Below are 57671 nucleotides of genomic sequence, written 5' to 3'. Positions count from 1 at the left end.
GCGGCCGTCGGCCTTGCCGTACTCCTGCATCAGACCGGCGGCGCGATAGGCGCATAGTTCTCCCTGGCAGGGGCCCATGCCGAGGCGCGTGCGGCGGCGCAGATCCACCAGGTTGTCCACGTCGAGCTCGCGCAGGGCGTATTCGATCTCCCCCGCGGTCACCATCTCGCACTCGCAGATGAGGGCGTTGGCCTTGGGGTTGTCCCGGAAGAACGCGATGACCCGCTCGCCGTGGCGGTACTGGGCGGAGCCGACCGCAGGCACCGAGAGGCCGGGGGCGGAGACCTTCTCCGGATCCCGCGAACCGGGCAGGGCCAGTTCGGCGGTGCGGCAGGGCTGGTGGTTGTCAAGCTTGCTGGCGATGAGATCCGTGGCCCACTCGGCCATCAGCCGGTAGGTCATCAGTTTGCCGCCGGTGATGGTGTTGAAGCCCTGGAGGCCGTCCCGTTTCGCGTGATCTAGCAAGACGATGCCGCGGCTGATGTTGCGGCCCGACTCATCCCCGTCCACCGCCACCAGGGGGCGCACCCCGGCGTAGGCGCGCAGCAAGCGGGTGCGCGCCATCACGGGAGCGAGCTTGATGCCCTCGCGCAGCAGCACTTCCACCTCATCGGGTTCGACGGTGAGCTGATCGATTTTGTGGTAGTCGATGCGACTCGAGGTGGTACCGATGAGGGAGATGGTGTCGCCCGGTACCAGGATGTCCGCATCCGCCGGCTTGCGGGCCCGGTTGAGCACCAGCTGGTTGATGCGGTAATCCATGATGAGCAGGGAGCCCTTGGCGGGGAACATGCGGATGCCGAGATCCCCGTACTCGCAGATCTGCTGGCCCCAGATGCCGGCGGCGTTCACCACCTCCTGACACTCCACCTCGAACGCCTCGCCGGTGCGGGTGTTGATGGCTTTGACCCCGTGTACCCTGTCCTGATTGCGAAGCAGCCCCAGCACCTTGCTGTGGGTGAAGATGCGAGCGCCATGCTCTTTCGCGTCCAAGACGTTGGCGGCGGCGAGGCGGAAGGGGTCGACGGTGCCGTCCGGCACGCGAATGGCACCGATGAGCGCCGGGTTCACATTGGGTTCGAGACGCAGGGCGTCGCGGGGATCCAGCTGCTCGGTCTCGATGCCAGCCTCGGCGCAGGCCGCCATGAAGGTGGCCTGAAAGCCGATGTCATCTTCCGGCAGGGTGACGAAGAGGCCGCCGGTGTCTTCGACGCAGTGGCTGGCGATCCGCTTGAGGATGCGGTTCTCCGCGATGCACTCGCGGGCGGACTCCTGATCCGTCACCGCATAGCGGGCGCCGGAGTGGAGCAGGCCGTGGTTGCGACCCGTGGTGCCGGCGGCGATGTCATCGCGCTCCAGCAGGATACAGTCGACGCCGCGCAGGGCGCAGTCACGCATGATGCCGGCGCCGGTGGCACCGCCACCTATGATGACGACCTCTGTGGTTATTCTTTTCATTTTTGCCCGTCTCATCTCTTCCAGATGGGGCCAGTGTGGCGCCTTTGAGGACAGAAATGTTTGATATGGGCCAAGTTAATGTTCGCAAACGCTCATAAATGGCAAGGGTATGAGCATTTTGTGATTGTTGTCACAACGCAAAGACGACAAAGGGGCCGACGGCCCCTGGGTGGATGACCCGGGAAGGGGTCAGGCGGTGATCATGTATGCTGTCTCGTTGACAGGTACAGATCACTTTGACTGAAGAGCGTCATTGTTGTGGCACATCCATCTAGCCGCAGCACTTTTTGAACTTCTTGCCGCTGCCACAGGGGCAGGGATCGTTGCGCCCGACCCGCAGGGGGGCGGGATCCTGCTCCCCGTCGGTGTAGACCCAGCGCCCCTGATGGCGCACGAAGCGGGAGCGCTCGTGCAGACAGTGACGCTCATCCCCCTCCAGAAACCAGGCCTTGAACTCCACGCTGCCCTCGTCATCGTACTGACTCCCTTGCGCCGCCATTATCTCCAGGCCATCCCACCGGGTATCGGTCTGGGAGAGCTGTTCGGCGGTGAGGGTACCCAGGAAATCCGGGTGCCAGCTGTGCACCAGATAGTCGCCTAGCCCCAAGACAAAGGCGCTGTAGCGTGAGCGCATCAGCTGTTCGGCGCTGATGGCCGGCTGGCCGTCGTGAAGGGGGCCGCAACATTGGGCGAGAGAAAGTGCGCTACCGCAGGGACAAAGGCTCATGAGTCGGTTAACCGGGTCGATAAATCAGGTGGCGGGATTGTAGCGAAAGCGGCCCCCCCTCGGCCAGCAGGTCGAACCGGTAGGAACGGAACACCCCATAAAAATGGCTAAAGGAAGTACATGATGACTCTGAAGCAGAAGATCCTGTTGTTGGGCGCGCTTCCCGTGCTGCTGATGGCCCTGGTGGTCAACCTCAGCAACTATTTGATTTCCAAAAACTCGCTGGAATCCGAACTGGTTGCGGCCAGGGACAAGGCGCTGTCTGAGCGCAAGGCGCTGCTCAGCAGTTACCTGATGCTGGCCAAGACGTCCATCGAGCAAGCCTATGCCGAACCGGACAGCCCGGCGGCGCGCGAGCGGGTGAAAGAGATATTGCGCCCCCTGCGTTATGGCAGCGACGGCTACTTCTTCATCTATGACTTCCAGGGCAACACCCTGCTGCTGCCCACCCGCCCCGAGGTGGAGGGCAAGAACCGCTGGGAGGACAAGGATACCCGGGGAACGCCCCTCATCCAGGGGATCATCAAGTCGGCCCGGGAGGGGGATGGGTACACCGAGTACTGGACCAACAAGCCCTCCCTCGGTCGGGATGCTCCCAAGCTCTCCTACAACCTGCTGCTCGACAAGTACCAGTGGGTGGTGGGCACCGGTTTCTACATCGATGACATCGACAGCGAACTGGCGACCCTGCGCACGGAGCGCGAGCAGAACATGCATGACTCCCTCAAAACCGGGGTGCTGCTGATCCTCGTGATCCTGGGGGTGACCCTGGCGGCCACGGTGGCCATTGGCAATCGGGTTACCCGGCCGCTGGCGGAGGCGGTGTCGGCCCTCAATGACATCGCCGACGGGGACGGGGATCTCACCCAGCGCCTCAAGGTGCAGAGCAAGGATGAGGTGGGTCAGCTGGCCAGTGCCTTCAACCGCTTCGTCGAGCGCATTCAATCCGTGGTGAGCCAGGTGGGGGAGACCAGCCATCAACTGCTCGGCGCCGTGGAGAAGCTCCATCGGTTGAGCGAACACTCGGATCGGCAGATGCATGGCCACGGCAAGGAGACGGATCAGGTGGTCACCGCCGTGACCGAGATGAGCTCCACCGCCCAGGAGGTGGCAGCCAGCGCCTCCAACGCGGCCAGCGCCACCAGTGATGCGGCGCGAGAATCCGACGCCGCCCGCGAGGTGGTGGGCAGCGCCATCGGCAGCATCAACCGGTTGGTGGACGAGGTGCACATCGCCGCCGGCGTCATCGAGCAACTGGCCCAGGAGACCGGCAAGATTGGCTCCGTGGTGGAGGTCATTCGCGGCATCGCCGAGCAGACCAACCTGCTGGCCCTCAACGCCGCCATCGAGGCGGCCCGGGCCGGTGAGCAGGGGCGCGGCTTCGCGGTGGTGGCGGACGAGGTGCGATCCCTTGCCGGACGTACCCAGCAGAGCACCAAGGAGATCAACGAGATGCTGCAACGCCTGCAAGGGGGCGTGAAGCAGGCGGTGGAGGTGATGCAGGCCAGCGAGTCCCGTAGCCAGGAGACGGTCCAGGAGGCGGGCCACATCGCCAGCTCCCTCGACAGCATGGTGGCGGCGGTGGGCACCATCAATGACATGAACATCCAGATAGCGACGGCGGCGGAGGAGCAGCATGCGGTCTCCGAGGAGATCAACAAGAACCTGGTGGCCATCCAGCAGATCGTCAGCGAGCTGACCGAGGCGGCGGGTGAATCCAGTACCACCACCCGTGCACTGGCGGATACGGGCGATAAATTGCGCCAATTGGTGGCTAGCTTCCGTTACTGATCACATTTTTGCCATCTGGACGCCATGTCCAGATGGCAAATTTGGGGATCGACGCAGAATGTGTGAAAATCGCAACATTCGTTCTTTGCGTCAGTCCCCAACCCATGAATGAGATCGTGAAAGGCAGTATCGATTTGATCCGTCAGCTCAACTACGGCCTGGTCTATGCCAGCCTGGAGGAGCACAAGGAGCTGTCCCGGACCGATCTGTCCCGTCTGACAGGGCTCTCACCGGCCAGCATCACCAAGATCACCCGCGAGCTGCTCGATGGCGGCCTCGTCGTCACCTGTGGCGAGAGTTCGGTGGGCCGTGGTCGCCGCCAGACCTTGCTGCGCATCAACGAGCGTCGCTTCCAGTTTCTCTCCATGCGCCTCGGCCGTGGCTATGTGGACATGGCCCTGTTCGATCTCTCCGGTCACTCCCTCGCGCGCCACCGCCACCTGTTCAACGAGGCGGAGCGTACGGATCTGCTGGCCAGCCTGATGCGGGCCATCGAAGGCTTCCTGCCGAAGAAGGCGCTGCGCCTTGCCTGCATCGCCCTCTGCCTGCCGGGGCAGGTGGAGCGCCACTCCGGCATGGTCAAACACTTCCCCTATTACGATCTGCGCAACTGGCCGCTGGGCCCCACCTTGCAAGAGGCGTTCGGGGTGCCCGTGCTGGTGAGCGGTGACGTGCGCACCTGGATCCAGGCCGAGCGCGAATGGGGCGCCGCCAAGAATTGCGCCGATGCGGTGCTGGTGTTCGTGCACAACGACATCGGGGTCGGCATGGTGGTCAACGGCCAGCTCATCGAGAGCGAGGCAGCCCTGCTTGGGGATCTCAGCCACCTGCAGCTCGAACCCTACGGCCAGCGCTGTTACTGCGGCGGTTTTGGCTGCGCCTGCACCCTGGTGACCAATCAGGCACTGGAGGCCCAGTACCGGGACTTGCGCGAGCGCATGCAGGAGCACGATCTGCCGACGAGCGTCACCATTCGCGAGCTGTGCGAGCTGGCGCTGGCGGGCAACAGCCTCTGCCAGGACATCCTGCATCAGGCGGCGGGTCGCCTTTCCCGGGTGTTGTCGAACCTCATCTGCCTGCTCAATCCGGGCAAACTGCTGCTGGGGGGAGAGATCACCCGCGCCGATCGGCTGCTGTTCCCCATGCTGCACCAGTCCCTGGCGAGCCAGCTGCCCGCTGAATACCTGACGCGACTGCAGATAGAGTCCACCCACTTCTACGAAGATCCCACCAAACCCACCTCGGTGCAGGTCCACAAGGCCCTGCGCGACGGCAGCCTGCTGCTGGAGCTGTTGCGAGGAGACAAGGAGGCATGAAACTCGGGTTGCAAGGACGCATCCTGTTCATGCTCTGTCTGGTCAGCCTGTTGCAGCTGGTGCTGCTGAGCGGGGCCAGCTACTACTATGTCGCCGAACAGCGCTATCAGGACGTGGGGGATCAGGCCCTCGACGTGGCGCGGCTGGTGGCCCGCGAGCCCGGTGTCATCGCCGGGGTCAAGCGTGCCGATACCGCCCGTCTCAACGTGCTGGTGGAGCGGATGCGGGGGGAGGTCGGGGCCAGCTACATCGTCATCGGTGACGCCGATGCCCGGCGCCTGGTCCATCCCAATGCGGATCGGCTCGGCAAGCCCATGGTGGGGGACGATCCTGCCCGTGCCCTGCAAGGGGAGTTCTACATCTCGAGGGCGCAGGGATCCCTTGGCAGCGCGGTGCGCGGCAAGGGGCCCATTCGCGACGAGATGGGCAAGGTGATCGGGGTGGTGTCGGTCGGCTATCTGGTGCGGGACATCGACGCCGACCTGCGGGGCTTCCTGCGCTTTGGCCTGCTCTGCACCCTGCTCATCGTGATCCTCAACAGCGCCGCCGCCGGCTGGCTGGCCCGGCGCTACAAGCGGGCCATCTTCGGCTTCGAACCTGAGCAGATAGGGCGCCTCTATGCGGAGCTCGACTGCACCCTGCGCACCGTGCGCGAAGGGATCCTCACCATCGACGAGCAGGGTAGGCTCACCTCCATCAACCCCAACGGCATCAAATTGCTGCGCCTGGATGAAACCGTTGCCAGGGCCGCCATTGGTCAACCCATCGGCCAGTTGCTGCCGGGCAGCCGCATGCTCTCCATCCTGCAAGAGCAGAGCCCCCAGTTTGACGAGGAAATTGTCCTCAACGGCCAGCCCCTCATCGTCAACCGGTTGCCGCTGGTGCAGGAGGGACGCCTCATCGGCGCCGTGTCGAGTTTCAGGCGCAAGGATGAGCTGGCCGAACTCAGTGCCCAGCTCTCCCAGGTCCAGGCCTACAGCGATCTGCTGCGGGTGCAGACCCATGAACACAACAACCAGCTCGGTACCATCGCCGGCATGATAGAGCTGGGTGCCACCCAGGAGGCGCTCGCCTTCATCGGGCGGGAGGCCGCCACCGAGCAGACCCTGCTCAGCTTCCTGATGGGGGCCATCGGCAAACCCAAGGTGGCGGGGCTGCTGCTTGGCAAGTATCACAGGGCCCACGAGCTGGGGCTGGTGCTCATCGTCGATCCCGACGCCTGCCTGCAGGACATTCCCGCCAGGGTGAGTGGCTCCCAGCTGGTGACCCTGCTTGGCAATCTCATCGACAATGCCTTCGAGGCGACCCGCCGCCACGGCGCCCCCTACCAGCCTATCCGGGTGGCCTTGAGCGATCTGGGACAGGATCTCATCCTCGAGGTAGAGGATGGGGCCGGCGGGGTGGATCCCGCCCTGGCGGACAGGCTGTTCGAGCGGGGGGTGAGCAGCAAATCCGAGCCGGGTCACGGCATCGGCCTCTCCCTGGTGCGCAAGACCCTGGACGCCCTGCAGGGACAGATCACCATCGAAGCCACGGCGCAGGGAAGTTGCGTCGTCTGTTACATTCCCAAGGAGGTGTGAGTGATCAAGATCCTGATCGTCGAGGACGATCCGGCCATCGCCGAGATCCACCGCCGCTTCGTGCAGCGGCTGTCTGGATTTGAAGTGCTGGGGGTGGCGCTCACCCTGTTCGATGCCAGGGAGCAGATAGCCATCCTCAAGCCCGATCTGGTGCTGCTGGATGTGTGGCTGCCGGACGGGGAGGGCTTCTCCCTGCTGCGGGAGCTGCGCCAGGCCGGCGCCAGCCTTGATGTCATTCTGCTCACCGCCGCCCGGGAGGCGAGCGCCCTGCAAGAGGCGATGCGCCTCGGGGTGGTGGATTTCATCCTCAAACCCGTGGTGTTCGAACGTCTGCGAGACACTTTGGAGAAGTACCGCCAGAGCATCGCCGCCCTGGCGGCGTTGGCGGACATCGATCAGCAGGCGGTGGATGCCTTGCTCGGTACACCCTTGCAACAGGTGGCGGCAGCCGGCCTGCCAAAGGGGATCGACGGACTCACCCTGCAGCGGGTGCTGACCGCCCTGACCGCCGAGGGGGCCAGCGCCGAGGAGGTTGGCGCCAAGGTGGGGGTGAGCCGCACCACGGCGCGCCGTTATCTGGAGTTTCTGGTGGGTCAGCAGCTGGCGAGCCCGGATCTTGAATACGGCACCGTCGGACGGCCGGAGCGGCGCTACCGCCGCCACTGAACATGGGGTGGATATCACACAAGAAAAGAGCGCCTGTCGGCGCTCTTTTTAGTAGGGTTTGCTCCCAGTCGGGGTATCAAGGGCTCTGCTCATTATGGGTAGAGTACAGAGGTGGCAGAGGCTCATCGATTCAGTGGCTGGTGGCCGGCTCCCCCTTGAGGGACTTGCTGGCCTTGCGGGCTTGCCACCACTGCCAGGCCGGCAGCAGCAACATCACCAGGGTCACCAGGGTGAAGCCCAGGGTAATGGGGCGCTCCCACAGGAAGCTCAGGGAACCGTCATTGATGACCAGTGCCCGGCGCAGGTTGTCCTCCAGCATGCCGCCCAGGATGAAGCCGAGCAGCATGGGGGCCATGGGGAAGTCCAGCAGGCGCAGGCCGATGGCGACCAGGGCCACCAGTGACATGACATAGATGTCCATGGTGTTGAAGGAGACCAGATAGACCCCGATCAGCGAGAACAGCAGCACCATGGGGATGAGTACGGGGCGCGGTACCTGCAGGATCTTGGCAAGATAGGGGATGAGCGGCAGGTTGAGGATCAGCAGTACCACGTTGCCGAGGTACATGGAGATGATCACCGACCAGAACACGTCCGGATGCTCCATGAACAGGCGCGGGCCCGGCTGGATGCCATAGGCGATGAGGGCGCCCAGCATCAGTGCCGTGGTGCCGGAACCCGGGATCCCCAGGGTCAGCAGGGGCACGAAGGCACCGCTGGAGGCGGCATTGTTGGCCGCTTCCGGGGCGGCAACGCCGGTCAGGCTGCCCTTGCCAAACTCATCCTTCTTCTCCTTGCGGGCGAAGTTGCGCTCGGCCCCGTAGGCCATGAAGGAGGCGATGGTGGCACCGGCCCCCGGCAGGACGCCTATGAAGAAGCCGAGCACCGAGGAGCGGGCGACCGGGGTCGCTATCTCCTTGACCTCCTCCTTGCTGAGCTTGAGGGAACCGAGTTTCTGGATCTGCGCCGCCTCTTCGGCACGGGAATCCTTGCCAGGGCGCAGCACCGTCATCAGGATCTCCGCCAGGGCGAAGGTGGCCATGGCCAGCAGCAGGAAGGAGAAGCCATCGCGCAGATCCGGCAGGCCGAAGGTGAATCTGTCCACCCCGACGCTGCGATCGATGCCGACGGTGGAGATCATGATGCCAAACAGCGCCATGATCAGCGCCTTGAGCACCTGACCCTTGCCGGCAAAGGCCGCCACCGCGGACAGACCCAGCACCATGAGGGCGAAGTAATCCGCCGACTGGAACGAGAGGGAAACCTTGGCGAGCAGGGGAGCCGCCACCATCAGGAAGATGGCGGAGAGGGTGCCGCCGACGAAGGAGGCATAGGCGGAGATGGCCAGTGCCTTGCCCGCATAGCCCTTGCACGCCATGGGATAACCGTCGATGGCGGTGATCATGCTGGCGGAGCAGCCCGGGGTGTTGATCAGGATGGAGGCGGTGGAGCCGCCAAACATGGAGCCGTAATAGACTCCGGCCATCAGAATGATGCCGGAGGCGGGATCCAGCCCGTAGGTGATGGGGATCATCAGGGCGATGGCGGTGACGGGGCCAAGCCCCGGCAACATGCCGATGAAGGTGCCGACGAAGCAGCCGACCACCACCATGAAGAGGTTGATGGGCATCACGGCGGTGCCGAGCCCTTGCAGAATGCCGTCTAACATGGGTTCTCCTTATCCCAGCAACTGGGTGAACAGCCGACCCGGCTCGAGGTAGACATTGAGCCCCTTGGTCAACAGGGCCCAGAAGATGAGAGTGAAGGGCAGGCTCACCTTGCAGGCGAAGGCGAGGCTGGGTTCACCCATCAGCCGGATCCCGGCGATGAGGAACAAGACGGTGGCGACCAAGAAACCGAGCCAGGTCAGGGCCACGCCATAGATGATCATCAGGATCAGAAAGGCGAACACCAGTCGCCAGTTGCCGGACTCTTTTTGCAGCCGCTCACCGCCGGGGGAGGCCATCAGCAGCAGGGAGAGCACGATGCCGACGCCGGCCAGGGCATAGGGCAGGGTGCTGGCGGTAAAGGGTTCATATTCGTCCCCCGGGTAGCCCGGGATCAGGGTGGCGTGATAGCCATAGGCGAGGGAGAGCAGCAAAAACAGCAGCCCCCCGAACCGTTCCTTGGTCAGGTGCATAATGATGACTCCAATGGGCGGGCCGGGCCCGCCACGGGGTTGGGGTTACTTGATGAAGCCGAGTTCGCGCATCAGGCCGCCGATCTCTTGCTCCTGGCTGTTGAGGAAGGCGACAAACTCGGGACCGGACTGATAGCTGTTGGTCCAGTTGTTGCGCGCCCGCACGGCTTCCCACTCCGGTTTGTCATACATCTGCTTGAGCAGGGTGGCGAATTCGGCGGATTTCTCGGCGCTCACACTGGGGGAGGCGAAGTAACCGCGCCAGTTGGCAAACACGGTCGGGTTGCCCTGCTCGCTGAAGGTGGGGATGTCTTTGGCATCCGGCATGCGCTCGGACGCCGTCATGCCGAGGATCCGCATCTGGCCGGACTTGACCGCTTCCATCGCCTCGCCAAAGCCGGTGGAGAGCACCTGGGTTTCTCCCGCCAGGACCGCGGCCATGGCGCTGCCGCCCGCATCATAGGCCACGTAGCGCAGCTTGCTGGCATCGGCCCCCGCATTCTTGAAGGTCATGGCGGCCACCAGGTGATCCAGGCTACCCCGGGCGGAGCCGCCTGCGATCTTCACCTTGGCGGGATTGGCTTCATAGGCCGCCAGCAGCTGGGGCCAGGTCTGATAGGGGGAGTCGAGCGGTACGGCCAGCGCCTGGTAGTCGGCGATGATGGCGGCGACCGGCGTGAGATCCCGGAAGGATTGCGGCAGCTCCTTGGAGAGGGATTTGACGATGATGGGGGTGGAGTTGACCATCAGGGTCTTGTCGGATTGCGCCGAGGTTTCGATCAGGTGGGCGATGGCCTTGGCGCCCCCCCCGGCGGAGATGTTCTGGAAGGAGGCGGTGGTGATGAGGCCGGATTTGGTCAGCGCCTCGCCGGTTCCCCGTGCCGTGTTGTCCCAGCCGCCGCCAGCGCCACCCGGGATCAGGAAGTGAATTTCGTCGATCTTGGCCTGCACGCCGAGGCTGGCGCCCAGCAGACAGCAGAGCAGGGTGCGCTTGAAGGTTCCTTGCAACATGGTGTTCTCCTTGTGATTGTTGCATGGAGATTAATTAATCGTATCTGTCTGGAAAACAATCTGGCCGTAATGGCTATTAAGGCTGTTCTGCCCATTTTGTTCATTCTGGTCACGGCGGATGTGAGGAGTGAAAAAGAAGGCGGGGCCCTGTGGGCCCCGCCGTGGTGATCTGATGCCGGCGAGCATCAGGTTTTGCTGGCACCGGAAGGTTGTTCAGCCGACTTCTCCTTGCCCGGTGCCTGGAGGGCGTCGGTGGCCTGCTTCCTGAGGGCCATCTGCTCCATCACCAGCTTGTAGGCGATGTAGTACTTGTAGATGTTGCCCACATAGGTGACGGTCTCGGGCCCTATCTTCTCCGCCGCCACATACTCCACGTTGTGGAACCAGATGTTGGGATCCAGTCCCCGCTTCTTGGCCTCGGTGCGCAGCCGCGCCACCCGGGCCGGCCCCGCGTTGTAGGAGGCGAACGAGAAGAGCGCCTTGTCCAGCGCCGTCATGGGCTCATCCGCATAGTAGTGATCGATCATCCAGCGCATGTATTTGACGCCGCCGTGGATGTTGGGCTCCAGCTGGCGAATATCCCCCACCTTCAACCCCTTGCCGGTGGCGGGCATGATCTGCATGATGCCGATGGCCCCCACATGGCTGCGGGCCTTCTGGTTGAGGGCCGACTCCTGATAGCCCTGGGCTGCGACCAGCAGCCAGTCCACGTCGTATTTCTCGCCGTATTCACGAAACAGCTCGACCACCTGCAGGAACTTCTTGCGCTCGGCCTCGGCGGCGGCGCTCTTGACGAACTTGTTCTGCTTGAGATAGCGCGCCAGTATGGCTTCGCCGGTGGCTTTGCCTCGCAGGGCCTTGATCTGTTCGTTGAGCATGGCGAGCAGCTGGGTGTTCTCCTTGCGTACCCCCCAGGCGATGATGCCCCCGCTGCGGAACACCGGCTCTTCGTGGATCTGGATGGCCGGGAAGATCTTCTTCCAGAAACGGGCCTTGTGCTCATCCATCACGATGAAGGGCAGCAGGCCTGCGTTGACCATCTCCACCAGATCCTCGTCTTCCAGCACTTCGGAGGCGGGCCTGAGGTCGATGAGGGGTTCCCCCGCCGCCTTGCGGGCGGCGTTATAGGCCAGCAGGCTGTCGTAATAGCTGGACGAGGGCCTGACATAGACACTCTGTCCCCCGAGATCGGCGACGCTCTCCACCTTGGGAGACTGGGGGCCCGAGATGAGCAACTCGCGCACGTTTTCAATCAGGGGAGAGGAGAACTCCACCCCTTGCTGCTTGCGCTTGTCGGTGATGGTGAGGTTGGCGGCGGCGATGTCCCCCTTGCCTTCGAGCAAGGCGGGGATCAGGGCTTCACGAGCGACGGGGATGAAGACGAAGTGCACCTTGAGATTGCGCTTGATGGCTTTTTTCTTGCGGAGCTGTTCGTTGAGGCGCTTTTCCACCTGCATGAAGGCGTCGTAGGTGGCGCCCCGCTGTACTCCCTTGTAGATGAAGTAGCCGGTCTTGTTGTAGGTGGTCAGTACCCGGATGGCTCGTCGCTCCAGCATGGCATCCAGATCGCCCCGCATGGGTTTGGAGAGCTGGGCACTGTCAAACTCCAGGGCGCTTTTATCCGATCCCTCATCCGTGGTGGCTTGTTGGTCTGCTTCGGCACTCCAGACGGGGTTCAGGGAGCAGAACAGCCAGATCATGACAATCCATAAGCGTTTCATACGTACACCTCACTCGTTTTATAGAGTGTAAGCGGCGCACTGTGGGGGATTTAGCTTATTGGGTTTGATTGGAGGGGCGTCATAGCACGGTTTCCACTATTCAAATTGGCGGTAAGCAGCGCCGTGACGAAAAAAGGAGCCCTGAGGCTCCTTTTGATATGACGTCGGCTCGAAATCGCTAGAACCAGAAGCCGATGATGAAGGAGCCCGCCAGCGTCAGCAAGACGTTGGCTACCGCATAGGTGCCCGCATAGCCGAGCGCCGGGATGGAGCTGTTGGCGGCCTCGTTGACCACGTCCATGGCCGGAGCGCAGGTACGAGCCCCGGTGATGGCCCCGAGCAGCAGGGCCGGGTTCATCTTCAGTACCCAGACCCCGAACAGGTAGCCCACCAGCACCGGCAGGGTGGTGACCAGCATGCCGGAGAAGAGCACAACCATACCCACCTCGCTCAGGTGATCCAGGATGCCGCCACCGGCCTTGAGACCGGTGCTCACCATGAAGACGGCGAGACCGAGATCCTTGGCAAGGCGCAATGCTCCTGGCGGCACATAGCCCACCGTGGGGTGGTTGGCCCTGAGATAGCCCATCAGGATCCCCGCCAGCAACAGGCCGACCGCGTTGCCAAGGCCGAACTCTATCTGGCCGAACACCAGGGAGACGGAGCCGATGAGCAGGCCCAACACGAAGAAGGTCGCGAAGGCCACCAGATCCGTGGTTTGACTGTGAATGCTGATGAAGCCAATCTTGTTGGCCAGCAGTTTGACCCGCTGCTTCTCGCCGCTGATCTGCAGCACGTCACCCTTTTGCAGCATGATGTTGCGATCAAAGGGCATCTCTATCTGGGAGCGCACCACCCGGTTGAGGAAGCAGCCCTTCTCGGTGAGGTTGAGCTCCACCAGATGGCGGCCGACCACAGCGTCATTCTTCACGACGATCTCTTCGGTGACGATCTGCAGGTCCAGCAGGTTGCGGTCAAACACCTCCTTGCCGTTGCGATAGTTGACGTCCAGCTTCTCGTGGCTCTCGGGGTAGCCCACCAGTGCGATCTCGTCCCCTTCCTGGATCACCGCATCACCATCCGGGCTCGCCAGGATGCCGTTGCGGCGAATACGTTCCACATAACAGCCCGTGTGGGGATAGATGCCGGTCTCGCGCAGTGTGCGGCCGCCAATCCAGGCCGCAAGCTCGGGGCCGACGCGGTAGGCGCGGATGATGGGCAGGTAAGTCTTGCGGTTCTCGCTGTCGGAGAGTCCCCGCTCGCGGGCAATCTTCTGCGCCTCGGTGTTGAGATCCAGCCTCGCCAGGGAGGGCAGGTAGCGTACCACCAGCATCAGGCCCACCAGACCCACCAGATAGGTCAGGGCATAGCCGATCCCCATGTTGTCGAGCACGGATTGCATGTCGGTCTGGTGGGGCAGGTTGAGCAACCCGCTGCGCAGGGCGTCCTGGGCGCCGACCAGCGCCGGGGTCGAAGTGAGGGAGCCCGCCAGGATGCCGGCGGCCATGCCGGGGCCCAGGTTGAAGAACTTGGCGAGTCCCACGGTGAGCAGCAGGGCGCTCAGCAGGATCACCAGGGTCAGGGTGATGTAGTGGATGCCATCGCGCAGGAAGACACTGAAGAAGTGGGGCCCGGCTTCTATCCCCACGCAGAAGATGAACAGCATGAAGCCGACATTTTCGGTGGAGGTGGAGAACTGGAAGCCCATCTGGCCGAACAGCAGGGCGGTGAACAGTACCCCGATGGTGTTGCCTATCTGGAAATTACCGATGCGTACCTTGCCCAGCAGCAGGCCGAAGGCCAGTACCACGAACAGCAGCAGGGAGTCGCTTTGATGCAGCAGTGTCACGAAATCTATGGTCATGCCCGGAAGAACCGAGGAAAAAAGTGGGGCCGATATTGTGCCGGATCCCATGGCAAGAGAGAAGCGTCAAAGTGGTCTGGCAGGCAGTTAAGTGGGGGCTGATCGACCCGGGAGGGGTGAGGTGCGGATGCCAAGGGGGTCGCAGCGATATTTATCACTGCCCATCTCGCTGTCAATGAGTGATTTCTGCTGTCGGCGGGCCGAGGCTTTTGCCCCCTGTGGACAATTTATTACCTGCTGTTCAGCGGGTAGTGGCAGACGTTTTTCAGCATTTTTGACTGGTCGAAGAAAACCGGATCCCCCATGTGTCACCGATCTGGTTGGCGGGGGTGACCCATGGCATCTGGCATGGCGACACAAATGGGGCATCTGGGGATGTGCCGGGCCCTCAGAAACCCATTTAGGGGGGAGGAGAAAAACAGGAGAAAATGGGGATACGGGTCTTTGCGCTCGCCAAGCCGGTGGCGATTGCAGCTAACCTAGGCCCTGATTGGCTTTGACTCACTTACCCACAGAATCTGTGGATAACCCTGTTCATGAAACTTGGCAATCAGGCTGCAGGCCGCGCCAATGCTGGGGTGCAAGGGCTGTTCAAAAAATACCTACAGAAAAATATTACTATAAAAATCATATAGTTATACTCGACAGGAGAAAACGCTGTCGGCGATAAGAGGGGGATCAAAAGGGAGGATCGCCGAGAGGATCGGCTTGTGCATTAAAATTGGCAGAGGAAAGCACTAAAGTGGATAACTTGCACCGAGATGGTGAGGAGATTGGCTCCCCCGACTGGACTTGAACCAGTGACATACGGATTAACAGTCCGCCGTTCTACCGACTGAACTACGGGGGAACATCAGGCAAGGAGACGCACTATACAGAGCTCGCTTTTCCAGGTCAATAGTCGGTGGCTCTGGCGGAGTGGATACCCAGATATCCCAACTCGGGGTACACTTCTTTCTTGCTGTTTTTGCCGGGAGTCGTGATGAGCAAGTTATTTCAGTTGGCCAGCCAGTTTCAACCCGCAGGGGATCAGCCCGCGGCGATCGCCCGCCTGCTCGATGGCATCGAGTCGGGGCTCGCCCACCAGACGCTGCTCGGGGTAACCGGCTCGGGCAAGACCTTTACCATGGCCAACGTGATCGCCACCCTCAATCGCCCCACCATGATACTGGCGCCGAACAAGACCCTGGCCGCCCAGCTCTATGGAGAGATGAAGGAGTTCTTCCCAGAGAATTCTGTGGAGTATTTCGTCTCCTACTACGACTACTACCAGCCGGAAGCCTATGTGCCGACCACGGACACCTTCATCGAGAAGGATGCCTCCATCAATGATCACATCGAGCAGATGCGGCTGTCGGCCACCAAGGCGCTGCTGGAGCGGCGCGATGTGGTAATCGTCGCCTCCGTTTCGGCCATCTATGGCCTCGGAGACCCCCAAGCCTACCTCAGCATGATGCTGCACCTCAAAGTGGGGGATGTGATCAACCAGCGGGACATCCTGCGCCGCCTCGCCGAGCTGCAATATACCCGCAACGACGTGGCCTTCCAGCGTGGCACCTTCCGGGTGCGGGGAGAGGTGATCGACATCTATCCCGCCGAATCGGACAAGCTGGCCCTGCGGGTGGAGCTGTTTGACGAGGAAGTGGAGCGGCTTTCCCAGTTCGATCCCCTGACCGGCGCCATCGAGCAGACGGTGGTGCGCTACACCATTTATCCCAAGACGCACTATGCCACGCCGCGGGAGACCATCCTCGGGGCCATCGATCACATCAAGGAGGAGCTCAAGGGGCGTCGCGAGCAGTTGATGAGCCTGAACAAGCTGGTGGAGGAGCAACGCATCACCCAGCGTACCCAGTTCGACATCGAGATGATGCAGGAGCTGGGTTACTGCTCCGGCATCGAGAACTACAGCCGCTATCTGTCCGGACGCGCCCCCGGCGAGCCGCCGCCCACGCTGTTCGACTACCTGCCGGGGGACGGCCTGCTCATCATCGACGAGTCCCACGTGACCGTGCCCCAGATTGGCGCCATGTTCAAGGGTGACCGCTCGCGCAAGGAGACGCTGGTGGAGTACGGCTTCCGTCTCCCCTCGGCGCTGGACAACCGGCCGCTGAAGTTCGACGAATTTGAAGCCCTGATGCCCCAGACGGTGTTTGTCTCGGCGACTCCCGGCCCCTACGAGCTGGAGAAGTCCGGTGGCGACGTGGTGCAGCAGGTGGTGCGTCCGACCGGGTTGCTGGATCCCGAGATCGAGGTGCGCCCGGTCACCACCCAGGTGGACGATCTGCTCTCCGAAATCCGCTTGCGGGTCGCGGTGGAGGAGCGGGTGCTGGTCACGACGCTCACCAAGCGGATGGCGGAGGATCTGACCGAATATCTGGCGGATCACGACGTGCGGGTGCGCTACCTGCACTCGGACATCGATACCGTGGAGCGGGTGGAGATCATCCGGGATCTGCGTCTCGGCAAGTTCGATGTGCTGGTGGGCATCAACCTGCTGCGCGAAGGGCTCGACATGCCGGAGGTCTCCCTGGTCGCGATTCTGGATGCGGATAAAGAGGGCTTCCTGCGCTCCACCCGTTCTCTCATCCAGACCATAGGCCGGGCGGCCCGCAACCTCAACGGCAAGGTGATCCTCTACGGGGATACCATCACCAACTCCATGAAGGTGGCCATCGAGGAGACGGAGCGGCGCCGCGCCCTGCAGCATGCCCACAACCTCGAGCACGGCATCACGCCGAAGGGGCTCAACAAGTCGGTGGGGGATGTGATGGACATGGGGGGCAGCCGCACGGCGGGCAAATCGGCCAAGGGGGCTCGCAAGGCCGCCGAGCCGCAAGGGGAGTACCATGCCCGCTCCGCCAGCGAGATCAGCAAGGAGATCAAACGGATGGAAGAGCAGATGTTCCAGCACGCCCGGGATCTGGAGTTCGAGCAGGCCGCCGCCATGCGGGATCAGATCCAGCGGCTGCGCAGCGAGTTGATCGAGAGTTGAGCGGCAAACGCTGGCTCATCTGGCGGCGTCTGCGCCGCCTCTATTTCGGGTTTCGCCACCCTGCTACCCCCTGGTGGGCCAAGGGGCTGGTGATCCTCATCCTGCTCTATGGCATCAGCCCGGTGGATCTCATCCCCGACGTGGTGCCGCTGCTGGGCTGGCTCGATGACCTCAGCCTGTTGCTGGTGCTGATCTGGGGCTGGGAGTCCTGTCTGCCCGCGGAGGTCAGAAAGGGGCTGGACGCGCTGGAATAAACACTGTGCATCCATCTGCGTGTGAGATGACCATCAGGTTTATCAATCAGGATCTCCTGCCCCAGCTGTGGATTGTGACGTGCAGGGCATTGGCGTAGACTCCACGCCGTTCACTTCATGGGTAAGAAAAAATGGATCTGATCCTGTTTGCGATTGACTTTATTCTGCACGTCGACGTGCATCTGAAAGAGCTGTTTGAAAACTATGGCGTCTGGGTATACGCCATCCTGTTCCTCATCATCTTCTGTGAAACCGGCCTGGTGGTGACCCCCTTCCTGCCCGGGGATTCCCTGCTGTTTGCCGCCGGGGCGCTCACCGTGGGCAGTGCGCTGGATGTACACACCCTGGCCGCCGTGCTGATCGCCGCCGCCGTGCTTGGCAACGTGGTGAATTACACCATAGGGCACTTCTTCGGGGAGCAGCTGTTTCGCAATCCGGATTCGAAGATCTTTCGCCGCGACTACCTGGTGAAGACCCACGCCTTCTATGCCAAGCATGGTGGCAAGACCATCATCATCACCCGCTTCTTGCCCATAGTGCGCACCTTCGCCCCCTTCGTGGCGGGCATGGGAGCCATGACCTATCCGCGCTTCCTGGCCTTCAATCTGGTGGGGGGGCTGTTGTGGGTGCTCTCCTTCGTCTATGCCGGCCACTTCTTCGGCAACCTGCCTGTGGTGCGCCACAACTTCACCCTGCTCATCTTCGGCATCATCGGAGTCTCCTTGCTGCCCATGATCATCGGTATGGTGAAAGCCAGGCGCAGTGCGGGCAAGCCCGCCTCCTGATAGGTACAATCCCATAAAAAGAGGGAGCCACTGGCTCCCTCTTTTTATGGGGGTCGATCACCGGATCCGTTGCAGCAACGACCCTTGACCAGGTTGCTGACGGTCACTCCCACGAGCACCGGCTGGAAAGAAGGGTGGTGAAGGCGATGAACGATGACAATAGATGTGAAAAAGGGAGCCGGTGGCTCCCTTTTATATGGAGGGTCGATCACCGGATCCGTTGCAGCAACGACCCTTGACCAGGTTGCTGACGGTCACTCCCACGAGCACCGGCTGGAAAGAAGGGTGGTGAAGGCGATGAACGATGACAATAGATGTGAAAAAGGGAGCCGGTGGCTCCCTTTTATATGGAGGGTCGATCACCGGATCAGTTGCAGCAACGTCCCTTGACCAGGTTGCCGACGGCGACCACCACGAACACCAGCAGATAGGCGGCGAAGATGGCGATCAGCCACTGGGGCATGGAGAAGCTCAGGAATTGCCAGGTGATCTCGCTGCAGTCCCCGTCCGGGAAGAAGAGCCAGGGGATCCATTGATCCAGTGGCGCCCAGCTCGGGAAGTCGACAAAGCCTTCGCACACGTTGAAGGGGGAGGGATTCAGCTGATAGTCCACATGTTTGAGTGCCAGTTTCAGACCCCAGAAGGCGCTGTAACCCCACAGCAGCAGGGCGCTCCAACGCAGATACCATTTCTGCGGGGAGACCATGCCGAGCAGACCGGCCGCGAGCACGCCAAAGATGGCGATCCGCTCGTAGATGCACATGACGCAGGGGTGCAGACCCAGCACATGCTGGAAGAAGAGGGCGCACAGCTCGAGGAACAGGGCTGAGGCCGCCAGCAGCCCCCATGCCAGCCGATGGCTGGCAATACGGCGAAGGAATTCGATCATCTGATTGATCTCACAGAGAAAACAGTGGCTGAATTAGAGCAGAGCCGGATCCAAAAGAAAAGGGCCCCCAGGGGCCCTTTCATCATCAATGTGCCGCAGGCACCAGGGCGGGGGCCGCCCCTCCCTGCATCAACCAGCCAGCCTGATAAAACCACTCGGTGGCCGGGGCGAGCAGCTGTTCCACCGCGAAGAAACCCACCAATCCCAATACTAGGGTATAGGGCAGCGCCATCCACACCATGCGGCCATAGGAGAGGCGCAACAGGGGCGCCAGCGCCGAGGTCAGCATGAACAGGAAGGCAGCCTGACCATTGGGGGTCGCGACCGAAGGCAGGTTGGTGCCGGTGTTGATGGCCACCGCCAGCAGATCGAAATGCTCACGGCTGATGGCGCCATTGAGCAGGGCCGTCTTCACCTCGTTGATGTAAACGGTGCCGACGAAGACGTTGTCGCTCACCATGGAGAGCAGGCCGTTGGCGATATAGAAGAGGGCGAGCTGATCCTCGGGATTGGCGGCCAGTACCCACTGGATCACCGGTTTGAACAGTTGCTGATCGATGATCACCGCCACCACGCTGAAGAAGACGGTGAGCAGGGCGGTGAAGGGCAGAGCCTCATGGAAAGCTTTGCCGAGGGCATGCTCTTCGGTGATACCGGTGAAGGAGGTGGCCAGCACGATGACTGTCAGGCCGATGAGACCCACGGCCGCCAGGTGCAATGCCAACCCGGTGATGAGCCAGACGGCGATCAGCGCCTGGACGATGAGCTTGGCCTTCTCTTGCGGGGTACGCTGTGCATCTTCTTCCTGCTCGTACTCTTCCATGATGCGGCGCACCGGCTCGGGCAGCTTGGTGCCATAGCCAAACCAGCGGAATTTCTCCACCAGAATGCAGGTGAGCAGGCCGCAAATGAAGACGGGGATGGTCACCGGGGACATGCGGATGGCAAATTCGCCGAAGTGCCAGCCGGCCTGCTCGCCGATGATGAGGTTTTGGGGTTCCCCCACCAGCGTACAGACACCCCCGAGGGCGGTACCGATGGCGGCATGCATCATCAGGCTGCGCAGGAAGGCACGAAACTCGTTCAGATGTTGGCGGGTCAATTCATCGATGCCTTCATCGTCATCGTGCAGATTGCTTGCCTCTTCCTTCGAGGCCACCTTGTGATAGATGGCGTAGAAGCCGGTGGCGACGCTGATCACCACGGCGATCACGGTCAACGCATCGAGGAAGGCTGACAGGAAGGCCGAGACCAGGCAAAACGCGAGGGAGAGCAGGGTCTTGGAATGGATGCGTACAAGCATCTTGGTGAAGACATAGAGCAGCAGCTGCTTCATGAAGTAGATGCCTGCCACCATGAACACCAGCAGCAGCAGCACTTCGATATTGGCGACCAGCTCATGCTTGATCTGGTCGGCGGAGGTCATGCCGATCAACACGGCCTCGATGGCCAGCAGGCCGCCGGGTTGCAGCGGATAGCACTTGAGGGCCATGGCCAGAGTGAAGATGAATTCGACGACCAGCAGCCAGCCAGCCAGGAAGGGATCAATGTGGAAGACGATCGGATTGATCAGCAAAAACAAGACGATGGCAATTTTGTACCATTTAGGGGCGTTGCCCAAAAAGTTCCTTGCAAAAGCGTGCCCTAGGCTGATTGGCATAATGGTTGTTCTCTGTTCTGTTGTTGATATCTGCGTCTGTGCAGTCGAGCCAAGATGGCCCGAACATTTGGATAGTCACCTTTATCAAATTGATTGCACATGATTTTAATCAAATGAGCGCTAACTATAAATAACGTCGCAGTGCTTGCCCAGACGCGATGAGCATTAATCACCCTCATAGGGTGTTGATTGGCGCTGTTCATGCACCCAAAGACGCCATATGGCTGCACATTGCATCCAATTACCGTCATCCCGTGGGGGAATTGGCATCTTTATGTGTCTTTTATCTACTTATCCCTCATCGACAGGGGAGGGACGCCACTTAAATCAGATTTCGTGCGCGGGCTGGCGCACGACCGGCAGACGGCCTGTCGGGGACTGGCCGTCGGAGAGAAAGCATGCTTAGGGTATCTTGGTGCCTGGTCGCGCTGTCATTGACGGTTCTGGTGAATTTCGTGACGAGCAGTGCGGGGGAGTGCAGTGGGTATCGCATGGTGATGACCTCCTGGGATGTAAAGCCGATGGATACTGTAGCGCGTCTGACTCGACCGATAATCCGCCAGTTATTCTCAACACTGTCTCGTTTTTTGAGCCAATGAGGGCGGCAGTATTGACGCTGTATCTTCGAGCCCATCAGGAAGTCCGGTGCCGGCGTGGTTGCATCAAGGAGGACCTTCATCCCTGAGTGTTATCTCGATCTTTCATCAGAGGGATTTCAATTGGATAGCAAGAAACATATTTTTAACAAAAACTTCCGGTTTATGTGAGCAGAGGACTGACCTTCTGCTTGCCTGCATGGTCGGCTTTGCTATTATTCGTGAGCCTTTTTACGTACTACAACAGAGTCACTACATGGTCATCAAAGCGCAAAGCCCCGCTGGGTTTGCCGAGGAATACATCATCGAGTCCATCTGGAACAATCGCTTTCCTCCTGGATCCATTCTGCCGGCGGAGCGTGAACTGTCCGAGTTGATTGGCGTGACTCGCACCACCTTGCGCGAAGTGCTGCAGCGTCTTGCCCGTGATGGTTGGCTCACCATCCAGCATGGCAAACCGACCAAGGTCAACAATTTCTGGGAAACCTCGGGCCTCAATATCCTGGAGACCCTGGCTCGCCTCGATCAGGACAAGGTACCGGACTTGGTTGCCCAGTTGCTGTCGGCCCGAACCAACATCTGCACCATCTTCATTCGTGGCGCCATCCGCAACAACCCGGAGCAGGCTGCCGAGATCCTGCGCGGGGCCGCTGAGGTTGAGAACACGGCTGAGGCCTATGCCGAGTTCGACTACCGGCTTCATCATCAGCTATCCTTTGCCTCCGGCAATCCCATTTACGCCTTGATCCTCAACGGTTTCAAAGGTTTGTACAGCAGGGTCGGACGCTACTACTTCTCCGACAAGCAGGCCCGCGAGACGGCGGATGCCTATTACAAGGTGCTGCTGGGTTTGGCCGAAACCAAGAACCACGACGCCGTATTCATGACGGTGCGTCAGTACGGGATCGAGTCCGGCAAGTTGTGGACTCGTCTGCGCCAGGATATGCCGAGCAACCTGTGCGACAACTGATGCTCGCAGCATAAAAAAACGCGCCTTTCGGCGCGTTTTTTTATGGCTGTATCCCGCTTTCAGGCGACTGTCTTGCGATCCGGGCAGCGCCCTATGATGTCAGCGGGCAGCTCTCCGTTATCCTGCTCCAGCACTACATCGAAACCCCACAGTTGATGCAAATGCTTGAGAACCTCATGACGGGATTCCCCGAGGGGTATCCGGTTGTGGGGCACATAGCGCAGGGTAAGGGATCTGTCTCCCTTCACCGCCACGTTGTAGACCTGAATGTTGGGTTCCAGGTTGCTCAGATTGTATTGCGCCGACAGGGTGTTGCGCACCAGTCGGTAACCCTCTTCGTTATGAATGGCCGAGACCTTGAGGTAGTTCTTGAGGTCATCGTCATCGATGGCAAACAGCTTCATGTCCCGCATTACCTTGGGACTCAGGAACTGGCTGATGAAGCTCTCGTCCTTGAAGTTCTGCATGGCGAAATGCAAGGTATCGACCCAGTTGGTACCTGCATAGTCCGGGAACCAGTATCTGTCCTCTTCGGTCGGGTGTTCACAGATCCGCCGCAGATCGGTGAACATGGCAAACCCCAGGGCGTAGGGGTTGATACCCGAGTAGTAGCGGCTGTTGTAGGGAGGCTGATAGACCACGTTGGTGTGGCTGTGCAGCACCTCCATCATGAAGCGGTCGCTGATCTTCCCCTCGTCATAGAGGTGATTGAGGATGGTGTAGTGCCAGAAGGTGGCCCACCCCTCGTTCATCACCTGGGTTTGTTTCTGCGGGTAGAAGTATTGACTGATCTTGCGCACTATTCGCACGATTTCACGCTGCCAGGGCTCCAGCAGTGGTGCATTCTTCTCGATGAAGTAGAGAATGTTCTCCTGTGGTTCGGGGGGGTAGCGCCTGTCCTCGACCCCGGAGGCCTTGTGCTGCTTGGGCAGGGTGCGCCACAGTTCGTTGACCTGGGTCTGCAGGTAATCTTCCCGCGCCTTCTGGCGCCGCTTCTCTTCGGCGAGTGAAATCTTCTGGGGCCGCTTGTAGCGATCAACCCCGAAGTTCATCAGGGCGTGGCAGGAGTCGAGCAGCCGCTCGACCGCATCTATACCGTGTTTCTCCTCGCACTCCGTGATGTAGTTCTTGGCAAACAACAGGTAGTCGATGATGGAAGAGGCGTCGCTCCAGGCCTTGAACAAATAGTTGTTCTTGAAAAAAGAGTTGTGGCCATAGCAGGCGTGGGCCATTACCAGGGCCTGCATCGGCATGGTGTTCTCCTCCATCAGGTAGGCGATGCAGGGATCCGAGTTGATGACGATCTCGTAGGCCAGCCCCATCTGGCCACGTTTGTAGTTGCGTTCGGTGTGGATGAAGCGTTTGCCAAAGGACCAGTGCTGGTAACCGATGGGCATGCCCACGCTGGAGTAGGCATCCATCATCTGTTCGGCGGTGATCACCTCGATCTGGTTGGGGTAGGTATCCAGCCGATACGACTTGGCCACCCGGTCAATCTCCTGGTGATAGGTCTCCAGCAGACCGAAGTTCCAGTCAGGACCATCGTCCAGGGGGGCTATTTTTCTCGCAGTTTCTACCATATGTGCTCCCTCAAGCCGCCTGCTTCTTGAACAGCTCCCGGAATACCGGATAGATGTCCTCTACCTTGCGAATGTGTTCCATCGCGAAGTGGGGGAATTGCTCGGCCACCGACTCGTATTCGTGCCACAGGGTCTGGTGGGCGCGGGTGGTGATCTCGATGTAGGAGTAGTAACGCACCCGCGGCATGATGTCGCGCAGCAGGATCTCCCGGCACTGGGGGGAATCATCCGCCCAGTTGTCCCCATCGGAAGCTTGCGCCGCATAGATGTTCCACTGGTTGGCGGGGTAACGCTCGTTGATGATGTCGTTCATCATCTTGAGGGCGCTGGAGACGATGGTGCCGCCAGTCTCCTGGGAGTAGAAGAACTCGTGTTCGTCTACCTCCTTGGCCTGGGTATGGTGGCGAATGTAGACCACCTCCACATTCTTGTAAGTGCGGCTCAGGAACAGGTAGAGCAGGATATAGAAGCGTTTGGCCATCTCCTTGGTGGCCTGATCCATGGAGCCCGACACGTCCATCAAGCAGAACATCACCGCCTGGCTGGAGGGGACGGGCCGCTTGACGAAGTTGTTGAACTTGAGATCGAAGGTATCGATGAAGGGGACGGCCTCGATACGCCGCTTGAGTTCCCGGATCTCCTTCTCGAGCTGCGCCATCTCGGCGAAGTGATCGTTGGGCTCATCGGCGAGCAGGGCAAGCCGCTCTTCCAGCTCGCGCAGCTGTCGTTTCTTGCCCGCCTGCAAGGCCATGCGCCTGGCCAAGGAGTTCTGCAGTGACCGGACCACGTTGATGTTGGCGGGCACCCCGTTGGAGGTGTAGCCAGCCCGATAGGTTTTCATCTCCATCAGCTGGTTGAGCTGGGTTTTCTGCAAGCGGGGCAGCTCCAGATCTTCGAACAGCAGGTCCAGATACTCATCCTTGGAGATCTGGAACACGAAATCATCCGCGCCTTCCCCTTGATCCGAAGCCTGGCCTTCACCGCTGCCCTGACCACCGCCTCCTCCCTTAGGGCGGTCAATCTTGTCGCCAGAAATGAATTGATCGTTGCCAGGATGGACCATCTCCCGTTTGCCGCCCTGACCTTGATGGAAGTGGGGTTCACCGATGTCCTTGGTCGGGATACTGATGCTCTCGCCCTTGTCCACGTCCTGAATGCTGCGCTTGGAGACAGCATCCGAGACCGCTTGTTTGATCTGCTTCTTGTAGCGGCGGATGAAGCGCTGCCGATTGACAGCGCTTTTGTTTTTGCCGTTGAGCCTGCGGTCGATAAAATGCGCCATAACTCCCCCTTGAACCACGGCAGGGTCAGGATGACTTGCGTACCCTGAGATACCATTCGGAGAGCAGCCGCACCTGCTTGCGGGTGTAGCCCTTCTCCATCATCCGCTCTACAAAGTTGTCGTGCTTCTTCTGCTCTTCGGCCGACGTCTTGCTGTTGAAGGAGATAACCGGCAGCAGCTCCTCGGTGTTGGAGAACATCTTTTTCTCGATCACGGTGCGCAGCTTCTCGTAGCTGGTCCAGTTGGGATTGCGACCCGCGTTGTTGGCTCGGGCCCGCAGCACGAAGTTGACGATTTCGTTGCGAAAATCCTTCGGATTGCTGATCCCCGCCGGTTTCTCAATTTTCTCCAACTCGCTGTTGAGGGAGGCCCTGTCAAACAGCTGGCCGGTTTCCGGGTCACGGTACTCCTGATCCTGGATCCAGAAGTCGGCATAGGTGACATAGCGATCGAAGATGTTCTGCCCGTACTCCGAATAGGACTCGAGATAGGCGGTCTGGATCTCCTTGCCGATGAACTCCACGTAGCGCGGTGTCAGATAGCCCTTGATGAACTCGAGGTAACGATCATGCAGCTCCTGCGGGAACTGTTCGCGCTCTATCTGCTGCTCCAGCACATAGAAGAGGTGCACCGGGTTGGCGGCCACTTCCGCATGATCGAAGTTGAACACGCGAGAGAGGATCTTGAACGCGAAGCGGGTCGATAGGCCATTCATGCCCTCGTCCACGCCAGCGTAGTCGCGGTACTCCTGATAGCTCTTGGCCTTGGGATCCGTGTCTTTGAGGCTCTCGCCGTCATAGACCCGCATCTTGGAGTAGAGGCTGGAATTTTCCGGCTCTTTCAGGCGAGAAAGGACGGAGAACTGGCCCAGCAGCTCCAGGGTGCCCGGGGCACACTTGGCATCGGTCAGCTCGCTGTTGAACAGCAGTTTTTCATAGATCTTCACCTCTTCCGAGACGCGCAGGCAGTATGGCACCTTGACGATGTAGACCCGGTCGAGAAAGGCTTCGTTGTTCTTGTTGTTGCGGAACTGCTGCCATTCCGACTCGTTGGAGTGAGCCAGCAGTATGCCGTCGAAGGGGAGGGCGGAGAGGCCTTCGGTGCCGTTGTAGTTGCCCTCCTGGGTGGCGGTTAGCAGGGGGTGCAGCACCTTGATGGGGGCCTTGAACATCTCCACGAACTCCATCATCCCCTGGTTTGCCTTGCAGAGCGCCCCCGAGTAGGAGTAGGCATCGGCATCATCCTGGGCGTAATGTTCCAGCATGCGGATATCGACCTTGCCGACCAGGGAGGAGATGTCCTGGTTGTTGTCATCGCCGGGCTCTGTCTTGGCGATGGCAATCTGATCGAGGATGGAAGGGCTGACCTTCTCCACCTTGAACTTGGTGATGTCCCCGCCAAACTCGTGCAGCCGTTTGGCTGCCCAGGGCGACATGATGGGGCGCAGATAACGGCGCGGGATGCCGTACTCTTTTTCCAGGATCTCGCCATCTTCCTCGATGTCGAACAGGCAGAAGGGGTGATCGTTGACCGGTGAGCCCTTGATGCGATAAATGGGCACTTTCTGCATCAGAGATTTCAGCTTCTCGGCGAGGGACGACTTGCCGCCGCCGACAGGGCCGAGCAGATAAAGAATTTGCTTCTTCTCCTCGAGCCCCTGGGCCGAGTGTTTGAGGTAGGAGACGATCTGTTCGATGGCCTCTTCCATGCCGTAGAAGTCTTTGAAGGCGGGATAGCGTGCGACGACGCGATTGGAAAACAGGCGGCTGAGGCGCGGATTGACCGAGGTGTCGATCATTTCCGGCTCGCCAATGGCAACCAGCAGCCGCTCGGCGGCGGAGGCGTAGCAGGATTTGTCCTGTTTGCACATATCCAGGAACTCCTGGATGCTGTACTCCTCCTCTCTGGCTTTCTCATACCGCTGTTGATAGTGCTCGAAGATGCCCATAAATTAGCCCTCGATTTAGTCGCTTACCCTGAAAAGAGTGGATCACTACTTTTGTTCTGTTTACCTCTTAAGCCTAGTCAACAGCCCCCAGTAATCCATCAACATCATTGGTTTAAGTTTACAAGGAAGCTTCCCGATCCTGATGTGGGAAGGAACAGCCAGTGTTCTTTGTATGTTACTGACTGTTAAATTATTTCTGCCATGACAGTGAGGTAAATGTCAAAGACATAAAAAATAAATATTTATATGGCAGGGACAGGAAACGAGACCCTGTGATGTGGAGAAACCACAGGCCAGATGGCGCAAGGGAGACGAGGGGATTGGCAGTGAAATGGCATTGCGCTTACGTTAACGTAATGGTGTTTGTTTGGTGCTTAAGCTCTAATTTTTACATTGACGCTACATTCTGGCTGCACTAGATTGGCCCTGTGTCGAGCAGTCATCGCTTTAGCAAGAGAGCGGGTGATTGTGCAGATACTAAGCTCTGTTTAAGCACGTTTCCGTTGGCTTGACCCTCGCATCCGCGAGGGTCTTATTTTTTCGGCGCCCGGTAAACATCCTTAGAAAATAGCGGGGTAGGCTCGTGATACCGCTGCCAGCACGTCGGCGAAGGGATGGGCTGCCAATTGGCCAAAACCCGCCAGGTTCTTTGCCTTGACGCGAGTGGAGAGCGGAGTGGCGATGCCGCACAGGAAGCGGGTCAGCACGCGGGGATCCTGGCTCTTGCCAAGGGTGACAAAGGGATCGCACCAGGCACGCAGACCGTGCTCATTGGGCAGGGGCTGGCTTGGCAGCACGGGCAGGTTGGCAATTTCCCCCCGACAGACGGAGCAGTGCCCGCAATGGGTGGGCGCCTGCTGGTCGGCAAAATAGCGGGCCAACTCGTGGCTCAGGCATCGGGTTGAGGTAAAGAAGGCCAACAGCGCCTGCAGTCTGGCCAATTCACTCTGCTCTTTTTGCGTGAACAGGTCGTGCAGCCGTGTGGCCAGGGGCTCGATGGCAAGATCCTGGCGCAATACCCGATACACTTCCGTCATCTGTTTGCTCTCGAGCTCGATCCAGCCCTGTTGCTGCAGATAATCCAGCGCCGCCGCCGCGCGGTGCCGCTCGCCCTGATATCCCTGCCAGAGCGCCTCGAAGTCCATGGTGCACCAGCTGCGAGCCCGGGGGGCACAGGCAAAAAGCTGCTCCAGAAACTGGCGGCGGTCGGGATTGAAACGAGCCAGGATCTCCCCCTTGTCCAGCACGAACTTGAAGCGATATTCGGCGAAGTAGCTGTAGGCCGGCGCAATGACCCCCTCCATTTCCAGATAGACCAGCAGGGTCTTGAGGGGCAGTTGGCGAATATTGGTGTCGTTGGAGAGCCGCAGCAGACCAAACTCCCACTCACTGCCGCTTTGTTGCACCGTCTCGAGCAGCGCCAGTATGGCTGATCTGTCCGGGGTATCCCCATAGACGAAATTCTCCAGCACCGGCAACTGGGCGCGATTGGCCAGCACGACGCAGCGGGAGGGCAGACCATCGCGGCCGGCGCGGCCTATCTCCTGGCTGTAGTTTTCGATGGATTTGGGCAGATCGTAATGAATGACCCGGCGGATATCGGCCTTGTCGATGCCCATGCCGAAGGCGATGGTGGCGACGATGCAATCCTGCTTGCCTGCCATGAAGTCATGCTGGATCCGGCTACGCACGTCGCTATCGAGCCCGGCATGATAGGCGCAGGCCCTGATGCCTGCCCGCTGCAGGCGCTCGGCACACTGCTGCGCACTGTGCTGCAGGGTGACATAGACGATGGTGGGCGCCGCGGGCTCCTTCAGGATCTCGGCAATCAGCCACTCATCGCGCGCCTCGGGAGGCAGGGGAACGACGGCGAGATCCAAGTTGGGGCGATAGAAGCCGGTCACCACCAGGTCTTCCTTATCTATGCCGAACTTGGCCTGCATGTCTGCCATCACCGCCGGGGTGGCGGTGGCAGTGAGCAGCAATACCTGGGGAATGGCGAGCTCGCGGCGATGACTCGGCAGCTTCAGATAGTCCGGGCGAAAGTTGTGGCCCCACTCCGAGATGCAGTGCGCCTCATCCACCACCAGCATCGAGATCGGCACCCCGGCGATAAAGCGGCGAAAGCGTTCGTTCTTGAGGCGCTCCACCGAGATCATCAGGATCTTCAACTGGCCGTCGCTGGCCTGCTGCATCACTCGTCGACTCTCTTCCGCCGTCAGGCTCGAATCCAGGCTGGCAGCGGCTATGCCCTTGCTCTTCAAAAAGGCGAGTTGATCGTGCATCAGGGCGATCAGCGGCGAGATAACCAGGGTCAGGTGGGGCAGGGCGAGGGCGGGCAATTGATAGCAGAGGGATTTGCCCGCGCCGGTCGGGAAGATGGCGGCCGCACTCTTGCCCGCCAACAGGCGGCTGATCACCGCCTCCTGACCGGGTCTTAACCGATCAAAACCGAAGTGACGGGTCAACAGGGAGGGGATCATGGCAAGGCTCCAGCACGAACAAAGAGCGGCATCATACCACCATTGGGGGCAGGCGGGCCGGCCGAGGGACTGGAGTGGCGCTATTTTGACCGACGTTGATATTGTGTTATCGCTTTGTTGTAGATTTTTTGTGAGGTAACCCTGATATTTTTCAGTGATTATGTGGAAAAAACCGATGGCAGATGGGATATTCGTTGCCGCAGTCCCGCGCGTACTGGACAGGTCCAGAAGAAGACTTGCCAGGACAGACCACGCCGGTGAGAGACCGGGGTGACGGCGTGCGGGAGATTGCAAACAGGACTCATGATTCAAGCACCCAAGCGTGCACAGGGACTATTTGATGACACAACAACACCCCCTCATAAGACTGGTCAACAGCACCAGTCTGGTTAGCCAGATCCTGGTCGGTCTGGTACTCGGTATCTTCCTCGCTATGTTCATGCCGGAATGGGCAAAGGCAGCGGGCCTGCTTGGCAGCCTGTTCGTCGGTGCACTGAAGGCGGTCGCGCCGCTGCTGGTATTCGTACTGGTCATGGCGGCGATCATCGGTCACAAACAGGGCCAGAAGACCAGCATTCGCCCGCTGCTGGCACTCTATCTGTTTGGCACCTTCGCCGCCGCCGTGGTCGCGGTGCTGGCGAGCTTCCTGTTCCCCTCCAACCTGCATCTGGTGGCGAACAGTGCCGAGATCACGCCTCCTGGCGGCATCACCGAGGTGCTGCAGACCCTGCTGTTCAACGTGGTGACCAACCCGGTGAAGGCGCTGATGGATGCCAACTACATCGGCATTCTGGCCTGGGCCATCGGCCTTGGCATCGCCATGCGCCATGCCAATGAGAGCACCAAGGCGCTGATCACCGACTTGTCCCACGGGGTCTCCACCATCGTCAAGGCGGTGATCCGCTGCGCCCCCCTCGGCATCCTGGGTCTGGTCGCTTCCACGCTGGCCGAGACCGGCTTCGGTGCCCTGCTCGGTTACGCCCAGTTGCTGGTGGTGCTGATCGGTTGCATGCTGTTCATCGCCTTCGTGGTCAACCCGCTCATCGTGTTCTGGAAGATCAAGCGCAACCCCTATCCGCTGGTGCTGACCTGCCTGAAAGAGAGCGGCGTGACCGCCTTCTTCACCCGCAGCTCCGCCGCCAACATCCCGGTCAACATGGCCCTGTGCGAGAAGCTGCGTCTGCCGGAAGACACCTATGCGGTCTCCATCCCGCTGGGCGCCACCATCAACATGGCCGGTGCTGCCATCACCATTACCGTGCTCTCCATGGCAGCGGTACATACCCTGGGGATGGAAGTGGATCTGGCCACCGCCATCCTGCTCTCCGTGGTCGCCACCATCAGTGCCTGTGGTGCCTCCGGTGTGGCCGGCGGCTCCCTGCTGCTGATCCCGCTGGCGTGCAGCCTGTTTGGCATCAGCAACGACATCGCCATGCAAGTCGTTGCCGTGGGCTTCATCATCGGTGTGCTGCAAGACTCCGCCGAGACGGCCCTCAACAGCTCCACCGACGTGCTGTTCACCGCTGCTGCCTGCATGGCCGAAGATGAGACCCTGCTGGACGCCGCGCCCCTGTCGCGTGAAGCCTGATAACCAAAGGCTTGATAACGAAAGCCTGATAACAAGGCATCAAGCCTGCGAAAACGCCCTCCTGTGAGGGCGTTTTTTTATGCCTGTGATCAAGATCCGAATGTCCTGCCGGACGTCCAGTCCCAAGGGGGCTGGGTCATAGCGCCATGCCGGCCTGAACTTGCATCGGGGTAATGGCCCTTCACCTTCGCCATTGCTGCAAACCCTCAAACCCTCAACCATCATCCCAATCCTTGCCAGGCTTCGCAGCCGTTGTGCACCAACTCCAGGCTGCTGCGCGTGGGCGCGTTGTTATCTCCGATGAGCAGGACGCAGGCAGGGTATGGGAAGGATCACCGAAGGAGAAGGGGGCAGAGGGCGCTTGCGTTGCAAGAGGCCGCTTGTCGGCATGAGGAGGTGAACGCCTAGGGAGGAGAGGCGAGAGTGTCTGGCGTGATGGTCTGTCATCGGCAGGCTGCCGCGCTGACGCTCTGGTGAGGGGCTTGCATCGTGAACCAGTGAACGAAGGTAGCGCCCAAAGTGAACCGAGCCCGCTCAGTGGGGCAATGAGCGAAGAAAGGGGGTGGGGCCTTGGGCCATTCACGACCCCACGATGGCGTCAGTCATTCCCTCCACACTGCGCCCATAAAAAATGCCCGCCAGGGTTGGCGGGCATGGATGGGTCAATAGACCGCGGTTATCAGAACAGCTGGTACAGGATGGCGGAGATGGCAATCAGGCCCATGGCCGCCACGAAGACGTTGCTGATCTGGCCCTGGTATTTCGCCATGGCCGGTACGCGCTTGATGGCGTACATCGGCATCAGGAACAGGATGGTCGCGATGATGGGGCCACCCAGGGATTCGATCATGCCAAGGATGGAGGGGTTGATCACGGCCACTGCCCACAGGGTCAGGATGAAGAAGGCGATGATGAACAGCTCGACCTTCTTGGTGTTCGGGGTCTTGCCGGACTTGCGCATGTTCTGGACGATCATGCCCTTCAGGCCTTCACGGGCACCCAGGTAGTGACCGAAGAAGGAGGAGACAATGGCCACGAAGGCAACCAGAGGGCCGAAGTAGGAGATGATCGGGCTCGCATGCTGGTTGGCCAGGTAGGAGAGCACGGCGATGTTCTGGGACTTGGCTTCTGCCAGCTGGGCCGGTGTCAGGCTCATCACGCAGGAGAAGACGAAGAACATCACGAAACCCAGCAGGATCATGGCGGTGCGCTTCAAGATGGCGTCGGACTTGGCAACGGCGTTGTCACCATAGTCGCGGCGCTGGGCCAGGGCGAAGCTGGAGATGGCCGGGCTGTGGTTGAAGGAGAACACCAGTACCGGAATGGTCAGCCACAGGGTGGTGGCGAAGTCCTTGGCGGACGGCACTTGGGAGAGGGCCGCACCGGTCCAGTCCGGGATGAGGTAGAGGGAGATGCCCGCCAGGATGGCGATGAGCGGATATACCAGGAACTCGGTGACCTTGAGCATCAGCTTTTCACCGGCCAGCATGACCGACATCATGCCCATGATGAGCACGATGGAGAGGATCCAGCGCGGCGGTGCAGTCATCTGCAACTGGTTCACCATGAAGCTCTCGACCGTGTTGGTGATGCCCACGCCGTAGATCAGCACGATGGGGTAGATGGCGAAGAAGTAGAGCAGGGTGATCAATTTGCCTGCGCCGATCCCGAAGTGCTCTTCTACCACCTGGGTGATGTCGGCGCCGGGATTCTTGGAAGACAGCACGAAGCGGGCCAGCCCGCGGTGAGCCAGGTAAGTCATGGGACCGACCAGCAGTGCCATGACCACCAGTGGCCAGAAGCCACCCATGCCTGCGTTGATCGGCAGGAACAGGATGCCCGCGCCGACGGCGGTCCCAAACAGACTGATCACCCAGGTGGTGTCCTGTTTGTTCCAGCTGCGCGCTTGCAGCGGCTGCGTTCCTTGCGTTTGTGTGGTCGCGGCGTCTTGCGCGCCGGTGACAGTATTAGACATGTGTCTCACCCCGAATGTGTGTTTTGTTGAGTCGGCGCAAGAATACTTTCTTTTTAATCAAAAATGTTGATCAAATTCACCTTTGTTGAGCCGGAATCCCTACTTTCTTATGGAAATGTGATCAAAAGAATAAAAAATCAAAATTTCTTTATCATCCTCAATGTTAGTTGAGTGTTAAATGGATAATTTCTCAGCGGCGCTAGTTAATGGAATGTTATCTCGACAGGTGCTGGGCTAGCTGGCGGATCATGCTGGCCGTGGCGCCCCAGATGAAAGAATCTTGCCAGGGGATCCAATAAATGGTGTGGCTCCTGCCACCCCGGGGAAGGGTCAGGGCGATGTGGTGCGCCGGGTTGAGCAAGTGGCTCAGGGGGACCTCGAAGGCCTGCTCCACTTCATCCGGGCTCAGGGTGAGCCGATAGTCGGCATCCACCTGGGCGAGTACCGGCAAGACATCGTAGAGGGAGATGGTATTGAGGGGGGTGAGGCTGCCGATGACCCGGATCTGGGAGGCGGGGATCCCAAGTTCTTCATGAGTCTCCCGCAGGGCCGTCTGGATGAGGTTTTCATCCTCCGGATCCTGGCGGCCGCCGGGGAAGCTTATCTGGCCAGGATGGTGGCGCAGTTGGGTGCTGCGCCGGGTCAACAGCAGGTGAAGTCCAGTGGGACGTTCCACCAGGGGAAGCAGCACGGCGGCCGGCTTGAGTCCTGCCAGCATCAGGCGATGGGCCGGGGCAGGACGCTGCAGCAGGAAACGGGTCAGCAACTCGGTGCGATTCAAAGCCATAACCCGTGACCCCGCAGTGAGGGGCGAAGAGTGACGGGGCACACTGCCCGCTTCCGATGGGTGTCGCTCATCTCGTGCTTTCTCTCCTTGACGTTGATTTGTCCAATGGCTGGTTTAGTGCGTATCCAGCAGCGGCAGAATGCGGGCCACCTTGTCGTAGGTCTCCTGATATTCGCTGTCGACCTCGGAGTCGGCGATGATGCCGCCGCCCGCCCAGCAGTGGATCTGCCCCGCTTCGGCGATCAGAGTGCGGATGCTGATGCTGGTGTCCATGCGGCCATGCTGGCTCAGGTAGCCGATGCTGCCGCAGTAGGCGTTGCGCCGTTGGGGCTCCAGCTCCTCGATGATCGCCATGGCGCGGATCTTGGGCGCGCCGGTGATGGAGCCGCCGGGGAAGCAGGCCCGCAGCAGATCCACCCCTTGCCAGCAGGTATCCAGCTCCCCGTGAATGGTGGAGACCAGGTGATGGACGGCGGGGAAAGACTCCACCGCAAACAGATGGGGCACGCTGACCGAACCCGGCCGGCTCACCCGGCCGATGTCGTTGCGCAAGAGATCCACGATCATCAGATTCTCGGATCTGTCCTTGTCGGCACGGGCCAGCTCGTCGGCGCGGGCCTGATCGACCAGCGGATCCGGGTGACGAGGGCGGGTGCCCTTGATGGGTTTGGTTTCGATGTGGCGACCATCGAGCAAAAGGAAGCGCTCGGGCGAGAGGCTCAGGATCGCACTCTCAGGCAGGCGCATAAAGGCCGAAAAGGGCGCCTTGTTGGCGGCGCTGAGGGCGAGGTAGGCGGACCACTCATCCCCCTGATAGGGAGCGCTGAAACGCTGGGTGAGATTGATCTGGTAGCAGTCTCCCGCCGCCAGATAGGCCTGGATGCGGGCAAACTTCTCGCCATACTCGGCCCGGCTCATGTTGCTCTGCCAGGGACCTCGCAGGGTAAAGGGCTGGATGGGGGAGGCGTACTGCGCCGTCAGCCAGTGCAATCGGCGGGCAAGCCCCGCCTCGTCACCCCAATGCACCAGTTGCCAGCGATCGGTCGCGACCTCTCGCAGCAGTGCCCAGTCGTAGATCCCGACTGCCATGTCCGGCACCTGGATGTCGGCCTGCGCCTGGGTTGGCAAGCGCTCGAAACGCCGCCCCAGATCGTAACCAAAGAGCCCGAGGGCGCCACCGATAAAAGGAAGATCGGCGCCGATGACATCACTCTGAATGGGCTGCAGCTCCCCCAGCAGGGCCAATTGCGTGCTGGCGAGCAGGGCGAGGGGGTCCTCATCGCTTCGCACCGTGCCCTCGGCCTGGCGCACGAGCGTGCAGGCTCCCCGGGTTTCCAGGGTGGCGAGGGGATCGGCGGTGATGATGTCGAAGCGATTGTCGGCGCCAAGGGGCCCGGCGGATTCCAGCAAGATGGTCCAGGGTTGTCGCTGCAGGCGGCCAAACAGGGTGTGAAGGGATGTTTGGGGGTCGAAATGGTGGATATGCAGTCTTGGTTTCATTTTTTGTTACACAGGCAACAGTTTGCACCCAGCTCCCTAGCCGGTAAGGGTGCTCAAGCGTATCATGACCGCCGGCATTTACAGAAAAACACGTCATAAAAACACGCCCTGCCTGTCGCGCTGTGTATGCACCGCACTAAGGCTCGGCTCAAATGGAAGCCCTTGCTCGCATTGCTTGAGACAAGGACCAGTGAGGATGATATGAGCATCATTAAAAAACAGGACTTTATTGATTCTATTGCCGACGCCCTGCAGTACATCTCCTTCTACCACCCCCTCGATTTCGTCCAGGCCGCCAAGGCTGCCTATGACCGCGAGATCAACCCGGCCGCCAAGGATGCCCTGGCCCAGATCCTGATCAACTCCCGCATGTCCGCGGAAGGCCACCGTCCTCTGTGCCAGGACACCGGCATCGTCACCTGTTTCGTCAAGATTGGCATGAAGGTGCAGTGGGACAGCGACATGACAGTGCAGGAGATGGTGGACGAGGGCACCCGCCGTGCCTACACCAATCCGGACAACCCGCTGCGTGCCTCCGTGCTGGCCGATCCGGCCGGCAGTCGCAAGAACACCAAGGACAACGCCCCGGCCGTGGTGCACATCGACATGGTGCAGGGTGACAAGGTGGAAGTGAGCATCGCCGCCAAGGGCGGTGGCTCCGAGAACAAGTCCAAGATGGTGATGCTCAACCCGTCCGACGACGTGGTCGAATGGGTGCTGAAGACGGTGCCGACCATGGGTGCTGGCTGGTGCCCCCCCGGCATGCTCGGCATCGGCATTGGCGGCACCGCCGAGAAGGCGGCGGTGCTGGCCAAGGAAGCCCTGATGGAGCACATCGACATTCAGGAGCTGATCGCCCGTGGCCCGCAAACCACGGAAGAGAAGCTGCGGGTGGATCTCTATGACAAGGTCAACAAGCTCGGGATCGGTGCCCAGGGTCTGGGTGGCCTCACCACAGTGCTGGATGTGAAGGTGAAATCCGCGCCGACTCACGCCGCCTCCAAGCCGGTGGTGATGATCCCCAACTGCGCAGCCACCCGCCACGTTCACTTCGAGCTGGATGGCTCGGGCCCGGCGGAGCTGACCCCGCCCAAACTGGAAGACTGGCCACAGATCACCCGCGAGTCCGGCGGCAACGTGCGCCGGGTCAACGTGGACGGCATCACCAAGGCCGAGCTGGCCAGCTGGAAGAGCGGGGATACCGTGCTGCTCTCCGGCAAGATCCTGACCGGTCGCGACGCGGCCCACAAGCGCATCGCCGACATGCTCAAAAATGGTGAAGGCCTGCCGGAAGGGGTCGATTTCACCAATCGCTTCATCTATTACGTCGGTCCGGTGGATGCGGTCCGTGACGAAGTGGTCGGCCCGGCGGGTCCCACGACCTCCACCCGGATGGACAAGTTCACCGACATGATGCTGGGGGAGACCGGTCTCATCGGCATGATAGGCAAGTCCGAGCGCGGTCCAAAGACGGTGCAGAGCATCAAGGAGCACCAGGCTGTCTATCTGATGGCCGTGGGGGGCGCCGCCTACCTGGTGGCCAAAGCCATCAAGAAGGCGCGGGTGGTGGCCTTCGCCGATCTCGGCATGGAAGCCATCTACGAGTTCGAGGTGGAAGACATGCCGGTGACGGTCGCCGTCGACTCCCAAGGCAACAATATCCATGAAACCGGCCCGGCCTACTGGTCGGCCAAGATTGCCGAGCTGGACGTCAAACTCTCCTGAGTCGTGTTGACGGGCATGCCAGCCATGGGATGCCTGAACATGCAAGGCTTGGTTTTGGGCTCACGGCAATGATAAAAGGCGACCTCAGGGTCGCCTTTTGCATGGGTGAAAGAGCGTCATTTCCATTCCAGACCCAGCCTCCAGACCCAGAGCCCTGATAACCGCCAATGGCTACCGTTCATGACTGCCTAGGTTGGATGCACTATCCATCACCACGCCTTCCTTAGCCTTCGTTTCCCCATCAGCCAGTCTCAGTGATTGAGATAGATATCCTGACCACCGTAACCAAGGTTCGGGTGATGGGGGAGGCGTTGTGACTCGAAGAACCGAGTCAGCACGCCGGTACCTTGCCCCAGTCTCTTCAACTTGGCGCGATCCAGGGCGACCTGTTCGGGTAGCCAGGTCAGCACGGCGGCGCAGTGGCCGTTGCCGAGGCTCTGCTCCAGCATGCGCTGCCAGTTCTTGATCTTGGCACCGTGCACCACCAACACCCGGGCGGGATCGATCCCCTGCGCCTGCCACTGCTCGGCCACTGGCAGGCCAGGGGGGGCGATGAGCAGGATCCAGCCGCCATTATCCTGACTGAGCCGTCCCAGCTCGCTCAGCAGCGGCGTCTCGGGCTGTGCGGCCTGCTCTACCTTGGCCTGGTGGCGAGTGGGCCAGGGGGCCATCAGACCGGCAGGGGAGGATGGGATAGGGTGGCTCAGGGGCTGGCTCATATGTTTTCCTGTATGAATAACCATGCTGTATGCGTATACAGTAGTTGTAACGAGCGCCAGTGACAAGTCGTTTTCGGTCAAAAATGTGAGCCCACTAACAGGATGTTTTGTTATCTAATTGAATTTAAATGAAATTTACACTCAACCTAAGTTGGGTGTTTTTTGCGCTATGGACAAAGCGGGGGCAGGGGGTCATGGTTATACAGTATGTATGACAAGGAGGGATCGGGATGGATGTCAGCACCTTGCAACGACTGGACGCCAATATTCTGCTCGGGATCATCAACGAAAAGCTGCGGCTGGAGTGCGATGGTCTGGAGGAGCTGTTGGCCTACTACGACATGACGGAAGATCAGCTGGCCGCGCGTTTGCAGCAGATCGGCTATCACTACGACCCCATGAGCAACCAGTTCAAGGCTCATGGGTAATATGACGAGAAAAGGTGCTCCAACTGGGGCACCTTTCTTTTATTGTGGAAATGATCCTGTGAAGATTGAAATCGCTTTCACATCCATTCAGGAATGTCGTTATTTTCATGTATTTTCAAACGCTTTCAAGTATTGAAAACCTATTCATGAACATGCTCGTTTCGTTTTTATATAACCACATGATTTATTTGAATATTAACATTTAATCTAATCTTGATTTGGAAAGGGTTTTCAGGCTTGAACTGTCATTTCCATACGTTAAAGTGTGACTCGCGTTAACGTTTCATTCAGCGGTTTTGGCTAGTATGCTCATGCCGGAACATATTCAGATATAACAACAGTGCCGGTCCCGAGATGGGATAACATTTTTATTTGTAACGAAGGAAAATGGTGTATGGCTACCAAGAAGAAGACAGACCAGGATCTCCAACTGGATAAAGATCAGCTTAAAGCGAGCATCGTGCGTCACCTGCGTTCTACCTTGGGGACAAGCGAACAGAAAGCCTCGCCGGAAGCGTGGTGGAAAGCGACGGCCGCCGCCGTCAACGAGCAGGTATACGAGCGCCTGACCCGTACTCAGCAGACTCACTTCAAGAAAGATACTCGTGCGATTCACTATCTCTCTGCTGAATTCCTGATGGGGCGCCTGACTTCCAACAACCTGCACAACCTCTCCCTTTACAAGACCTGCGAAGAGGCCTTGGGGGAACTCGGTCTGGAACTGACCGATCTGTGCGAGCAAGAGCCTGACATGGCCCTTGGCAACGGCGGCCTTGGCCGTCTGGCCGCTTGCTTCATCGACTCTCTCGCCACCCTGAACTACCCGGCCGTGGGTTACGGCATTCACTACGAGCACGGCTTGTTCCGTCAGGAATTCCAGGATGGCCGCCAGATCGAGCGTCCGGACTCCTGGCGCGAATACGGCAACCCCTGGGAGATTTGCCGTCCCGAATCGGTGCAGGAGATCCCGCTCTATGGCTACGTGGAGACCGTATTTGGCGACAACGGCGGCCTGAAAAAGGTGTGGCACGCCGGTCGCAAGATCAAAGGGGTGCCCTGGGATATCCCGGTTGTCGGCTTTGGCGGTCACACCGTCAACATCCTGCGGCTGTGGGAGTCCCGTGCCTCCGAATTCTTCGACTGGGACGTGTTCAACGCCGGTGGTTATGTCGATTCCCAGGCGGAGAAGGCCCAGGCCGAGACCATCTCCAAGGTGCTCTACCCGAACGATGAGACGGATGCCGGCAAAGAGCTGCGTCTGATCCAGCAATATTTCTTCTGCGCCTGTTCCATCAAGGACATCATGCGCCGTTACAAGCGCGCCCATGGCAGCGACTTCAGCAACTTCGCCGCCCAGATCGCCATCCAGCTCAACGATACCCACCCGACCGTGGCCATTCCCGAGCTGATGCGCGTACTGGTGGATGAGGAAGGGCTGAGCTGGGAGGCCGCCTGGGCCATCAGCTACGGGGTCTTCTCCTACACCAACCACACCCTGCTGCCGGAAGCGCTGGAGAAGTGGAGCGTCAGCCTGTTCGAGAAGGTACTGCCTCGTCACCTCGAGATCATCTACGAGATCAACGCCCAGTTCCTGAACAAGCTGGTGGATCCCAAGTGGCCGGGCGACGATGCCATCAAGGCCAAGCTCTCCATCATCGAAGAGGGGACGGTGCGCAAGGTACGTATGGGCAACCTGTGTGTCATCGGCTCTTCCAAGGTCAACGGTGTGGCCGAAATCCACTCCAAGCTGGTGAAGGAGGATCTCTTCCCCGAGTTCGCCGCGCTGTGGCCAGAGAAGATGTGCAACGTCACCAACGGCGTGACCCCGCGCCGCTGGCTGCTGGCCTGCAACCCCGAACTCGCCGCCCTCTACAACGAGGTGGTGGGCAAGGAGTGGCCGCTGCAACTGGACAAGCTGCGCACCGTTACCCAGTTTGCCGACGACAAGGCATTCCAGCAGCAGTTCATGACCATCAAGCGCCACAACAAGGAGAAGCTGGTCAAGGTGATCAAGGACGAGACCGGCATAGAGGTGAGCGCGGAGGCGATCTTCGACGTGCAGATCAAGCGCCTGCACGAGTACAAGCGCCAACAGCTGAACCTCATCCACATCATGGCGCTCTATCGCCGTCTGCTGGCGAACCCCGACTACGACATGCACCCGCGGGTGTTCATCTTCGGCTCCAAAGCGGCCCCTGGCTACAAGCTGGCCAAGGACATCATCTATGCCATCAACAAGCTGGCTGAGCGGGTCAACAACGACGCTCGCATCCAGGGCAAGCTGAAAGTGGTGTTCATGCCGAACTACCGGGTGAGCCTGGCCGAGAAGATGATCCCGGCAGCGGACGTGTCCGAGCAGATCTCCACCGCTGGCTACGAAGCCTCGGGGACCGGCAACATGAAGATGGCACTGAACGGCGCCATCACCATCGGCACCCTGGACGGGGCCAACATCGAGATCGCCGAGGAAGCGGGTGCCGAAAACTGCGCCATCTTCGGGCTGAACGTGGACGAGGTAAAGGCGTTGAAGAGCCGGGGCTACAACCCCTATGACTTCTACTATGCCAACTCCGAGCTCAAGGCCGTGCTGGACTGGTTCGATACCGACTACTTCACGCCGGGTCGTCCGGGCGAGCTCTCCTCCATCAAGCGCTCCTTGCTGGAAGGGGGGGATCCTTACCTGACCCTGGCGGACTTCGCTTCCTACTCGGATGCCCACAAGCTCATCGATACCTGGTATCGGGATCCGGCGCTCTGGGCGAAGAAGGCCATCATCAACTCGGCCACCATGGGCAAGTTCAACTCCGACCGCTCCATCCAGGATTACGTGGACCGGATCTGGAATCTGAAAGCCTGCAACGTCGGCTAAGTGCGTTGACTCCCAAACCCCCGCATCGCGGGGGTTTTTTATTTCATGAAGAATGGATTTTACAGGGTGAGTTCACTGCCAGAGGTGCACATGGTGGATGATATTATGTGCGAAATGGTGGGAAGACAGCGGGATTTGTGGAGACAAGAAAGGCCCCGTCAGGGGCCTTGTCGAGGGGAAGGAGAGACGCCTTCTCAGTGCAGGATATCGCCGAAGCAATAGGCCAGCAGGGTCAGGATGACGGTGAACACCAGGTTCAGCACCAGACCGGCCCGCATCATCTCGCGCTGCTGGATATGACCGCTGGCGAAGACGATGGCGTTGGGCGGCGTGGCCACCGGCAGCATGAAGGCGCAGGAGGCGCCGACCGCGATGAGCACGGAGACGACGATGGGGGAGACCCCCAGCGCTTCGGCCACCCCGGCAAACAGCGGCACCAGCAGGGCGGCGGTGGCGGTGTTGGAGACCAGCTCGGTCAGGAACACCACGAAAGCCGCGAGGCAGAGCAGGATCACGAAGATCGGCATGGTGGACAGGCTGCTGGAGAGGTGCTCCGCCAGGAAGGCGTTGGCACCGGTCTGCTTCAAGATGGAACTCAGGGTCAGGCCGCCCCCGAACAGCAGCAGCACGCCCCAGTCGGTGTTCTGGTTGATGTCATCCCAGTTGGCCACCCGGCTGACGGCGATGGCGAGGATGGCCCCCATGGCGATCAGGGTATCGAACTGGGGAATGCCCCCCAGCGCCGAGGCGATGGGCTGGGAGCCAATCCACAGCAGCACCGTGGTCAGGAAGATGGCCAGGGTCGTCTTGCGCTGACCGGTCCACTCGATGGTGACTTTCTCGGTGCTGACCTGATGGGAGAGGTCGGGACGGGTGACCAGGTAGAGCAGGCCGATGCCCACCGGCATGAAGATGAGCACCACGGGAATGCCGAATTTCAGCCAGTCGGTGAAGCCAAGGCCCATCTGGGCTGCAGCGATGGCGTTGGGGGGGCTGCCCACCAGGGTGCCGATGCCGCCGATGCTGGCGCTGTAGGCGACGCCCAGCAGGACGAAGACCAGGGTACGGCGCTCCTTGTGGACGTCGAGCCCCTTGAGCATGCCAAGGGCGAGCGGCAGCATCATGGCGGCGGTGGCGGTGTTGCTGATCCACATGGAGAGGGCGGCCGTGATGGTGAACAGTACGATGGCTGCCCAGCCGAGGTGCCCCTTGGCCAGTTGCATCACCTTGGCGGCGATCTGGGTATCCAGCCCCTGTTTGGAGAGGGCCGCCGCCAGGGCGAAGCCGCCAAAGAAGAGGAAGAGCACGGGGTTGGCGAAGTCGGTGAGCGACTTGCTCATGTCAAACACCCCGAGCAGGGTGGCCAGCACCGGGATCGAGATGGCGGTGATGGTGATGTTCACCGCCTCGGTCAACCAGAGGATGGCGATGAAGATGAGGATGGCGAGCCCCTTGTTGACCATGGGATCAAAGGGGAGCCAGGCGAGCATGGCACAGAGCAAGAGGACGTCAGCGATGACGATCCCGGCCTTGACGTCGAGCCAGCGTGGGGGGGCAGAGGGTACGGCAGAGGTATGCATGATGTGTTCTCGGTTAATTTATGGTTGTTGTTGTGTTGCCGAGGTTACATTTGATCCCCTGTTTGAAACAGGGGTAAGTGAGCAAAGCATGTGGCGTCTCACAGAGTTAAAAAGAAATTAAACACCATGAAAACAAAAATTAAACATTGTGTTTTCATTTGTCCTGGGGAAGGGAGGAGAGCAGCCACTCCTTGAACAGACTCTTTGGCAGCGAGCCGCTGCGCTGGGCCAGGATCTGCCCGCGCTGGAACACCATCAGGGTGGGGATGCTGCGAATGCCGTAGCGACTGGCGATGGCACTCTCTTTCTCGGTATCGAGTTTGACGAAACGGATGCGCGGTGCGAGTTCTCGTGCCATCTCCTGAAACACCGGGGCAAACTGCAGGCAGGGGCCGCACCAGCTGGCCCAGAAATCCACCACGACCGGCAGGTCGGAGGCAATCAGGGTGTCGAACTGATCGCTGCGTCCCGTGACCGGGGCGAGACCAAACAGGGGCTCCCGGCAGCGACCGCACTTCGCGGTCAGGTCCACTTTCTCGCTGGGCAGGCGATTGCGGGTAAAGCACTGGCTACAATAGGTAGTGATAGATGACATAATTGCGTCCTTATTTCATTGCCTTGCAACAACTTTGTTGCATTGATCGCGCCGACTAACGGTAACATAGCAGCCAGTTATTTTTCACAGTTGGCGGTCCGGCCGTGACACCTCGTCACCGGATAGTTGACCATGACATGAGAATCGAGACGGGATGAAGAGTGTTGCACGCGTCAATCGTGTTGTCCTGAGCCTTATCATCGCATCTTTGCTGGGGTTTTCGGCCTATTGCTGGCAACTGCTCAGCCAGCAGCAGCGTGCCTCCGAGTTGAGCATGGCCGCCGAGCTGGTCCTCAACCGCATCAATACCGACACCGTCTATCTGCTGGGCCGCGAGAAGGCCAGCGATGGCAGTGTGCAGCAGCGGCTCAGCCTGCTATCCAGCGTGCTCGACAAATTTGTGACCCAGATACGTGAAGACCCGGATCTCGCCGACGATCCCAAGTCCCAGGCGCTGCAAAAGGACATCGACGGTTATCTGCTGGATCTCGCCAGGCTCTACACCATGGAGATGACCATCGAGTATCTGGAGCCACGTTTCCAGAGTCAGCTCGACGCCGTGCTGACGCAGCTCCCGAGCGAGACCCGGCTGCACCGGGATCTCACCGACCTGGCCAGGATCAGCCATTACCTCAGACGCAGCTGGGATACCCACGATCTGCGCCACCTGCAACAGCTGCAACAGCGCATCGGCGACGACTATGCCGACAATGGCAAGGTGACGGCCATCAATCAGCTCAGCCAGGATTTCAATCAGCAGGTGATGGAGTATCACCGCCTGCGCAACCAGATCATCGAGATGCGGGGCCTGGCCTCCTTGCCGGTCTGGAAACAGGACAAGCTGGATCTCGCCTCCTCCCTCAAGAGCCGCTTCTATCTGATGGTGCTGGGCGGGGCTCTGCTCTGCTTCTCACTGGTGGCGGTGACCCTGTGGCGACGCAACCAGAAGCTGAGCGAGCTGTCTCGCCACACCGGCTTGCTGGCTCAGGCCAAGAGCGATTTTCTGGCCAACATGAGCCATGAGATCCGCACCCCCATGAACGCCATCATCGGCTTCAGTGCCCTGGCGCTGCAGACGGACCTCAGCCAGCAGCAGCGGGACTACCTCAGCAAGATCAAATCCTCGTCCGATACCCTGCTGCTGCTCATCAACGACATTCTGGATCTCACCAAGGTGGAGTCCGGCAAGCTGACCCTGGAGGAGATCGATTTTGACTTGAGCGAGCAGCTTGACTCTCTGGCGGCCATGTTCGCGGATCTGGCGGAGCGCAAGCAGATCGAGGTCATCATCAACAAGTCCCCGGCGGTGCCGGACTTCCTGCGCGGGGATCCCCTGCGCCTGGGCCAGGTGCTGGTCAATCTGGTCAACAATGCCATCAAGTTCACCGAGCGGGGGGAGGTGGAGCTCTCCATTACCCTGGTCAACCAGCACCCCATGCGGGTCTGCTTCAGTGTGCGGGACACCGGCATCGGCATCGCGCCGGACAAGCAGACCCAGCTGTTCCAGCCCTTTACCCAGCTGGAGGCGGGCAACACCCGCAAATACGGCGGCTCCGGGCTCGGTCTCAACATCTCCCAGCGGCTGGTCGGGCTGATGGGGGGAGAAATTTCGGTGCAGAGCAAGCCCGGGGTGGGCTCCACCTTCGAGTTCGAGATCCCCATGTCCCAGGCGGTATACGGGGTATCCGGGCGGCGGGTCTTCTTCGAGCACCAGCCCCTCATCCTGATGATGGACGACAACGAGTTGGTACTGGAGCTGGCCAAGGACATCCTGGGCCGGGCCGGCGCCTGCGTGATGACGGTCAACAGCGTCTCTCGCGCCCGTCAGGTGCTGCGGGAAGAGGGGCAGAACATCCGCCTCGCCATTCTCGACTGGCGCATGGGTCAGGAGGATGGCCTGGATCTCGCCCTCGAGATGCATCAGCACAGCCAGTGGCAGCGTCTGCCGGTGCTGATGACCAGTGCCTGGGCCCGGGAAGGGCTGCACGGGCGCATGGAGAGCATGGGGCTGAGCCACTTCCTGGCCAAACCCATGACCGAAAACGCCCTGCTGGCCAAGGTGGACGAGATGCTCAACGGCAGCTCCCACGATCGCAACGTACGCCAGGCTGAGGTCCAGGGGGATCAGCAGCATTTCCGGGAACTGCTGCAGGGCACCCGGGTGCTGCTGGCCGAAGACAACCGGGTCAACCAGCAGCTCATCGTGGAGTACCTGCGCCGCATCGAGGCCGTGGTCACCGTGGTGGGCAACGGACGCGAGGCGGTGGAGCAGGTGGCGGAGCAGCCCTTCGATGTGATCCTGATGGACTTGCAGATGCCGGTGCTGGACGGGCTGGATGCCACCCGCCAGATCCGCAAGATGGTGGACAAGCACGACGTGCCCATCATCGCCCTCACCGCCAGCGCCATGCCGGGGGACAGGGAGCGTTGCCTCGGGGTCGGCATGAACGGCTATGTGACCAAACCGGTCAGCAAGCTGGATCTCTACAACAACCTGCTGCAGTGGGTGAAGGGGGCCAGCGCTCAGCGCCGGACCAGTCCCGAGGTCAAGCCACCGGCGCTGATGGGGGTGCTGGATCTGGACGATGCCCTGCGCCGGCTGGAGCAGGACAGGGAGGCACTGCAGATCCTGTTCAAGCTCTTCCTCTCCGAACACAAGGACGATCTCTGGGACATCCGCTCCGCCCTGCGTCGCCAGCAGCCCGAGGTGGCAAGCCGACTGCTGCATACCCTCAAGGGGGTCTCTGCCAACATCTCCGCCGCGCGTTTGCAATTGCTGGCCGGTGAGCTGGAGTGGCGGCTGCGGCTGCAGGGGGATCTGAGTGAAGAGGAGCTGGCTCAGTTGCAGCTTGTCTTCAGCCAGACCCGGGAGGAGGTTTCCCACTTCCTGCTGAGCGGGGATCAGCAGGAGCCAACCATGGGCCTGTTCGGCGGGCGGGACGAGCGGCTGTGACATCCAGGGGATAGCCATCGTTCTCAAGCTGGCCGCTTCAGGCTATGATGACCCGTTCACCTCGCCCCCGTTTCGGGGGCGATTGTCTTGAGCATCTCTTATGACCAAGCGGCCCTGGCGCCGCGAGCAAGGATCCTGATGTGAGCGTATTTCTGCGGCTGGGCTGGTTCTTCAAGGATCAGTGGCGGCGTTATCTCATCGCCATCACCCTGTTGATGATGGTGGCCCTGCTGACCGTGATCCCGCCCAAGGTGGTGGGCTGGGTGGTGGATGGCGTGACCAAGGGGGGGCTCGACAACGCCACCTTGATACAATATCTGGTTGGGCTCTTGGGGCTGGGGGTCGTTATCTACCTGCTGCGCTATGTCTGGCGCGTCATGCTGTTTGGTGCCTCCTACCGGCTCGCCTATGTGCTGCGCAACCGGCTCTTCACCCACTTCACCCGCATGAGCCCGGACTTCTACCAGCGCCACCGCACCGGCGATCTGATGGCCCATGCCACCAATGACATCCAGGCAGTCGAGATGACCGCGGGGGAAGGGGTGCTGACCCTGGTGGACTCCTTCATCGTCGGGATCCTGGTGCTCTCCATCATGTGCAGCCAGTACTCCTGGCAGCTGACCCTGCTCTCCCTCTTGCCCCTGCCGGTGATGGCATTTTTCATGAACCGTTTCGGGACCCAGATCTACAAGGAGTTCAAGGCGGCGCAGGGGGCCTTCTCGCGCCTCAACAACAAGACCCAGGAGGCTCTCTCCGGGGTGCGGGTGCTCAAGTCCTATGCGGTGGAATCCTTGGAAGACAAGGGATTCGCCGAGCTGACCCGCCAGGCGGGGGAGTGCAACATGGCGGTGGCCCGCATCGATGCCAAGTTCGATCCCGTCATCTACCTGTGCATCGGTTGTTCCTACTTTCTGGCGGTGGCTGGCGGCAGTGCCCTGGTCATGCAAGACAAGCTGACCCTGGGGGAGCTCACCAGTTTCACCATGTATCTGGGGCAGCTTATCTGGCCCATGTTTGCCATCGCCTGGCTGTTCAACATCATAGAGCGCGGCAGCGCCGCCTATTCACGCATCGAGACCCTGCTGGCGGAGCGCAGCGATATCGAAGATCCCGCCGAGCCCCAGCCGCTCGCGCACCCTTTCCCGCTGGTCATGCAAGGGGTGGATTACCGTCTCGAGTCCCGTACCCTGCTGGCGGGAATCGATGTCTCCATCGCCGCTGGCGGCATGCTCGGCATCGTCGGGCGCACCGGGGCGGGCAAGAGTTCCCTGCTCAAGCTGCTGATGCGCCTGGCCAACCCCAGCGGCGGCCGGATCACCATGGGCGGTGTGAGCATCGACAGCCTGGCCCTTGGGGAGCTGCGCAGCCAGTTCGCCTATGTGCCCCAGGAGCCGTTTTTGTTCTCCACCACCATTGCCGCCAACATCGCCCTCGGCCGGCCGGATGCCCGTCGGGAGGAGGTCGAGCGGGTGGCGCGCATCGCCTGCGTGCACGACGACATCATTCGTTTCCCCCAGGGCTATGAGACCGAGGTGGGGGAGAAGGGGGTGACCCTCTCCGGCGGCCAGAAACAACGGCTCGCCATCGCCCGCGCCCTGCTGCTGGCGGCCCCCATCCTGGTGCTGGACGATGCCCTCTCGGCGGTGGACGCCCACACCGAGCAGCAGATCCTGCAAGCACTGAAGGCCCACCGACGCACCCTCATCCTGGTCAGCCACCGCATGACGGCGGTGGAGCAGGCGGACGAGATCCTGGTGCTGGAGCAGGGCCGGATCAGCGAGCGGGGCCATCACGGTGCCCTGATGGCCCACAACGGCTGGTACGCGGACATGGTGCGCTATCAGCGCCTGGAGCAGGACGTGGAGGAAAATCTGTGAACCCGACCATCAAGCGACTGCTGGCGTATTGTGCCCGCTACCCCCGCTGGCTGATTCAGGCGGGCATCTGCCTGCTGCTCGCCACCGGTGCCGAAGTGGCGGGGCCGCTGCTCATCAAGCTGTTCATCGACGACTACCTGGCCCCGCGCCAGCTGGTGTGGCCCGAGGTCGCCGCGCTGGCGGCGGGTTACCTCGGCCTGCAATTCCTGTCGGCGGTCGGTTTCTACCTGCAATCCCTGCGCTTCAACCGTATCGCCCAGGCGGTGGTGCAGCGCCTGCGCGAGCAGGTGTTTGCCACCGCCATCCGCCTGCCGGCCCGTTACTTTGACAAGCACCGCTCGGGCTCCCTCATCTCTCGCATCACCAACGACACCGAGGCCATCATGAACCTCTATGTGCAGGTGATCGGGCTCCTGGTGCAAAAAGTGGTGCTCTTGTGCGGCATCCTCATCTCCATGGCCCTGCTGGATCTGCGGCTGATGCTGGTGTGTGCCACCCTGCTGCCCCTGGTGGGGGCCGTGATGTGGCTCTACCAGAAATTGAGCGTGCCCGTGGTGCGGGCCACCCGCAGCCTGCTCTCCGACATCAACAGTCGGCTCAACGAATCCCTGCAGGGGATGCCGGTGATCCAAGCCATGGTGCAGGAGCGCCATTTCGCCAGGGCTTTTGCCGAGGTGAATCAGCAGCACTGGCATGCCCGCCTCAAGAGTTTGAAAATCAACGGCATCCTGCTGCGCCCCCTGATCGATCTCTTCTACATGATGGTGTTGATAGGGCTGCTGGCCCTGTTCGCCCACGAGGGATTGAGCAGCGGCGGCGCCATCCAGGTGGGGGTACTCTACGCCTTCATCAGTTACCTCGGGCGGATGATCGAGCCTCTCATCGAGATGACCAACCAGCTCAACCAGTTGCAGCAGGCCATGGTGGCGGGGGAGCGGGTATTCGCCCTGCTGGACGAGTCCCGGGAGAGCACGGACGGTGAAGAGGCGTCGCTCGAGGGGCGGGTGAGCTTCGAGCAGGTGAGCTTCTCCTATGACGGCCAGCAACCCGTGCTGCGGGAGGTGAGCTTTTGTACCCGTCCCGGCCAGATGCTGGCGCTGGTGGGCCATACCGGCAGCGGCAAGTCTACCGTCATCAGCCTGCTGATGGGCTTTTACCCCATCGGCAGCGGCACCATCCGCTTTGACGATCATGCGCTCGAGGCGCTGTCGCTCGCGGCAGTGCGCCGCAGCATCGGGCTGGTACAGCAGGATCCCTTCATCTTCGTCGGGACCTTGGCAGAGAACCTGCGCCTCGGCCGTGACGGCATCGACGAGGAGACGCTCTGGCGGGCGCTGGACGAGGTGCAGTTGAAGGATTTTGTGCAGAGTCTGCCGGATGGGCTCGCAACAATGCTGGAGGAGGGGGGCAAGAACCTCTCCGCCGGTCAGCGTCAGCTGCTTTCGTTTGCCCGGGCGCTGGTGGGGGATCCGCGCATCCTCATCCTGGACGAAGCCACCGCCAGCGTGGACTCCCAGACCGAGCTCGCGCTTTCCCAGGCGCTGTCGGCGGCGCGCCGTGGCCGCACCACCATTGCCATTGCTCACCGACTTTCCACCATCGTCGATGCAGACGAGATCCTGCTGCTGTCCCGCGGTCAGGTGAACGAGCGGGGCACCCACGGCGAGCTGATGGCCGAGGGGGGCCACTACGCCCAGCTGTTCGAGATGCAGAGCCAGGGGGCCTGGCTCGAGGAGAAGCGAGCCTGAGTGGGGTAATCGATAAAGCTGCAGATAAAAAAACAGCCGGCAGATGCCGGCTGTTTTTATTTGGTTCACCCGTCAGACCGTGGCCTTGCTGCGGGCCAGCAACTTGGGCTGCAGCGGCGGGAAGTCGTCGTTGAAGAAGGTGTCGGCCTCTTCAATCTGTGCTTTGCGCTGCTTCTGGATGAAGCTGTCAAAGTCGCGCTTGATCTCGGGATCTTTCAGCGCCTCGTAGTCGAACACATTGGCCGCATAGAGGTAGTTGAAGTGGATGTCCACGAACTCGCTGCTGGCGCAGGCGGAGGTGAACTTGCTGTTCTGACGGTCGAAGTTGACGCGGTACTGCTTGATCTTGGGCACATAGACCAGCTCGCTGCCGACCTTGAACACCTCCACCGTGATGCCCACCGTGATGGTCTTGTAGTAGTCCTTGTTGTTCTCCACCCCGAAGCGGATGGCATCCCCCTGTTTTTGCAGGAATTTGTTGAAGCTTGCCAGGGCCGTGGTGCCCTGGCTCACCACCACGTCCATGATGAAGTTGATGAAGTCGGTGGCGATGCTGATCCCCTTGATGTGACGGCTGTAGCTCTGCTGATCGATCTTGCTCGGCCCCATCAACGGGATCTTGGAGAGCGCCCTGGCCCAGAGATCCGCATCCGTCTTGTACTGATCCCCGTAGGCTTCGGCGTAGCGATTGATGTAGGCGGTGACCACCGAGGTGATGGCGATGAGGTAGGCCTTCTGCTCGGCGAGCTTGGCCATGACGGCGGGATCATCCAGCAGCTCGTTGGCCACGATGAACTCCACCAGGCCGTCTTTGTCGGCATAGGGGTCGTTCGCCACGGCCCTGGCGAGGGGCAGGTTGGCATCGTTGAAGAAGGACTCGGCCTCGTCGAACTGATCCCGGCTGTTGAGGCGATTGGCGGCGGCCTCGCGTACCAGCTGGCAGAGCAGCAGCTCGGCCTCATAGTCACTGACGCGCAGCAGCGGCAGTGCCTCCTGGTTGCTGCCAAAGGTCTTCTTGTAGGCGAGGTTGAAGTCAATCAGCACCGAATTGCAGCCGCAATCCATGGCGAAGTCGACGTGGTAGCTCAAGGGACCCGAGGGCAGTGGTTTGCTCATCTTGCCCTTGACCGCCAGGTTGGCGTAGCACTTGAGGTACTCCCTGCCAAACAGCTCATAGGCGCGGTTGTTGTTGAAATCGAGCTGGAAGGTGCCGGCGCTCTCGCCGCCGTTGAACAGCAGTTGATTGTTACCCATCTCTCTCTTCCTTGTGTTGTGCGAAAAGGTGCTGTGCGAAAAGGTCGCCCGTGGCCGATGGCCAGTGACGGGCCTGCACAGCCTAGTGAGGGATGGGGCATCTGGTTACTGTGACTTATTCCAGTGGCGCGGCGGGGAGGCTGGGCTAGCGCGCGTGGGGAGGGGATTAGTCGTTGGTTTTCATTTGGCTAGGGCTGTCATCTCCCTGACACAGCGGTGCCGACCCATGGAAAAAACCGCGGGACAGGGGGCGAAATGGCGTCTGTTTCGGTCAGCATGACCTCTTTGATCATTTGCCAAATCAATAGTGATCGCTTTTACATTTGATTTATCACTGGGAAGAGGGTGCCAGAAGGTCTGCTTGAGGGCGTTTCAGCATGTTCAACGGCCCCAAAAGGCGAGCCCCGGCGCAATGCCGGGGCTCGGTGTGGGCCAATCCTGTTGTGGACGGCGCCTTGTGACCTCAGGCCACACCAGGGACGGGCCCGTCGGTACGGGTGAGAGAGGGGTTATCCCTCAGTCAGCTGGGGGGCCTGCCAGTCTCCTCCCAGGGCCTTGTGCAGCAGCACCACGTTGGTGGCGGTGCCGAGGCGCGCCACCACTTCGGCATCTTTCAGGCTGTTCTGCTGGCGCTCGGCGTCCAGTACCTGCAGGTGATCGACCAGGCCTGCACGGTAGAGGCTCTTGGCCTTGCCGAGGGCCAGCTCGGCCTGCTGGCTCGCCAGGTGCAGGTGATCCCGATACTGCTGACTGTTGCCGTAGGCGATGAGGGCGGTCTCCACCTCGTTGAAGGCGGCATTGACCGTGTGCTGATAGGTGAGCGCCGCCTCCTCGAGACCCGCCTCCTGCGCCTTGACCCTGGCCTCGCCCCGGCCGCCGTCGAACAGATCCCAGGAGAAACCGGCCCCCAGCGCCCAGGCGGTGGAGCCCGATTTGAACAGGTCGTCGACATCCCCGGCCACCAGTCCCGGGCTGCCGGTCAGGAACACCTTGGGGTAGCGGGCGGCGATGGCGGCCCCCAGCTCCTGGTTCTTGGCGGCGATGGCCCGCTCGGCGCTCGCCACATCGGGTCTGCGGGTCAGCAGGCTGGACGGCAGACCGGTCGGGATCAGCGCCTCCATGGCGGGCAGCGGGCGAGGGGTGAAGCGGGCCTGGGTCCGGGCGACGGGCTCTCCGAGCAGCAATGCCATCCGGTTCAGGTGCACGTTCCTGGCCGTGTCGAGGAGCGGCAGGCTGGCCTGGGTAGTGGCGAGGGCCGCGCGGGCGTTGGCCAGGTCGAGATCCGAGCCATAGCCGTTGCGATGCAGGGACTCGACCATGGCCAGGGTCTCCTGCTGGGATCGTACGGTATCGGCGGCGATCAGGCTGCGTGCCTCGGCGCCGCGATACTGCAGGTAGTTGTTGATCACGTCAGCGGTCATGGCGGTGATCAAGCCCTTGCGCATGATGCCCGCCTGCTCGGTGCGGATGGCGGCGGCCTGGCTCAGGCTGTCGATGCGACCGAACAGATCCAGCTCCCAGCTCGCGTTGGCGCCGATGAAGACGGCGGTGGGATCCCGCTCCATCAGTTGCACCGAGCCGCCGCCGAGGGCGCCCGGCAGGGGCAGCGGGCTCACCGCCGGCCCCGTCAGATCGCCGTTTTCACTGAGGCGTGAATCGGTGTAGCCGCCCCCCAGACTCAACGTGGGCACCTTGAAGGAGGCGATGGCCTCCTGATAGGCCTGGGCCTGCTGGATACGCTGGCTTGCTATCTTGAGGGTGATGTTCTGGCGCTGGGCGGCCAGCACCAAGGCATCGAGCTCGGGGTCGTTGAACTGGTGCCACCAGGCGAGGGGGCTCTCCCCACCGACCTGGGTGCCCGGGGTGGCCTGGTTCAGATAGACCTGGCTGACCGGGTGGGTCGGGGTCTGGTAATCGGGGGCCAGACTGCAGCCCCCCAGCATCAGCAGGGCGATGAGGGCACTGAGGCGGCACTTATTCATGGGAGTGATCCTTGTCTGTGGCCTGCGGCGCGCAGCCTTGGGCGCGGTGTTCACGGGCGAAGAAGAGCATGTAGAAGGCGGGCATGGCGAACAGCGAGAGCACGGTCGCCGCCATCAGGCCGCCGATGATGGTGGCCGCCATCTGATCGAACAGGCGATCGGTGAGCAGCGGCACCATGCCGAGCACCGTGGTCAGCGCCGCCATGGAGATGGCCATGGTGCGATTGATGGTCGCCTCCTTGACCGCATCGATCAGCAGGCGGCCGTTGCGCCGCTCCAGCTCAATCTGATCGAGCAGGACGATACCGTTTTTGATGATCATGCCGGTGAGGCAGATCATGCCGACGATGGCCATGAAGCCGAACGGTTTGTCCATCAGCAGCAGGCTCCAGATAATGCCGATGGAGGCCAGTGGCAGGGTGATGAAGATGATGAGCGGCTGACGATAGGCGTTGAACAGGGCCATCAGGATGATGAACATCATCACCACCGCCTTGGGAGTTTGCAGCATGAGATCATCGACGGCACGCTTCTCGTCGTAGTACTCGCCGCCCCAATGCATCGTGTAGCCTGCCGGCAGTACCATGGCCTCCAGCTCGGGCGCCAGTTGCTGGCGCACCACGGAGGCGGTGAGCTCCCCGTCCACCCCGGCCTGGACCGTGATGGCCGGTAGCCGGTTGCGGCGCCAGATCATGCTCTCTTCCCCGCCGATCTCGATGTCGTCGAGCACCTGGCCGAGCGGCACGCTGTGCAGGCCGAGGGCGGAGCGTACCGGCAAGTCCGCCATGGCTTCCAGGGTGCTGTTGGCGCTGCGCAGCTTGATGGGAATGAGGTCATCCTGCTGGCGCAGGGTGCCAATCTGCAGCCCTTCGGTCGCGGTGTGAACGGCCATGGCGATGTCGGTATTGCTGACCCCGGCCTTGCGGGCCGCCGCCTGGTTGATGACGGGGGTGACCACCTTGCTCTGCTGGCGCCAGTCGTCGCGCACGTACTTGGTGTGTGGGTTGGCACGAATGATGGCCTGGGCCTGCTCGGAGAGATTGTGCAGCACGGCGGGATCCGGCCCCTCGAAGCGGGCTTCGATGCTGAACTTGTCCTTGGTGGCGAGCTTGAGATCACGGAAGCGCGGCTCGGCATAGGGGAAGTGGGTGGCGAGCCAGGCATCACCCCTGGCCACCAGGGCGGGGATGTCGTCAAAGCGGTGGGTGTTGATCAGGATCTGGCCGTAGCTCTGATCCAGGGGCTCGGGCTCGACGGTGACAGAGAAGCGCGGCGCACTCTCACCCACGTAGCTGGAGATGCTCTTCACCTCGGGCTGGGCCAGCAGCCACTGCTCAATCTCCTTCATGTCCGCCGAGGTGCTCTCGATGCGACCCCCGTTGGGCAGCCAGTAGTCGAGGAAGACGATGCTGCGATCCGAGCTCGGCATGAAGTTCACGTTGAGCAGCGGCGCAGCGAGGCCGGTCAGCAGCAGCAGCGGCAAGACGGTCAGCATGGCCTTCTTGGGGTTGTCCACGGTCCAGTGTACGGCGCGGCGATAGAGACGGGCCGCCTTGCCTTCCGGCTTGCCGCTCTCATCTTCGCTCGGTGCCTTGATGAAGGCCCAGCACATCAGGGGAGTGATCAGCATGGCCACGACCCAGGAGAGCAGCAGGGAGCTGACCAGCACCTGGACGATGGAGATGGAGAACTCCGCCGAGTCGGTCTGGGAGAGCAGTACCGGCGTGGCTCCGAGGCAGGCGACCACGGTCGCGCCGAGCAGGGGGACGGCCATCTCCTTGATGGAGTCGATGACGGCGTCATCCCGGTTGATCCCTCTGGCCAGCTTGGCGATGAAGAGGTCGACGATGACGATGGCGTTATCCACCAGCATGCCGAGGGCCAGGATGAAGGCACCGAGCGAAACCCGTTGCAGATCGACCCCGGTGAGGTTCATGTAGATCAGGGTGAACAGAATGTTCAGCAGCAGGCTTGCACCGACGATGGCGGCGCTTTGCCAGCCCATGAAGATCATCAGCACCGCCACCACGATGGCGATACTCTCGAGCAGGTTGAGCACGAAGTTGTTGATGGACTTGGTCACCTCTTCGGGTTGGAAGGCGATGATGCCCACTCCGGTGCCGAGGGGTTGCTCGGACTCGAACTGCTGAAGCACGGCAGTCAGTTCATCACCGATGCTGACCACGTTGATGCCGGTCTCGGGGCTCACGGCGAGGGTAATGGCCTGCTGGCCGTTGAAACGACTCTCGGTCTGGGCCGGAGTCTGGTAATCGAGGTAGACGTCGGCGACGTCTCCCAGACGCAGGGTGCCGCGCTTGTTACCGACGAGGCCGGTGGTGAGCATCAGATTGCGGACATCCTCGACGTTCTGGTAGGCGCCGGTCTGGGCCACCCGCAGGTTTTCGCGTCCCATGTCGTACTCACCGGCACTGACCGGCATGTTCTGGCTGTTGAGCTGGGCGATGAGCTCCGCCATGGAGATGTGGCTGCGGGCGAGACGTTCGCTCGACACATCGATGTTGACCACCTGCTCGCGGATGCCGTGCAGCTGCACCTTCTTGACCCCTTTGACCGCCTTGAGACGGCGCTGCAGTTCGCGGGCCTGATCCTTGAGCTGATGCATGGGAATGTCGTCCCCGTAGACGGCGAACAACATGCCGTACACTTCCGAGAACTCGTCCTGCACTATGCTGATCTGCGCCTGGGGCGGGAGGGCGAGCTTGACGTCCTGCACCTTGCGGCGCAGCAGATCCCACTGCTGTGGCAGCACATCAGAACTGTATTTCTCCTGCAAATCGACGAATATCATGGAGCTGCCGGGGCGGGAGAGGGATCTCAGCTTCCACAGCGACCCCATCTCCTGCAATTTGGTCTCGATGGGATCGGTGACCAGACGCTCCACCTCCTGGGCAGTGGCGCCGGGGTAGAGGGTGACGATGACGGCACTCTTCACCGTGAAGGTGGGATCTTCGAGCTTGCCGAGATCGAAATAGGAGTAGATCCCGACCAGGGTGCAGAGGATGGAGAAGAAGACCACGAAGGTCTTTTGTCGCAAGGCAAAGGTGGAGAGGGTCATGATTGGGCACCCACCTGCTTGATGAGCGTAACGGACTGGCGTTCTTTCAGCAGGGCGCTGCCGGCGGTGACCACCCGATCGCCTGCGGTGAGCGCGCCTTTGACGCAGAGCTCGTCATGGTGCTGGCTGACGATCTCGACCAGCACGCCGATGGCCTGACCAGCCCGCACCGTCATGACCCGGTTCTGCTTGCCCTGGCTAGTGACGGCGCTGACCGGCAGGCAGTGGATCTGGTCACTGCCCGGCAGGGGTAGCGCTATGCTGACCGACTTGCCCGGGACCAGCTCGGGGGAGTGGTCCAGCAGGCGGAAGGTCACCTCATGGGTACGCTTCAAGGGGTCGGGCAGGCTCGCCACCTCGCGGCTGACGGCCCTGACGGGCACATCCTGTCGATACCAGGTGACGCTCGCCGCCATGTCGTTCTTCAACTGGCCAATCTGCTGTTCCGGCACGTCGACCACGGCTTCGAGGACGCTTGGCTGATGCAGGGAGAAGACGGGCACGCCGGGGGCCGTCTGCTCATGTTCGTCGATGAAGCGCTGGCCTATCACGCCGTCGAAGGGGGCGCGCAGCTCGCTATAGCCCAGGGCATCTTCGGCCTTGGCGAGGGATTGTTGCAGCGTCTGTACCCGTGCCCTGGCCTGGGCGCTAGCGCTGATGGCCCTGTCCAGGTTGATTTTGGCCATGGCATTTTCACCCACCGCCTGGCGAGTGCGGGTCAGCTCGACCTCGGCCAGCCGGCTCGCGGCTTTGGCTTCCTTGAGCATGGCGGCGGTTTCATCCCGCTGAACCCGAAAATCGTGGGGATCCAGCCTCGCGATCACCGCTCCCTTGCTCACCTTGTCCCCCTCTTTCACCAGGATGGCATCCAGGGTGCCGGGCACCCGGAAGGCGAGGTTGGCCCGCTGGTGGGAGCGAATTTCGCCGCTAAAGCGCAGGGTCTGCTGGGCAGAGCCCTCGCTCAGGGTGATGGCGTTGACCGGGCGCGGCGTTTCGGCCTGGGGTGGGGTGGCTTCACTGTTGCAGCCGCTTAGCAGAGTGCCGAGGACGATGACAGAGAGGGATGAAAGGGGGAAATACCGGTGTTTCATAGGTAAAAGTCCAATGATTCAGAGACTAAAGGGCTATTTTATCCTGTGATATATGTTCGATAATCAGCCTTTGACTGCCAACACTGTCTCGATTTGTGAGACAATTGGAGAAGGCCTCAGGCTTGCCATGGTGGCGAGGCCAGGCGGGAAAACGGGGAGGTAAGGGGTGAGGATCGACGATCTCAAGTTGTTTCTGTCGGTGGTGGAG

At 60.9% G+C, this 57671-nt stretch carries 39 protein-coding genes and 1 tRNA gene (2 of these 40 running past the window's edge); 16 read left to right on the top strand and 24 right to left on the bottom strand.

What is annotated here, in order from left to right; translation table 11 throughout:
• Both glpA and ABNP46_RS11635 read right to left on the bottom strand, forming a co-directional pair.
• A protein-coding gene (gene glpA / locus ABNP46_RS11640; RefSeq protein ID WP_349917940.1) for an anaerobic glycerol-3-phosphate dehydrogenase subunit A crosses the window boundary here: on the bottom strand, positions 1-1458 show its 5' portion. 192 nt of this gene lie to the left of the window's left edge; the window shows 1458 of its 1650 coding nt (coding positions 1-1458); the start codon lies at positions 1456-1458; its stop codon lies off the left edge, out of view.
• 271 nt (positions 1459-1729) lie between these two features.
• The gene (locus tag ABNP46_RS11635; RefSeq protein ID WP_349917939.1) at positions 1730-2185 is read right to left on the bottom strand and encodes a YchJ family protein; all 456 of its coding nucleotides are present in this window, start codon (positions 2183-2185) and stop codon (positions 1730-1732) included.
• Positions 2186-2308: 123 nt separating this feature from the next.
• Here ABNP46_RS11635 and ABNP46_RS11630 point away from each other — a divergent pair, with 123 nt between their 5' ends.
• The 4 genes from ABNP46_RS11630 to ABNP46_RS11615 all read left to right on the top strand — a co-directional run bounded on the left by ABNP46_RS11630 (position 2309) and on the right by ABNP46_RS11615 (position 7538).
• The gene (locus tag ABNP46_RS11630; protein WP_349922472.1) at positions 2309-3976 is read left to right on the top strand and encodes a methyl-accepting chemotaxis protein; all 1668 of its coding nucleotides are present in this window, start codon (positions 2309-2311) and stop codon (positions 3974-3976) included.
• 104 nt (positions 3977-4080) lie between these two features.
• Positions 4081-5292: an ROK family protein gene (locus ABNP46_RS11625; RefSeq protein ID WP_349917937.1), complete on the top strand. Its 1212-nt coding sequence runs from the start codon at positions 4081-4083 to the stop codon at positions 5290-5292.
• A complete protein-coding gene (locus ABNP46_RS11620; protein WP_349917935.1) occupies positions 5289-6872 on the top strand; it encodes a sensor histidine kinase in 1584 nt (527 codons plus the stop codon). The genes ABNP46_RS11625 and ABNP46_RS11620 overlap by 4 nt, the downstream gene beginning before the upstream one ends.
• Entirely contained in the window at positions 6873-7538 is a 666-nt protein-coding gene (locus ABNP46_RS11615; RefSeq protein WP_349917933.1) for a response regulator, read from the top strand.
• A gap of 130 nt (positions 7539-7668) precedes the next feature.
• Here the strand turns inward: ABNP46_RS11615 and ABNP46_RS11610 are convergent, their stop codons facing one another.
• From ABNP46_RS11610 to ABNP46_RS11585, 6 genes are all read right to left on the bottom strand, one after another.
• Positions 7669-9207 (bottom strand): tripartite tricarboxylate transporter permease, encoded by a 1539-nt coding sequence (locus ABNP46_RS11610; RefSeq protein WP_349917931.1) that lies wholly within the window; start codon positions 9205-9207, stop codon positions 7669-7671.
• A 9-nt stretch (positions 9208-9216) separates the two neighbouring features.
• Positions 9217-9678, bottom strand: coding sequence for a tripartite tricarboxylate transporter TctB family protein (locus ABNP46_RS11605; RefSeq protein ID WP_349917930.1), 462 nt, complete (start codon positions 9676-9678; stop codon positions 9217-9219).
• Between the two features lie 45 nt (positions 9679-9723).
• A complete protein-coding gene (locus tag ABNP46_RS11600) occupies positions 9724-10689 on the bottom strand; it encodes a tripartite tricarboxylate transporter substrate binding protein (protein WP_349917929.1) in 966 nt (321 codons plus the stop codon).
• Positions 10690-10874: 185 nt separating this feature from the next.
• Positions 10875-12410, bottom strand: a complete 1536-nt coding sequence (locus ABNP46_RS11595; RefSeq protein ID WP_349917928.1) for a lytic transglycosylase F — start codon at positions 12408-12410, stop codon at positions 10875-10877.
• A gap of 178 nt (positions 12411-12588) precedes the next feature.
• Positions 12589-14274 carry an aspartate:alanine antiporter gene (locus tag ABNP46_RS11590; RefSeq protein WP_349917926.1) on the bottom strand — a complete coding sequence of 562 codons (1686 nt, stop codon included), beginning with the start codon at positions 14272-14274 and terminating at the stop codon, positions 12589-12591.
• 774 nt (positions 14275-15048) lie between these two features.
• Positions 15049-15124: transfer RNA gene (locus ABNP46_RS11585), tRNA-Asn, on the bottom strand.
• Positions 15125-15256: 132 nt separating this feature from the next.
• On the opposite strand from ABNP46_RS11585, the gene uvrB reads away from it, so the two are divergent.
• From uvrB to ABNP46_RS11570, 3 genes are all read left to right on the top strand, one after another.
• Positions 15257-17269 (top strand): excinuclease ABC subunit UvrB, encoded by a 2013-nt coding sequence (gene uvrB / locus ABNP46_RS11580; protein WP_349917925.1) that lies wholly within the window; start codon positions 15257-15259, stop codon positions 17267-17269.
• Positions 17266-17523, top strand: a complete 258-nt coding sequence (locus ABNP46_RS11575; RefSeq protein ID WP_349917924.1) for a YkvA family protein — start codon at positions 17266-17268, stop codon at positions 17521-17523. Before uvrB ends, ABNP46_RS11575 begins: the two co-directional genes overlap by 4 nt.
• 131 nt (positions 17524-17654) lie before the next feature.
• Entirely contained in the window at positions 17655-18308 is a 654-nt protein-coding gene (locus ABNP46_RS11570) for a DedA family protein (RefSeq protein ID WP_349917923.1), read from the top strand.
• Positions 18309-18675: 367 nt separating this feature from the next.
• Here ABNP46_RS11570 and dsbB read toward each other — a convergent pair whose 3' ends face one another.
• Positions 18676-19197, bottom strand: coding sequence for a disulfide bond formation protein DsbB (gene dsbB / locus ABNP46_RS11565; RefSeq protein WP_349917922.1), 522 nt, complete (start codon positions 19195-19197; stop codon positions 18676-18678).
• Between the two features lie 85 nt (positions 19198-19282).
• Complete coding sequence (gene nhaB, locus ABNP46_RS11560; protein WP_349917919.1) at positions 19283-20857, bottom strand: Na(+)/H(+) antiporter NhaB; 1575 nt, start codon at positions 20855-20857, stop codon at positions 19283-19285.
• An 852-nt stretch (positions 20858-21709) separates the two neighbouring features.
• Here nhaB and fadR point away from each other — a divergent pair.
• A complete protein-coding gene (gene fadR, locus ABNP46_RS11555; protein ID WP_349917916.1) occupies positions 21710-22423 on the top strand; it encodes a fatty acid metabolism transcriptional regulator FadR in 714 nt (237 codons plus the stop codon).
• A 59-nt stretch (positions 22424-22482) separates the two neighbouring features.
• Here fadR and ABNP46_RS11550 read toward each other — a convergent pair whose 3' ends face one another.
• The 4 genes from ABNP46_RS11550 to ABNP46_RS11535 all read right to left on the bottom strand — a co-directional run bounded on the left by ABNP46_RS11550 (position 22483) and on the right by ABNP46_RS11535 (position 29716).
• Complete coding sequence (locus ABNP46_RS11550) at positions 22483-24003, bottom strand: SpoVR family protein (RefSeq protein WP_349917914.1); 1521 nt, start codon at positions 24001-24003, stop codon at positions 22483-22485.
• A 10-nt stretch (positions 24004-24013) separates the two neighbouring features.
• Positions 24014-25285, bottom strand: a complete 1272-nt coding sequence (locus tag ABNP46_RS11545; RefSeq protein ID WP_349917911.1) for a YeaH/YhbH family protein — start codon at positions 25283-25285, stop codon at positions 24014-24016.
• A gap of 25 nt (positions 25286-25310) precedes the next feature.
• Entirely contained in the window at positions 25311-27233 is a 1923-nt protein-coding gene (locus tag ABNP46_RS11540; RefSeq protein WP_349917909.1) for a PrkA family serine protein kinase, read from the bottom strand.
• A 560-nt stretch (positions 27234-27793) separates the two neighbouring features.
• The gene (locus ABNP46_RS11535) at positions 27794-29716 is read right to left on the bottom strand and encodes a RecQ family ATP-dependent DNA helicase (RefSeq protein ID WP_349917906.1); all 1923 of its coding nucleotides are present in this window, start codon (positions 29714-29716) and stop codon (positions 27794-27796) included.
• Between the two features lie 340 nt (positions 29717-30056).
• Between ABNP46_RS11535 and sstT the strand changes: the two genes are divergently transcribed.
• Entirely contained in the window at positions 30057-31304 is a 1248-nt protein-coding gene (gene sstT, locus ABNP46_RS11530) for a serine/threonine transporter SstT (RefSeq protein WP_349917904.1), read from the top strand.
• A gap of 679 nt (positions 31305-31983) precedes the next feature.
• Here sstT and ABNP46_RS11525 read toward each other — a convergent pair.
• The 3 genes from ABNP46_RS11525 to pabB form a co-directional block, all read right to left on the bottom strand.
• Positions 31984-33279, bottom strand: a complete 1296-nt coding sequence (locus ABNP46_RS11525) for an HAAAP family serine/threonine permease (protein ID WP_349917902.1) — start codon at positions 33277-33279, stop codon at positions 31984-31986.
• A gap of 214 nt (positions 33280-33493) precedes the next feature.
• Complete coding sequence (locus ABNP46_RS11520; protein WP_349922470.1) at positions 33494-34060, bottom strand: CoA pyrophosphatase; 567 nt, start codon at positions 34058-34060, stop codon at positions 33494-33496.
• 120 nt (positions 34061-34180) lie between these two features.
• Entirely contained in the window at positions 34181-35566 is a 1386-nt protein-coding gene (gene pabB / locus ABNP46_RS11515) for an aminodeoxychorismate synthase component I (protein WP_349917899.1), read from the bottom strand.
• Between the two features lie 201 nt (positions 35567-35767).
• On the opposite strand from pabB, the gene ABNP46_RS11510 reads away from it, so the two are divergent.
• Positions 35768-37291, top strand: a complete 1524-nt coding sequence (locus ABNP46_RS11510; RefSeq protein WP_349917896.1) for a fumarate hydratase — start codon at positions 35768-35770, stop codon at positions 37289-37291.
• Between the two features lie 251 nt (positions 37292-37542).
• Here the strand turns inward: ABNP46_RS11510 and ABNP46_RS11505 are convergent, their stop codons facing one another.
• Positions 37543-38010 (bottom strand): cell division inhibitor, encoded by a 468-nt coding sequence (locus ABNP46_RS11505; RefSeq protein WP_349917894.1) that lies wholly within the window; start codon positions 38008-38010, stop codon positions 37543-37545.
• Positions 38011-38240: 230 nt separating this feature from the next.
• Here ABNP46_RS11505 and ABNP46_RS11500 point away from each other — a divergent pair, with 230 nt between their 5' ends.
• Together ABNP46_RS11500 and ABNP46_RS11495 are read left to right on the top strand one after the other, a co-directional pair.
• Entirely contained in the window at positions 38241-38438 is a 198-nt protein-coding gene (locus ABNP46_RS11500) for a DUF4250 domain-containing protein (RefSeq protein WP_349917892.1), read from the top strand.
• A gap of 394 nt (positions 38439-38832) precedes the next feature.
• On the top strand, positions 38833-41307 hold the full coding sequence (locus ABNP46_RS11495; RefSeq protein WP_349917889.1) for a glycogen/starch/alpha-glucan phosphorylase: 2475 nt from the start codon (positions 38833-38835) through the stop codon (positions 41305-41307).
• Between the two features lie 194 nt (positions 41308-41501).
• Here the strand turns inward: ABNP46_RS11495 and ABNP46_RS11490 are convergent, their stop codons facing one another.
• Both ABNP46_RS11490 and trxC read right to left on the bottom strand, forming a co-directional pair.
• Positions 41502-42887 carry an SLC13 family permease gene (locus ABNP46_RS11490; protein ID WP_349917887.1) on the bottom strand — a complete coding sequence of 462 codons (1386 nt, stop codon included), beginning with the start codon at positions 42885-42887 and terminating at the stop codon, positions 41502-41504.
• Between the two features lie 154 nt (positions 42888-43041).
• On the bottom strand, positions 43042-43482 hold the full coding sequence (gene trxC / locus ABNP46_RS11485) for a thioredoxin TrxC (RefSeq protein ID WP_349917886.1): 441 nt from the start codon (positions 43480-43482) through the stop codon (positions 43042-43044).
• Between the two features lie 154 nt (positions 43483-43636).
• On the opposite strand from trxC, the gene ABNP46_RS11480 reads away from it, so the two are divergent.
• The 3 genes from ABNP46_RS11480 (at position 43637) to ABNP46_RS11470 (ending at position 50060) form a co-directional block, all read left to right on the top strand.
• Positions 43637-46435: a hybrid sensor histidine kinase/response regulator gene (locus ABNP46_RS11480; RefSeq protein ID WP_349917883.1), complete on the top strand. Its 2799-nt coding sequence runs from the start codon at positions 43637-43639 to the stop codon at positions 46433-46435.
• Positions 46436-46575: 140 nt separating this feature from the next.
• A complete protein-coding gene (locus ABNP46_RS11475) occupies positions 46576-48312 on the top strand; it encodes an ABC transporter transmembrane domain-containing protein (protein WP_349917881.1) in 1737 nt (578 codons plus the stop codon).
• Positions 48309-50060, top strand: a complete 1752-nt coding sequence (locus ABNP46_RS11470; protein ID WP_349917880.1) for an ABC transporter transmembrane domain-containing protein — start codon at positions 48309-48311, stop codon at positions 50058-50060. The genes ABNP46_RS11475 and ABNP46_RS11470 overlap by 4 nt, the downstream gene beginning before the upstream one ends.
• Before the next feature lie 72 nt (positions 50061-50132).
• Here the strand turns inward: ABNP46_RS11470 and ABNP46_RS11465 are convergent, their stop codons facing one another.
• The 4 genes from ABNP46_RS11465 to ABNP46_RS11450 form a co-directional block, all read right to left on the bottom strand.
• Positions 50133-51314, bottom strand: a complete 1182-nt coding sequence (locus ABNP46_RS11465) for a hypothetical protein (RefSeq protein WP_349917877.1) — start codon at positions 51312-51314, stop codon at positions 50133-50135.
• 509 nt (positions 51315-51823) lie between these two features.
• On the bottom strand, positions 51824-53296 hold the full coding sequence (locus ABNP46_RS11460; RefSeq protein WP_349917874.1) for an efflux transporter outer membrane subunit: 1473 nt from the start codon (positions 53294-53296) through the stop codon (positions 51824-51826).
• Complete coding sequence (locus ABNP46_RS11455) at positions 53289-56372, bottom strand: efflux RND transporter permease subunit (protein ID WP_349917871.1); 3084 nt, start codon at positions 56370-56372, stop codon at positions 53289-53291. Before ABNP46_RS11455 ends, ABNP46_RS11460 begins: the two co-directional genes overlap by 8 nt.
• Positions 56369-57463, bottom strand: a complete 1095-nt coding sequence (locus tag ABNP46_RS11450; protein WP_349917868.1) for an efflux RND transporter periplasmic adaptor subunit — start codon at positions 57461-57463, stop codon at positions 56369-56371. The genes ABNP46_RS11455 and ABNP46_RS11450 overlap by 4 nt, the downstream gene beginning before the upstream one ends.
• Before the next feature lie 166 nt (positions 57464-57629).
• Between ABNP46_RS11450 and ABNP46_RS11445 the strand changes: the two genes are divergently transcribed.
• Positions 57630-57671: the 5' portion of a LysR family transcriptional regulator gene (locus tag ABNP46_RS11445; protein WP_349917865.1), read on the top strand. The gene runs 879 nt beyond the window's last position; 42 of the gene's 921 nt are visible here — the first part of the coding sequence; the start codon lies at positions 57630-57632; its stop codon lies off the right edge, out of view.

The organism is Aeromonas veronii, assembly GCF_040215105.1.
Lineage (GTDB): Bacteria > Pseudomonadota > Gammaproteobacteria > Enterobacterales > Aeromonadaceae > Aeromonas > Aeromonas veronii_G.
Note: the sequence above shows the minus strand (reverse complement) of the source record. Positions and strands in the feature narration are given on the sequence as shown.

Coding starts and splice junctions, on each gene's coding strand:
- ABNP46_RS11635 (WP_349917939.1), bottom strand. CDS start 2,185: ATGAGCCTTTGTCCCTGCGGTAGCGCACTTTCTCTCGCCCAATGTTGC.
- ABNP46_RS11630 (WP_349922472.1), top strand. CDS start 2,309: ATGACTCTGAAGCAGAAGATCCTGTTGTTGGGCGCGCTTCCCGTGCTG.
- ABNP46_RS11625 (WP_349917937.1), top strand. CDS start 4,081: ATGAATGAGATCGTGAAAGGCAGTATCGATTTGATCCGTCAGCTCAAC.
- ABNP46_RS11620 (WP_349917935.1), top strand. CDS start 5,289: ATGAAACTCGGGTTGCAAGGACGCATCCTGTTCATGCTCTGTCTGGTC.
- ABNP46_RS11610 (WP_349917931.1), bottom strand. CDS start 9,207: ATGTTAGACGGCATTCTGCAAGGGCTCGGCACCGCCGTGATGCCCATC.
- ABNP46_RS11605 (WP_349917930.1), bottom strand. CDS start 9,678: ATGCACCTGACCAAGGAACGGTTCGGGGGGCTGCTGTTTTTGCTGCTC.
- ABNP46_RS11600 (WP_349917929.1), bottom strand. CDS start 10,689: ATGTTGCAAGGAACCTTCAAGCGCACCCTGCTCTGCTGTCTGCTGGGC.
- ABNP46_RS11595 (WP_349917928.1), bottom strand. CDS start 12,410: ATGAAACGCTTATGGATTGTCATGATCTGGCTGTTCTGCTCCCTGAAC.
- ABNP46_RS11590 (WP_349917926.1), bottom strand. CDS start 14,274: ATGACCATAGATTTCGTGACACTGCTGCATCAAAGCGACTCCCTGCTG.
- uvrB (WP_349917925.1), top strand. CDS start 15,257: ATGAGCAAGTTATTTCAGTTGGCCAGCCAGTTTCAACCCGCAGGGGAT.
- ABNP46_RS11570 (WP_349917923.1), top strand. CDS start 17,655: ATGGATCTGATCCTGTTTGCGATTGACTTTATTCTGCACGTCGACGTG.
- dsbB (WP_349917922.1), bottom strand. CDS start 19,197: ATGATCGAATTCCTTCGCCGTATTGCCAGCCATCGGCTGGCATGGGGG.
- nhaB (WP_349917919.1), bottom strand. CDS start 20,857: ATGCCAATCAGCCTAGGGCACGCTTTTGCAAGGAACTTTTTGGGCAAC.
- fadR (WP_349917916.1), top strand. CDS start 21,710: ATGGTCATCAAAGCGCAAAGCCCCGCTGGGTTTGCCGAGGAATACATC.
- ABNP46_RS11550 (WP_349917914.1), bottom strand. CDS start 24,003: ATGGTAGAAACTGCGAGAAAAATAGCCCCCCTGGACGATGGTCCTGAC.
- ABNP46_RS11545 (WP_349917911.1), bottom strand. CDS start 25,285: ATGGCGCATTTTATCGACCGCAGGCTCAACGGCAAAAACAAAAGCGCT.
- ABNP46_RS11540 (WP_349917909.1), bottom strand. CDS start 27,233: ATGGGCATCTTCGAGCACTATCAACAGCGGTATGAGAAAGCCAGAGAG.
- ABNP46_RS11535 (WP_349917906.1), bottom strand. CDS start 29,716: ATGATCCCCTCCCTGTTGACCCGTCACTTCGGTTTTGATCGGTTAAGA.
- sstT (WP_349917904.1), top strand. CDS start 30,057: ATGACACAACAACACCCCCTCATAAGACTGGTCAACAGCACCAGTCTG.
- ABNP46_RS11525 (WP_349917902.1), bottom strand. CDS start 33,279: ATGTCTAATACTGTCACCGGCGCGCAAGACGCCGCGACCACACAAACG.
- pabB (WP_349917899.1), bottom strand. CDS start 35,566: ATGAAACCAAGACTGCATATCCACCATTTCGACCCCCAAACATCCCTT.
- ABNP46_RS11510 (WP_349917896.1), top strand. CDS start 35,768: ATGAGCATCATTAAAAAACAGGACTTTATTGATTCTATTGCCGACGCC.
- ABNP46_RS11505 (WP_349917894.1), bottom strand. CDS start 38,010: ATGAGCCAGCCCCTGAGCCACCCTATCCCATCCTCCCCTGCCGGTCTG.
- ABNP46_RS11500 (WP_349917892.1), top strand. CDS start 38,241: ATGGATGTCAGCACCTTGCAACGACTGGACGCCAATATTCTGCTCGGG.
- ABNP46_RS11495 (WP_349917889.1), top strand. CDS start 38,833: ATGGCTACCAAGAAGAAGACAGACCAGGATCTCCAACTGGATAAAGAT.
- ABNP46_RS11490 (WP_349917887.1), bottom strand. CDS start 42,887: ATGCATACCTCTGCCGTACCCTCTGCCCCCCCACGCTGGCTCGACGTC.
- trxC (WP_349917886.1), bottom strand. CDS start 43,482: ATGTCATCTATCACTACCTATTGTAGCCAGTGCTTTACCCGCAATCGC.
- ABNP46_RS11480 (WP_349917883.1), top strand. CDS start 43,637: ATGAAGAGTGTTGCACGCGTCAATCGTGTTGTCCTGAGCCTTATCATC.
- ABNP46_RS11465 (WP_349917877.1), bottom strand. CDS start 51,314: ATGGGTAACAATCAACTGCTGTTCAACGGCGGCGAGAGCGCCGGCACC.
- ABNP46_RS11460 (WP_349917874.1), bottom strand. CDS start 53,296: ATGAATAAGTGCCGCCTCAGTGCCCTCATCGCCCTGCTGATGCTGGGG.
- ABNP46_RS11455 (WP_349917871.1), bottom strand. CDS start 56,372: ATGACCCTCTCCACCTTTGCCTTGCGACAAAAGACCTTCGTGGTCTTC.
- ABNP46_RS11450 (WP_349917868.1), bottom strand. CDS start 57,463: ATGAAACACCGGTATTTCCCCCTTTCATCCCTCTCTGTCATCGTCCTC.